Genomic DNA, 57,053 nt, shown 5'->3' with positions numbered 1-57,053 from the left:
TCGCGATCGTGAATTCGCTGGAATCCGAACAGTATTCGGCCGAACTGGCCCGGGTCCCGCACGTGGTGCGCACGCTCGGCGGGGACGGGGCGGTGTATCGCGGCGCGGACGGGGCCGAGCTCTCCGTCGCGGGACTCGCCGTCGATGTGGTCGACACGACCGGCGCGGGTGACGCGTTCACCGGCGCGCTGGCCGCAACCTGGAAGCAGGGTGCGCCTACCGCACTGAACTGGGCGAATACCGCCGGCGCACTGGCGACCACCCGTCTCGGCGCGAGCTCGTCGATCCCCTGCAGCGCCCAGATCGCGGCCGCGATCACCACCGGCTGACCTGCCGGGCGCGGTGAAAATCAGGTGCGCCACATCCGCCCCGCCCCTTACCGTTGGTCTTTCATCAAGGAGAGGACCGACCATGTTTCCCGTCGAGCTGCGCGGTACGCGAGCGCAGACGCTCATGTGGGCCAACGAGCACGAGATCGAGCAGTCAGCGCTGCGCCAGCTCCGCAATATCGCGGATCTGGAGTGGGTGCACGGACTGCGCGTGATGCCCGATGTGCACCTCGGTAAAGGCGCGACGGTGGGTTCTGTCATCGCGATGCGTGATGCGGTCGCGCCCGCCGCGGTCGGCGTCGATATCGGGTGCGGGATGGAGAGCGTGAAGACCGATCTCACCGCCGCCGATCTCCCGGACGATCTGCGCTCGCTGCGCAGCCGGATCGAGCAGGCGGTGCCCGTCGGCTTCCAAGCGCACAAGGATGCCGTGAACGTGACGAAGCTCGGTGCCGAGCTCGCGGGTTCGCACGGGAAGGCCGCGTTGCGCGCCAACGGCTGGGAGCGGTTCTGGCGTTCGTTCGGGGAGCTTCATCCGGGGGTTTCCCAGCTGGAGTCCAAGGCGCACAAGCAGATCGGGTCCCTCGGCGGCGGCAATCACTTCATCGAAGTCTGCCTCGACCAGGACGACGCGGTCTGGATTCTGCTGCACTCCGGTTCGCGCAATATCGGCAAGGAACTGGCCGAGCGGCACATGGCGGTGGCGCGTGCGCTGCCGCACAACCAGTCGCTGCCGGATCGGGATCTGGCCGTCTTCGTCTCCGGAACAGCGGAAATGGATGCCTACCGGCGTGACCTCAGCTGGGCGCAGGAGTACGCCGCGCGCAATCGCGCGGTGATGCTGTCGCTGGTGTGCCGCGCGGTGCGTGACGAATTCGCCGGGCGGGAAGTGCGTTTCGACGAGCCCATCTCCTGCCACCACAACTATGTGGCCGAGGAGATCATCGACGGGGTGCCGATGCTGGTGACCCGTAAGGGTGCGGTGCGAGCCGGATCCGGTGAACTCGCGTTGATTCCGGGGTCGATGGGTACGCGGTCGTATGTGGTGCGGGGCAAGGGGAATCCCGCTTCGTTCCAGTCGGCCTCGCACGGTGCGGGGCGGCGGTTGAGCCGCTCGGCCGCCAAGCGGCAGTTCACGGTCGCGGATCTGGTCGCGCAGACCGAGGGCGTGGAATCGCGGAAGGACGCGGGCGTGGTCGATGAGATCCCGGCCGCGTACAAGGACATCGATCAGGTGATCGCGGCGCAGGCCGATCTGGTCGATGTGGTGGCGACGCTGCGTCAGGTGCTGTGCGTGAAGGGCTGATTCATCGTCGGCGCAGGTCTGTGCTGCCCATCGAACCTGTCGGAGGCGTCGGGCACGATGGGCGCATGACCTCACCCGCAGGCAACGATGTGCTCGACCTGACGGCTCCCGACCTGCGCGAACGAGCCGAGGAGCTGCTCCGCGAGCTCGCCGGGCCCGACGCGCGGTTGCGGGAGGATCAGTGGATCGCGATCGAAGCGCTGGTGGTGCAGCGCAGGCGGGCGCTGGTGGTGCAGCGGACCGGGTGGGGAAAGTCGGCGGTGTACTTCATCGCGGCCAAGTTGTTGCGGGGGGCGGGGCGTGGGCCGACGGTGATCGTGTCGCCGCTGCTGGCGTTGATGCGCAACCAGGTGGCGGCCGCCGAACGGGCCGGGGTGGTGGCGGCCACGATCAACTCGGGCAATGTCACCGAGTGGGACGAGATCCATCAGCGGGTGGCCGACGGCGAGGTCGATGTGCTGTTGGTGAGCCCGGAACGGCTGAACAATCCGGACTTTCGCGATCAGGTGCTGCCACGTTTGGCCGCCGACGCCGGACTCGTCGTCATCGACGAAGCGCACTGCGTGTCGGACTGGGGGCACGACTTCCGGCCCGACTACCGCCGCATTCGCACGCTGATCGCCGACCTGGGATCCGATGTGCCGGTGCTGGCGACCACCGCGACCGCCAACGACCGGGTGGTCACCGATGTGGCCGGACAGATCGGCACCGACACGCTGGTGTTGCGCGGCACGCTGGATCGCGAGTCGTTGCACCTGTCGGTGGTGCGGTTCGACGACGCGGTGCAGCGCACGGCCTGGCTGGGTGAACAGCTCAACCGGATGCCTGGCTCGGGCATCATCTACTGCCTCACCGTCGCCGCGGCCAACGACCTGGCCGACCTGCTGAATTCACACGGCCACACCGTCGCCGCCTACACCGGCCAGACCGACCCCGCCGAACGCGAGGTGCTCGAGGCAGCGCTGCTGAACAACGAGGTCAAGGCGTTGATCGCGACGTCGGCGCTCGGGATGGGCTTCGACAAGCCGGATCTCGGATTCGTTGTGCACGTCGGGGCACCGTCCTCGCCGATCGCGTACTACCAGCAGGTCGGTCGTGCCGGCCGCGGCACCGAGCGCGCCGAGGTGGTCCTGCTGCCCGGCCCCGAGGACGCGCGGATCTGGAGTTATTTCGCCTCCGTCGCCTTCCCGCGTGAGCACATCGTGCGCTCGGTGCTCGCCGCGCTGGATACCGACCGGGCGATGTCGACGGTGGCGCTGGAACCGCTCGTCGAGCTGAACCGATCGCGGCTCGAGATGGTGCTGAAGGTGCTCGATGTCGACGGTGCCGTGCGGCGGGTGCGCGGTGGGTGGCTCTCGACCGGCCAGGACTGGACCTACGACACCGAGCGCTACGAGGGCTTGGCCGCGGCCCGCGACGCCGAACAGCAAGCGATGATCGACTATCAGTCGACGGCTACGTGCCGGATGACCTTCCTGCGCCGCCAACTCGACGACCCCGGCCTTGCCGGGCTGGCAACAGCCGACCTCGATTGCGGACGCTGCGACAACTGCACCGGCACCCGCCCCGACACCACCGTCGACGACGCCGCGATCGCCGCCACCCGCGCCCGCCTCGACCGGCCCGGTCTCGATCTCGCCCCCCGCAAACAGTGGCCGAGCGGCATGGCGAAATTGGGAATCCCCTTGTCGGGCAAGATCTCCGGCGGCGCCGAAACCGGCCGGGTACTCGGCAGGCTCACCGATCTCGGCTGGGGCATGCGTTTGCGCACCCTGCTCGACGCCCCCGACGCACCGGTACCCGACGGGGTCTTCGACGCCTGCATCGCGGTGCTGCGCGACTGGACCTGGAGCACCCGTCCCACCTCGGTGCTCGCCCTCGAATCCCCCCGCTACCCCCAGCTCACCACCAGCCTCGCCGCACGCCTGGCCCAGATCGGCAGGCTCGACAACCTCGGCACCCTCCACAACCGACCCGACCGACCGCCGGTCTCGGCGGCGAACTCCGCCCACCGGGTAGCCGGGCTGTTCGACTCGTGGGAAGTCCCCGACCTCTCCGGGGTCGATGGCCCGATCCTGCTCGTGGACACTCTCACCGACACCGGCTGGACCATGACCGTCGCCGCCCACGCCCTGCGCACCAGCGGAGCCGACGCGGTCCTCCCCTTCGCCCTGGCGACCCCCACCTGACCCGCCCACACGCCAAAAACCCAACACGCCGCCCAGATTGTGTGCACCTACCATCACCAGTGCTTGAATGCGCCTATGACCAGGACCACATTTGCTCGAACCCTGATGGCCGTTGCCGCGGGCTGTGCGGCCGGATTCACCCTCTTGACCGTTCCCGCCCAGGCGTCGAACGAGAACCCCCTCGACTGCGCCGGTGTCCCCGGCGCTCAGGCCGCCGCCGACCGCGAGAGCGCCGTCCGCGGCATCGCCATCACGCCGTTGTGCTTCAGCGGCGGCCTCTACAGCGGCGTTCACGCCGGCATCCCGCTGGCCGTGCTCAACCCGCTGACCATGCCCGGCACCGCGAGCGTGTGTGTCGCGGAACGCGAGACCGTCGAGGCGGCAGCCAGATTCGAATGGACCGACCGGGTCCATGTGATGCCGATGTGCATCCAGAACCGGGCGTTCGGCGTCTACGAGCTGTAGTTCCGCGCCGAACGTAGCAGTCCGCACGGCGTCGATCCGTGCGGACTTTTTTTGCCTCTTGCTCTATACGTATACATCTACTTATAGTGAGTCGGACGGAACGCACACAGCGCCGACAACCGAATACAGACCCACGACGACGGCCCGAAACAAGGGGCACGCCGCTCGTACACCCATGCCCATATGCGCACTGCCTTATCGAATCGGAGCGATCGATGACCACCGAACCCCTCCCCACCCACGACACCGACCCGGCTGCCATCGACACCACCAAGCCGGACACCACCACCCCTGACGCCGACGGCTTCGCCCAGATCACCGTCAAGGTCGGCCCGGGCGGCGGCCGCACCCAGCGCTTCACCGGTCGCCAGGTCGGCGAATCACGGCAGGTAACCCGCAAGGCCATCGACACAGTCCGGGTCTACCTCACCCGCAAGGGCAACTACCTGGTGCACAAGCAGACCTCCGCGTGGTCGGACTACAACGAGCTCGGCGACTGGACCGAGGACTGGAAGAACTGGCGCGCGCTCCTCGGCAAGGGCGATCAGGGCTGGGGCAACTACACCACCGAGGTGGTCGATTCGCTCGACGCGCTGCGCCCGCTGGTCTCACCGAAGGTCCACCTGATGGTCGTCGACCGCGTCCAGCACCCGCGCAACCACGACCTCGACGTCTGACCGGCCAGGCCAGGAAAGGACCTACCACTGTGTTCGCCAGACTGGGACGCGTCGTCGTCCACCATCCGTGGAAAGTGATCGGCCTGTGGGTACTCGCGATCGTCGCCGTGTTGTCGACGGCACCGACACTCACCGCGACGACCGACCAATCCGAGTTCCTGCCTTCGCATTACGAGTCGATCCAGGCGATGAAGCTGCAGGAGCAGGCATTTCCGCAGCATGCCGCGCCCGCCGCCCTCATCGTGGTGGTCCGCGCGGACGGCGCGGCGCTGACCGACGAGGACTCGACCGCGGTCAGCGCGGCCGCCTCGGCACTGACCGCACGTGACATCAAGGGCGTCACCGGCATTCAGGTGACACCACCGTCGGACAACCGTCTGGTCCAGGTCATCGCGGTGCAGATGACCAAACTGACCGACGCCGCCGACAAGACCCAGGGCGAGGCGGTGAAGAGCCTGCGCGAACAGCTGAAGGAACAGGTGCGTGACACCGGATTGAAGGCAGGCATCACCGGCACGGCGGCACAGACCCTCGATCAGACCGAGGAGGGCGAGAAGGGCATGGCGATCATCGGCATCGCCACGATCGTGCTGATCCTGGTGCTGCTGCTGATCATCTTCCGCAGCCCGGTCATCGCCTTGCTGCCGGTGCTCACCATCGGTGCGATCTCGAGCACCGTCAGCGGCCTGATCGCGATGGCCGCCAAGGCATTCGACCTCGATATCGACACCTCGATCAGCGCGATCCTGCTGGTGGTGCTGTTCGGTGTCGGCACCGACTACATCCTGTTCCTGATGTTCCGCTACCGGGAACGGCTGCGGGCGGGCGACGACCCGAAGACCGCGATGGTCAACGCCGTCACCCGGGTCGGTGAGGCCATCACCTCGGCAGCGGCGGCCGTGATCACCGCGTTCATGGCGCTGACACTGTCGAGCCTCGGGATGTTCCGGGCGATGGGTCCGGCGCTGGCGATCGCGGTCGCGGTGGCGCTGCTGGCCGGTCTCACGCTGGTGCCCGCGATCGTCTCGCTGCTCGGCACCAAGGTGTTCTGGCCGTCGAAGGCCTGGCAGGTCGAGCCGCGGGGTGCCCGGTTCGGCGCGATCGGTGCGGCGATGGGCAGGCGGCCCGGCGTGTTCGCGGTCGCTTCCGGCGGTGTGCTGGTGGCCCTAGGGGTGTTCGCGATCGGCTTCAACCCGACCTTCGATCTGAGCTCGGGCTCCACCTCCGACGCCTCCGAGTCGGTGGTCTTCACCACCGAACTGCTCAAGGGCATGCCCGCGGGCGCCACCCAGCCCTCCGATGTGCTGCTGCACTCGCCCGGCGGTCCGCTGGGCGATGACCAGCTCACGACCTACCGGACGGCGTTGACCCAGGTGGCGGGCGTCGGCCAGGTCGGACCGGCGCAGCTGTCGCCGGACCGCACGATCGCTAACTTCCAGGTGACGCTCGCCAACGCACCGGAATCCGATGCCGCGCTCGACACGGTGGCCGGTCCGCTGCGTGAGGTCGCGCATCAGGCGGCGCCCGCGGGGGCCACCGCGGCGGTCGGCGGCATGACCGCGGTGTTCGTGGACTTCAAGGACGCGATGAACCACGACTACGCGATCGTGTTCCCGGTGGCCGCGATCCTGATCATGCTCGTGCTGGCGCTGCTGCTGCGCAGTCTCGTCGCACCCTGGTACCTGATGGCCTCGGTGTTCCTCGGCTTCGCCGCGACCCTCGGCGCGACGGTGCTGGTGTTCCAGCAGATCCAGGGTGAGAACGGCCTGATCTTCACGCTGCCGGTGATCATGTACTTGTTCGTCGTCGCACTGGGTACCGACTACAACATCCTGATGGTCGCCCGTTTGCGGGAAGAAGCCCGCGAGGGGCACACACCGCGGGAAGCGGCGGCGCTGGCCGTGCGGCACACGGGGCCGACGGTGGCCGCGGCCGGTCTCATCCTGGCGGGCACCTTCGCCTCGATGATGTTGGCGGGCAACAGCACCCTGTCGCAGATGGGCTTCGCCATCTCGGTGGGTATCGCGATCGCCGCGTTCGTGATGGCACTGTTCTTCACTCCCGCGGTGACCGCGCTCCTCGGGCGCCGCGCTTGGTGGCCCGGCCACGGTGGTGACAGTGACGAGGACAAGAAGTCGCGCTGGGCAGAGCACTCCTATGCCGAGAGCTACTACACGCCACCGACGGAGAACAGCCGCTGGTAGCGAACAGACGCACAACGACGCAGGTCCGCTCCCCGTCGGGGGCGGGCCTGCTCGTCTATCGTTGGGCGGGTGGCCAAGTCTGCGGCGCCGGCGGTAGAACTATCGGTGGGTGAGCACACGGTGCGGGTCAGCAATCCCGACCGGGTGTATTTTCCCGAGCTCGGCGTGACCAAGCTCGATCTGGTGCAGTACTACCTGAGCGTCGGGGACGGGATCGTCAACGCCTTGCGGGATCGGCCCTGCATGCTGCACCGATTTCCCAAGGGACTACCCGGTGGAAAAGTGCACCAGAAGCGGGTGCCCGCGGGTGCGCCGGACTGGATTTCGACGGTGCGCGTGCATTTCCCGCGCTACGGCAGGCATGCCGACGAACTGTGCGTGCACGAGCTCGCGGACGTGATCTGGGCTGTGCAGATGTCCACGGTGGAGTTCCATCCCTGGAATTCGCGGGCTTCCGATACCGAGTCACCCGACGAGTGGCGCATCGACCTCGATCCGATGCCGGATTGCCCGTGGTCGCGGGTGCAGCGGGTCGCCGGGGTGGTGCACGAGGTACTCGATGAGCTCGGAGCCATCGGCTGGCCGAAGACCTCCGGTGGGTCCGGGCTGCATGTGTATGTGCGGATCGCGCCGGAGTACGGGTTCGGCCAGGTCCGACGGGCGGCGCTCGCGTTCGCGCAGGAGGTGCAGCGGCGCGCGCCCGAGGATGTGACGACGGCCTGGTGGCGCAAAGACCGCGATCCCGCGCAGCTGTTCGTCGACTACAACCAGAACGCACGCGACCACACCATCGCCGCCGCCTACTCCGTGCGGGGCGTACCGGAAGCGACCGTGTCGACCCCGGTTCGCTGGACCGAGATCGATGACATCGCACCGCGCGACTTCACCATCGCGACCGTGCCTGCCCGGTACGCCGAGCTCGGCGACCTGCAGGCCGACATGGACCAAGCCGTGTTCGACATCGCGCCCCTGCTGGAACTGGCCGATCGGCACGGCGTCGAAGAGCCCGTCGACCTCGACGAATCGTGAGCCGTCCCGACTGACGCCACCCGGAGTCCGCGAGGCGGCCGCCGCCGGCCGCTGAGCGTCACGACCAGCCGATCAGGACGAGAAACCGGCGTCGAGGACCGCGCACCGGGACCGACATGGAGGGTGCGCAGGCGCGGTCGACCGCGACGAGGAAGAATCAGAGTCCGGGACCGCGCGCGGTGCCGATAGCAGCGCTCGGGCCGCGCAGTGCGGCGCAGACTCACCGATCGACCCAGGAGGTCTCTGTGCAGGAATCCGCGACCACGATCGCGATCGCCCCGGACCAGCCGGCGCCGCGCTTGCTCGAGAAAGCGGTCGTCGGAGCGGGCGCTCGGGTCGGTGAGCTCGCGGAGGCCGACGCACTGATCTGGACCGGCAAACCCGGTGATTTCCCGGCGACCCTGCCGTCGTCGGTGCGCTGGGCACAGCTGCCCGCCGCGGGGATCGAGGACTTCTTCGACGCGGGCGTGTTCACCGCGCACCCGGACGTGCTGTTCACCTCCGCGGCAGGTGCGTTCTCGCACAGTGTCGCCGAGCACGCGCTGATGATGCTGCTGGCCGGGGTGCGGTATCTGCCCGAGCAGCTGCGGGCGACGTCGTGGCAGCAGCGCGAGTTCTTCCCGCACATCGGGTCGTTGCGCGGCAAGACCGTGACGATCGTCGGCGCGGGCGGGATCGGGCGCGCGTTGATCCCGATGCTGGCTCCGCTCGGTGCCCATGTGATCGCGGTGAACCGGTCGGGACGGCCGGTGAGCGGTCACGGCATTCCCGCCGATGTCGAGACGGTGCCCACCGATCAGCTCGCCCGGGTGTGGTCGCATACCGATCACGTGGTGGTCGCGGCACCGGCGACGGCGCAGACCCGCCACCTCATCGGCGCGGACGAACTGGCCAGACTCAAGCCCTCGTCCTGGGTGATCAATGTGGCCCGTGGCAGCCTGATCGACACCGACGCACTGGTCGACGCACTGACCCGCGGCACGATCGGCGGCGCCGGACTCGACGTCACCGACCCGGAGCCGCTGCCCGACGGGCACCCGCTGTGGACCTTGCCGAACGCGATCATCACCCCGCACGATTCGAACCCGCCGCAGCTGCGGTTGGCGGCGTTCGCCGATCATGTCGGCGAGAATGTGGCGCGGTTCGTCGCTGGTGAGCCGTTGGCGGCGATCATCGAGACCAGGCGGGGTTACTGATCTGGGCAGGATCGGCACGCCGGAATCCGACAGCGCGGGTTAGGCTGTCCCCGTCCTGGTTCGGTAAGGATGGGATCGGCAATGGGATGGACCTTCACCGCTGACGAATTCGCGCACGTCTGGCGGGAATCGGGTCAGGACCGCATGCCGTTTCCGCTGCGCGTGCTCGAGTCACCGCACACCGAGAACGACGCGGCCCGATTGCGCGCGGGACTGCACGACCGACTACCCGGGGGCGACCCCGACCTCGCCGCCTGCCTGCGGATCATCGCCGAACCGCACGCCAGGATCGTGCTGGTCGGCGGCGCCCATACGCCCGGCAGCGAAATCCGGCTACTCGCCTGCGCGGTCTACGACCACGCGGTCCTGGTAGTGCAAGATCCGAGTACCCGGCCCGATTACGGTGGCAGCGTGCGGGTTTCGATCGGGCACACCGCGGGGATCGGCGCCCGCGTCGCGACCTGTCTGCCCGATACCCCGCCCGGACGTGAACCCGCGCGCGAGGCCGCGACCGACGCGGTGCGCGACGAGGAAACCGTGCTCGCGACCCACCCCGCCGTGCCGCGGATCCAGCGACTATTGCGCAGGCCGCACACCGCCGAGGGCCACATTCGCATCGAAACCGGGCTCGACCGTCCGGTGCCGAGCCCGCCGGTGCACTACAGCTGGATCGACGTGGCCAACGATGGTCGCTATCTGCTGCGCGCGGGCGAAACAGTGCACGTGGTGCCCGCATCCACTGGGCAACTCGCCGCGCAGTTACAGCGCAGGTTGGTGCCGGCGCACAGTTCGCACAGCAGAAGGTCCGGCTAACCTGGACTCCACCGCATCATCTGGAGGGGAGACGCGATGACGATCGAGAGCAGCAGAGCCGAGATCTCCCGGTTCCGCAGTGCCGCCGCGGCGGGGACGCTGAAATTCGACCCGGAAGCCGCCCGGCGGTGCGCCGACCTCTACGAACAGCAGGCCGAGCACCTCGCCCAGCTGCGTCAGGGGCTCGAGAACGCTTCCGAGACATCGGGGTTCGGCGGATTCGTCTCCGCCCAGCAGTTACAGGCGGGCTTCGCGCACAAGGCACGTGACGCCGCCGAACTGCTCGACCGCTACATCGAGGCGGCCTACCGGATGAAAGAGGCGTTCCTGCTCAGCGCGGGCCTCTACGAGGAAGCCGACGCCGCCGCGGCCGCCGCCCTGCGCGCCGTCGATACGAGGGTGCGCGGATGAGCACCGACCCCACCTACATCAGTGCGATGGAACATTTCGAATCCATGCCGCACGAACAGATCTACACGCGTGCCCAGCAGATCGACGCCGGTGCCGTTCTCGCCGCGTCGATGACCTGGCTGGAGACCGCGGCTACCCTCACCACCTCGATGCCGCTGACCAAATCCGGCGCCGACCGGGTGATCAACGACACCGGCTGGTCCGGCACGGCCGCAGATGCTGCCGCTGCGAGTACCCGCAGCTTCGCTGCCTCCATCGACGAACTCGCTGTGGTGATGGCCGAAGTCGGCGCTCGTCTCGGTGGGGTCGCCGCGGCCGCCGAGGCGGTGAAGCTGGCCGTTGTCGCGCCGGGCGGGTCGGGCCCGATCGGGGCGATCGCCCGTCTGCTCGAAAGCGCGCAGGTGATCGACGCGCAGATGGCGGCCGAGGCATTGCGCCAGGAAGCCGTGCTGGCGATGAACATGATCTACAAGCCGGCGTATTCGCTTGCCGGAACCGGTGTCCCGGCGCTGCCCACCGCACCCGGGGAGACGGAATCGCCGTCTGGTCGAGAGGGTTCACCCTCGCAGGGCAACGGGTCGACGCCGAGCCCTTCCACACCGCAAGGCAATTCGTCGGATTCGCCACAGAACCCGGAATCCGGCGCGACTCCGGCGCCCGGCGGCACTGCCACGCCAGGCGAAGACCCCGAGCCCAGGACTCCCGCACCGGCGGAAACCCCTGCGCCCCAGGGTCAGGGCTCCACTCCACAGTCTCCGACATCGGAGACACCCGCGCCCACTACTGCGCCCGCACCCACCACCGAGCCGCCTGCACCATCTACCGAACCGCCCGCGCCGCCTACCGAACCGCCCGCTCCCACTACCGAGCCGCCTGCGCCATCTACTGAAGCGCCCGCTCCCACTACCGAAGCGCCCGCTCCGACTACCGAGCCGCCTGCGCCATCTGAAGCGCCCGCGCCCACTACCGAACCGCCCGCTCCGTCGACCGAACCGCCCGCTCCGCAGAGCCAGGCGCCGACTACTCCGCCGACGCATTCTCCCAGCGAGACACCGGCTCCCCCGCCCCCACCGCCGAACCAGGTACCGACACAGCAGGATTCGAATCCGCCGTCCTCGGAGCTACCGGCCTCCCCTGCTCCACCCGGTCGACAAGCGCCACAACCACTTCCGCTGCCGGGCATGCCGGACATGTCCGACCCCGGTGGTCAGCCCGGTGTCACCGGACCGGTGCCCGGCACCGAGGGTCCACCGGAACCCGCCCAGCCCGCACCGCCTACCGACACCGCTCAGCCAGGGGTGGTCCCACGGCGGCGGTAGTCCGTCGACGCCGGTCCGTCAGCTGACCGACGCGTCACGCAACCGCGAATCAGACCTTGACGAGGTCGTCGGCGTGGATGACGGGGCGTTGCATGGTGTCGGGGAGGTCGGTGGTGGAGCGGCCGAGCATGGTGACGAGTTCGGTGCTGTCGTATTCGATGACGCCGCGGGCGACGACCTCGTCGTCGGGGCTGACCAGGTCGACCACGTCGCCGCCGAAGAAACGACCGCGGATGCCGGTGATGCCCGCGGCCAGCAGGGAGTGGCGGTGGGCCACCGCGTCGACCGCACCCGCGTCGAGCAGCACCGCGCCACGGGGGTCGGCGGCATGCCGGACCCAGAACTTGCGGCCGGACAGGCGGATCGGGCGGGCGGCGAAAGCGGTACCCACCGTGCCGTCGGTGAGCGCGGACGAGGCGTCGGCGGCCGAGGCCAGCAATACGGGGATGCCCGCGTCGGCGGCCAGACGGGCGGCGGAGAGTTTGGAGGCCATACCGCCGGTGCCGAGCGCGCCACCGCTGCCCGCGATGACGCCGTCGAGGTCGGCGCTGCTGCGCACCTCGGGGATGAAGTTGGCGGCGCCCTTGCGCGGGTCACCGTCGTAGAGACCGGCCACATCCGACAGCAGGATCAGGGCGTCGGCGCCCACCAGGTGCGCGACCAAGGCGGCGAGGCGGTCGTTGTCGCCGAAGCGGATCTCCTCGGTGGCGACCGTGTCGTTCTCGTTCACCACCGCGATCGCGCCGAGCGAACGCAACCGGTCGAGGGTGCGCTGCGCGTTGCGGTGATGCTCGCGGCGGGCGAAATCGTCGGCGGAGAGCAGGATCTGGCCGACGGTGCGGTGATAGCGGGCGAACGAGGTACCCCAGGCATGGGCGAGGGCCAGCTGGCCGACACTGGCCGCGGCCTGCTTGGTCGCCAGGTCCTTGGGCCGCTTCGACAGGCCGAGCGGCGCGAGTCCCGCGCCGATCGCGCCCGAGGACACGACCACCACATCCGAACCCGCCCGCATCCGCGCTTCGACCGCGTCGGCCAGCAGATCGAGTCGACCGGTGTCGAGCCCGCCTTCGAGGCTGGTCAACGCCGACGAACCGATCTTCACCACGACAGTGCGCGCCGACACGATCGCCGCGCGGCCCTGACTCAGCTCCGAACCCACCTGCATCGTTCAACTCCCTGCACCACGATTACCGAGCTACCTCGTCAACCCATCGCAGTATGCCGATCCAATGGTCTTGTCCGACAGCGAATTTCGCCGAACGCGACCACTCTCACTCTTTTCGTTCGCCGTTTTCGTCGAGCAGACCACGCCGCGCCTGCGAGGCGAGCTTGCGCTCGGCCGCACCGATACGGTCGTTGGTCTCCAGCCGGAGGTCGGTACCGCGGCCGGTCGGCTGCATATCGACACCCGCCGAGATCATCGGCTCCCATTCGAAGGTGACACCGGCGATGGTGACCGGGCAACCCGGCTGCGCACCCTGCTTGACCAGCTCGGCTTCGACACCGAGGCGAGCCAAGCGGTCGGCCAGATAGCCGACGGCCTCGTCGTTGTTGAAGTCGGTCTGGCGGATCCAGCGCTCGGGGCGAGTGCCACGCACGATGAAACCACCCGCCTCCTCCGGGTCGGCGATGACGCTGAAACCGGTCTCGTCGGTCGCGATCGGACGGATGATGGTGCGCTTGGGCGCGGCCTTGGGGTGATCCTCGCGATACTGACGAACCATATCGGCCAGCGCGAAAGTCAACGGGCGCAGGCCCGCGCGGCTCACGGCGGAGATCTCGAACACCGGCCAGCCACGTTCGGCGAACTCGGCGGACACCATTTCGGCCAGCTCGGCCGCATCGGGCACGTCGGTCTTGTTGAGGATCACCACGCGCGGGCGGTCGGCCAGATCACCGAGGCTGGCGTCACCGGAAAGAGCGGGCTTGTAGGCGGCGAGCTCGGCTTCGAGCGCGTCGACGTCGGAGACCGGGTCGCGGCCGGGTTCCAGGGTCGCACAGTCGACGACGTGAGCGAGCACCGCGCAGCGTTCGATGTGGCGCAGGAAGTCCAGGCCGAGGCCGCGGCCTTCGCTGGCGCCGGGGATCAGGCCGGGCACGTCGGCGATGGTGAAGGTCGTGTCACCGGACAGCACGACGCCCAGGTTGGGAACCAGCGTGGTGAACGGGTAGTCGGCGATCTTCGGCTTTGCCGCGGACAGCACCGAGACCAGCGACGACTTGCCCGCGGACGGGAAACCGACCAGTCCGACATCGGCGACCGACTTCAGCTCGAGAACGACATCGACCTCGTCGCCCTCTTCACCGAGCAGCGCGAAACCGGGCGCCTTGCGGGCCTTCGACGCCAGCGAGGCGTTGCCGAGGCCACCGCGGCCGCCACGGGCGATGATGAATCGGTTGCCCGCGCCGACGAGGTCGCAGACCACCTTGCCGTCGTCGTCGACGACGACCGTGCCGTCGGGGACCTGCAGCACCAGATCGGCGCCGTTCTTGCCCTCCCGGTTGCTGCCCTCGCCCGGCTTGCCGTTGCCTGCCTTGGCGTTGGGGTGGAAGTGGAAATCGAGCAGGGTGTGGACGTTGGCGTCGACCTCCAGGATCACGTCGCCACCGCTGCCGCCGTTGCCGCCGTCGGGCCCGCCGAGCGGCTTGAACTTCTCACGATGCACCGAGGCGCAACCGTGTCCACCTCTACCGGCACGAACATGCAGCACGACGCGGTCGATGAATTTGGACATGGGTTGATCCTCCTCCTTCTGACTTGTCGTTTTCGGTAAGGGTGGACGAACACGACAGAGCGGGTCAGGAAATCCCTGACCCGCTCTGGTGTCCGTGGGGAGCGAAAGCTCCAGGCGGTCAGGCCTGGACCGGCTCCGGTACAACGATGTTCACGGTCTTGCGGCCACGCTTGGTGCCGAACTCGACCGCGCCCGCCTCGAGGGCGAACAGCGTGTCGTCGCCACCACGGCCGACGTTCACGCCCGGGTGGAAGTGGGTTCCACGCTGACGGACCAGGATCTCGCCCGCGCTGACCTTCTGGCCGCCGAAGCGCTTCACGCCGAGGCGCTGTGCGTTCGAATCGCGGCCGTTCCGGGAGCTGGATGCGCCCTTCTTATGTGCCATTGCTTCGTCTCCTCGGGAAAATTCTTACTTGATGCCGGTGACCTTGATGACCGTCAGCGGCTGACGGTGACCCTGGCGCTTGTGGTAGCCGGTCTTGTTCTTGAACTTGTGGATCCGGATCTTCGGGCCCTTGGTCTGGTCGATGACCTCAGCGGCCACGGAGATCTTGGCCAGCTTGTCGGCGTCGGTGGTCAGATCGGCGCCGTCGACGACGAGAACCGGGGTCAGCGCCACGGCGGTGCCGACGGGACCCTCGATCTTCTCGACCTTCACCAGGTCACCGACCGCGACCTTGTACTGCTTTCCGCCGGTCTTGACGATTGCGTACGCTGCCATCGGTCGGCTTCCTCCACTCACATTGGTCCTGCACATGTCCACGCCGCAGCTGCGACGCGTATTCCTGGGCTCATCCCCGCAAGAGCGGGGGAAGAACGTTTGCTGCCTGCGGTATACACCCGGCCTGTTCGGCCAGATGCTCAATCACTGGGCAGCGACCGACCTAGGTTACCAGAGCGGTATCCACTCCCCCAATTCGGCCGGTCAGGGCCCGAATCGAGGGCTTACGTGCGCGGACGAATCCGCGCACGTAAGCGTCGGGTTACTTCGATTCAGCAGCCGGAGCGCCCGCGGGACGACCCACAGCGCGACGGCGCGGCTTGCGTTCCGGGACGATCACCGGCTCCGCGGCGAAGTCCACGACAGCCGCTGCGGGCGGCTGTTCGTTCGCCGACAGGACGAACACGGCTCCCGCGCTGTCCGGTGCGGGCGCTGCCGTCGACCGGGCTACGCGACGCCTCCGAGGTGCCCGCGGTGCGGGTTCCTCGGCGGCCGGAGCCGGTTCGGGCTGTGACGTCTCGGGCTCTGGCGTCTCGACGACCGCGGCCGGTTCGGGCTGCGCGGTCTCGACGACCGGAGTCTCGGCGACAGCGGCGGTATCGGCAGGCGCCGAGCTCACCACTTCCTCCTCGACCTCGGGCTCTGCCTCGCCGGAGATGACCCCGGTGAGCGGACCCTCGGTGCTCGGCTCGGTGTTCGCGGCAGCGGCACCGCGACCCGATCGGCGCGACCGCGACCGTGAGCGCGACCTGGTCGGCTCGGCGGGCGCTTCCTCGACGGTCTCGGTGTGCTCGTCGGTGTGCTCGTCGTCGTGATGACCTGCCATCGCGAGCACCACCGGGTGGGCTCGCTTGACCGCGATGTCCTCCTCGGTGTGTTCGGCGGCGGGCGCGGTGCCGTTGGTCGCCGGTGCGGCGGTGGCGGCGGCGGGCTTGTCGCGGTCCTTGCCGCGGCGACGGCGCGAACCGCCCTCCTTCGCCCGCGGCTCCTCGACGCCGGACCCGGAATCCACCGGGTAGGAGTGCACGAGGATGCCACGACCGTGGCAGTGCTCACAGGTGGTGGAGAACGCCTCGACCAGTCCGGTGCCCAGCTTCTTGCGGGTCATCTGGACCAGGCCCAGCGAGGTGACCTCCGATACCTGGTGGCGGGTGCGGTCGCGTCCGAGAGCCTCGGTGAGACGACGTAGCACCAGGTCACGGTTGGATTCGAGGACCATGTCGATGAAGTCGACGACGATCATGCCGCCGATATCGCGCAGCCGCATCTGGCGCACGATCTCTTCGGCCGCTTCCAGGTTGTTCTTGGTGACGGTCTCTTCGAGGTTCGACGAGCCCGAGCCGGTGAACTTGCCGGTGTTGACGTCGACGACGGTCATCGCCTCGGTGCGGTCGATCACCAGGGTGCCGCCCGAGGGCAGCCACACCTTGCGATCGAGAGCCTTGGCCAGCTGCTCGTCGATCCGGAACGCGTCGAACACGTCGACACCGTTGTTCTCGTGCCGGTTGACCCGCGGCAGCAGGTCGGGCGCCACGGTGCGGACGTAGGTCTCGACGGTGCTCCACGCGCGGTCACCTTCGATGACCAGCTTGGCGAAGTCCTCGTTGAACAGATCGCGGATGACCTTGACCAGCATGTCGGGCTCTTCGTAGAGCGCCTTCGGTGCGTTGGTCTCCTTGGCGGCGGCCTCTTCGATGGTGCGCCAGGCGGCCTGCAGCCGCTCGACATCACGAGCCAGTTCGGGCTCGCTGACACCCTCGGACGCCGTCCGGATGATCACCCCGGCGTCGGACGGGACGATCTCGCGCAGGATCTCCTTGAGCCGCTTGCGCTCGGTATCGGGCAGCTTGCGGCTGATCCCGGTGGAGGTGCCACCTGGCACGTACACCAGGAAGCGACCGGCGAGGGAGATCTGGGTGGTCAGGCGGGCGCCCTTGTGACCGACCGGGTCCTTGGACACCTGCACCAGCACCTGATCGCCGGGCTTGAGCGCCTGCTCGATCTTGCGCTCGCGACCACCGAGACCGGCGGCCTCCCAGTTCACCTCACCGGCGTAGAGCACACCGTTGCGGCCGCGGCCGATGTCGATGAACGCCGCCTCCATGCTGGGCAGCACGTTCTGCACCTTGCCGAGGTAGACATTGCCCACCATCGACGCCTGACCGGAACTGGTCACGAAGTGCTCGACGAGGATGTTGTCCTCCAGGACCGCCACCTGGGTGGTGGTCTGGTGACCCGGCGCGTGTTCGGCGGGGTCGAACGCCTTCTCGCGCACGACCATCACCCGGTCGACCGCCTCGCGGCGGGCCAGGAACTCCGACTCGGTCAGGATCGGCGGACGGCGACGCCCGGCTTCCCGGCCGTCACGGCGGCGCTGACGCTTGGCTTCCAAGCGGGTGGAGCCGGAAATGCCCTGCACTTCGTCGGCGTTGCTCGAGCTGGAACGGCCGCGGCTCTTGTTGCGGGGTTCACGCTCGTGCACGACGGTGTTCGGCGGATCGTCCTCGGTCGCCGCGTCGGCATCGGCGGACTCACCGCCGACCTTGCGACGGCGACGACGGCGACGGCGACGGCTCGCGCCATCGGCCGATCCGTCTTCGTCATCGGTCTCGGATTCGGTGTCTTCGGCCTGTTCGGCCTCGTCGGTGACCTGCTCGGCCGGCTGCTCGGCCTCGTCGGTGTCGTCGTCCTCGGTGTCGGACTCGTTGTCCTCGCCGTCGGCGGACTGCTCGCCACGACCGCGACCACGGCCACGGCGGCCACGGCGACGGCGGCGCGGCTGGCCGTCGGCGTCGTGGTCACCGGACTGATCGGCGGACTCGTCCTCGACCTCGGCTTCGAGCTCCTCGGCCTTCGGCGCGACGGGCTCCTCGACCGGCGGTGCGGCGGGCTCCTCGGTCCGCTTGGGAGTCCGCTCGGCGCGACGGCGCTTGCGGGCTTCCTCGGCGGCGGTGGCATCCGGCGGGAGGAACAGCGGCATACCCACCGAGGCGGGCGCCTCGAAGGTCACCGGTTCGGCCCGCACGGGGGTTTCGGACACCCGGTGGGTGAACAGATCGGTGTGCGCGTCCTCGCGCATCGCGGCGAACACCTCGTCGGTGCGCGCGACGTGGGGCGCGGAAAACAGCGACGCGGGCGCCGCTGAGGTGTCGGCCGGCTGCTCGGCGACGGGTGTGGACGCGGCGCGTTTCTTCGCGCGCGTCGTAGGTGCGGGTGCCTCGGATTCGCCAGGCTCGGTGTCAGCGGCGGCGATCGCGTCGCGCACCGTTTCGGCGACCGAGCGGTCGACATTGGATTGAACGCTGCGCGCCTCGGCGCCCAATTCGGCCAGTTTGGCCAGGATGCGTTTGCTGGTCACTCCCAACCGTTTGGCCAGTGCATGAACTCGAATTCGCTCCGGCAATTGATCGGCATCCTGTTGTGTTGTGTCCAGCGGCTCTTTTTCGGCCACGAAGTCTCCTCGGGCCCCCGGGCGCGTCCTTCCCCGGTACGGGAGTGACGCGGCCGACGCGGGGGCATCGTCCGTGCACCTCGTACCCGATGGTACGAGGGTCATCTGGTCTCGCCCCGCGTGTCCGGTCGCACCTTGATCGATCGTCTGGCGCGCCAACCGGTCACACGGCGCCTGGCTGTACGGCGTGGCACCGCGCTTTCGAGCGCTCATCCAGCGTGCCTGCGCGGGCAACCCCAGCAACAGGGCCGTCCGTGGCAGCGATGATCGGCATCAACCGCGGTGTCATCCGGTCATGTCCGCCGCCGCGTCACGTACCTGCGCGACAGGTCGGCGTCGAACACATCCGTAGTCAGTATCCCATACGGTTCGCACGGGGATCGCCATCGGCGCAACTCACGCGAACTCCGCCCCGCTCACGACGGTCGTTTCACCCGGCGGATACAGCGAGCGAAGGCGACCCGGCCGGGCGGAGTTCGATACCGCCTGACCGGGTGTCCAACTACCTTGACGGCGCTGGGAAACCAGGCGGGTCAGGCGGGAAATTCGGGGAACCAGAGGGCGATCTCGCGCTTGGCGGACTCGGGCGAGTCGGATCCGTGGACCAGGTTGTACTGGGTCTCCAGGCCGAAGTCGCCGCGGATGGTGCCGGGCACGGCCTTCTCCACCGGGTCGGTGCCACCGGCGAGCTGACGGAACGCCGCGATCGCGCGCGGGCCTTCGAGCACGGCCGCGACGACCGGGCCGGAGGTGATGAATTCGATGAGCGAGCCGAAGAAGGGCCGCTCGGCGTGTTCGGCGTAGTGCTCGGCCGCGAGTTCCACGGACACGTTCTTCAGCTCCAGCGCCTGGAAGGTGAGGCCCTTGCGCTCGATGCGCGCGAGGATCTCGCCGGTGAGGCCCCGGGAGACACCGTCCGGCTTGATGAGTACCAACGTCTGCTCAGTCACGGGGTAACCCTAGCGTCGGCCGTGTCAGCACGCCGATCGGGCCCTCGAGCCGGTCAGGACTTCGTATGCATTCGCTGGCTGGGGAGTAGGCCTGCGTACCCGGCAACCGTCAGGACTTCGTATGCATTCGCTGGCTGGGGAGTAGGCCTGCGTCCATTCGTCGCTGAACGTCCGAGCGCAAGATCAGGATGAACGCCCATACCGCGATGAACACCACCGCGATCACGCCGATCGACAGGTGGATGAACGTGCCTGCGAGCAGCAACACCTGCAGACCCAGGTTGAACGGGATCGCCCACGGCTTACGCTGCACACCCGCGCCCAGGATCATCAGCAGCGAGAGCACCACGAGGTAGGTCCCGGAGATCCAGGTGACACCGCCGCCGACATCGGCGACCACCGGCAGCGCCAGCAGGACCACGATCGCCTCGAGGACCAGGGTCCCCGCCATGACCCCGCGAAGACCCTTCCACGGATCGTTGGCGGGAGGAGGCACAGTACTCATGCCGGAGCCTTTCCGAACAGGGCGCGCGCCGCACCCGCGGTGACGACCGACCCGGTGACGATCACGCCGGCGCCGGAGATCACGTCACCCTCGTCGCCCGCCTGCTCGGCCAGCGCGATCGCCGACTCCAGCGCGTCGGGCAGGGTGTCGGCGGTGATCACTCGTTCATCGCCGAAGCGCTGTACGGCCAGGTCGGCCAGTGTGTCCACATCCATGGCCCGCGGTGAACCGTTGCTGGTGACGACGATTTCGTCGAAGACCGGCTCGAGCGCGTCGAGAATCCCGGCCGCGTCCTTGTCTGCGAGCACCGCGACCACCCCGACCAGCTTGCGGAAGTCGAACTCGCCGGTGAGCGTCGCGGCCAGTGCCTGCGCTCCCGCCGGGTTGTGGGCGGCGTCGACGAAGATGGTCGGCGCGTTGCGCATCCGTTCCATCCGTCCAGGGCTGGCCACTGTCGCGAAACCGCTGCGCACGGCCTCGATGTCGAGCTGGCGATCGGCGCCTGCGCCGAAGAACGCCTCCACGGCGGCCAGCGCCAGCGCCGCGTTGCGGGCCTGGTGCTCACCGTGCAGCGGCAGGAAGATCTCGTCGTAGACGCCGCCGAGTCCCTGCAGGGTCAGTAGCTGTCCGCCGACGGCCACGGCCCGTTCCAGCAGCCGGAACTCCGCGCCCTCGCGGGCCACCGCGGCGTCCTCGGCCACGGCTCGGCGCAGCAGCACGTCCATCACCTCGGGCTCCTGCTCGGCGATCACCGCGACGGTGTCGGTCGGGATCAGCGCCTCGGGGGCGCGCTTGATGATCCCGGCCTTCTCCTTGGCGATCGACTCGAGGTCGGGACCGAGGTATTCGGTGTGGTCGAGGCCGATCGGGGTGATCACCGCGACCTGCGCGTGGATCACATTGGTGGCGTCCCAGGTGCCGCCCATGCCGGTTTCCACGACGGCCACGTCGACCGGAGCCTCGGCGAACGCGGCGTAGGCCATGCCGGTGAGCACCTCGAACTTGCTCATCGCCGGGCCGCCGGATTCGGCGGAGCGCTGGTCGATCATGCCGACATACGGCGCGAGTTCGTGATAGGTCGCCACGTAGTCGGCGGGCGAGATCGGCGTGTTGTCGATGCTGATCCGCTCGGTCGCCAGCTGCAGGTGCGGGCTGGTGATCCGGCCGGTGCGCCGGTGCAGCGCGGTGAGCAGCGCGTCGATCATCCTGGTCACCGAGGTCTTGCCGTTGGTGCCCGCGATGTGGATGGCCGGATAGTTGTTCTGCGGGTTACCCAGCAGATCCATCAGGGTGGCGATCCTGGTGAGCGACGGCTCGATCTTGGTTTCGGGCCAGCGCTTGTCGAGTTCGGCCTCTACCAGGGCCATTTCGGCGAGGTCGACCGGTGACGGCCCGGTGTTGAGCTGGGCCGCGCTGTAGTCGCTGCCGCCGAAATCGGCGTCGTCGGAGTCACCGGGGCCCATGTCGCTCACTTGGCGCTCAGCTCCGCCAGGCGGGCGCCGATGCGCGTGACTTCGGCCGTGGCCACATCCCGACGAGCAGTGATCTTGTCGACGACCGGCTGCGGCGCCTTGGCCAGGAAGGCCTCGTTGCCGAGTTTGGCCGTCGTGGTGTCGAGGTCTTTCTGCGCGGCCGCGAGATCCTTTTCCAGCCTGCGGCGTTCGGCGTCGAGGTCGATCGCGCCGGAGGTGTCGAGCTGCACGGTGACCGTCGCAGCCGACAGCCGGACCTGCACTTCGGCGGTGGTGGCGAAGTCGTCGCCCGGTTCGGTGAGGCGGGCCAGGTTGGCCACCGAGTCGGCGAACGCGTCGAGCCCGGCCTCGTCGAGCCCGACGAGAGTGGCCTTCACCTTCTGCTTGTCGGCCAGCCCCTGATCGCCGCGGAACCGGCGGATCTCGGTGATCAACCGCTGTGTATCGGCCACTCGCTGGGCCGCGACTTCGTCGGTCGCGATGCCACTGGCCTGCGGCCACGGGGCGATCACCACCGATTCGCCGCCGGTGAGCGCCTTCCACAGGGTCTCGGTGACGAACGGGATCACCGGGTGCAGCAGGCGCAGCACCGCGTCGAGCACACTGCCGAGCACCACCGCGGTGCTCTCGGCGCGCGCGTCGGATTCGGCGAACTGCACCTTGGAGAGCTCCAGGTACCAGTCGCACAGCTCGTCCCACGCGAAGTGGTAGAGCGCCTCGCAGGCCTTGCCGAATTCGTAGGCGTCGAAGGCGGTGTCGACCTCGGCGCGGACGGCGTCGAGCCGGTCGATGATCCAGCGGTCGGCGTCGGTGAGGGTCTCGCGCGGGGGCAGCTCGCCGATGCGCGCGCCGTTCATCAGCGCGAACTTGGTGGCGTTGAACAGCTTGGTGACGAAGCTGCGCGAGGCCAGCGCGTGCGCGTCGCCGACCGACAGATCCCCGCCGGGCTGGGCGCCGCGGGCCAGGGTGAAGCGCAGCGCGTCGGCGCCGTAGGAGTTGATCCAGTCCAGCGGGTCGATGCCGTTGCCGCGCGACTTCGACATCTTCTTGCCGTGCTGGTCGCGGATCAGGCCGTGCAGGAACACATCCTGGAAGGGCACCTGCTTGCGTCCGCCCTTCCCGGCGGTGAGCACCGGGTCGTCGCTGACGTACATGCCGAACATCATCATCCTGGCGACCCAGAAGAAGATGATGTCGTAGCCGGTGACGAGCGCGCTGGTGGGATAGAACTTCGCCAGCTCGGGGGTGGCGTCGGGCCAGCCCATCGTGGAGAACGGCCACAGGCCGGAGGAGAACCAGGTGTCGAGCACATCGGGGTCCTGCACCCAGCCCTCTGGCGCTTCCTCGCCGGGGCCCAGGCACACCATCTCGCCCTCGGGGCCGTACCAGATCGGGATGCGGTGGCCCCACCACAGCTGACGCGAGATGCACCAGTCGTGCATGTTGTCGACCCAGTCGAACCAGCGCGGTTCCTGGCTGGCCGGGTGGATCTTCACATCGCCTTCGCGCACGGCGTCACCGGCGGCTTTGGCCAGGGTGTCGACCTTGACCCACCACTGCATCGACAGGCGCGGCTCGACCGGCTCGCCGGAGCGCTCCGAGTGGCCGACCTGGTGCTTGTAGGGGAACTTACGCCCGGCGATGCGACCTTCGGCCTCGAGCCGCTCGCGGATCTTGACGCGGGCTTCGAAGCGGTCCATGCCGTCGAATTCGGTGCCGCTGTCGGCGATCCGGCCGGTCTTGTCCATGATCGTCGGCATCGGCAGACCGTGGCGCAGGCCGAGCTCGAAGTCGTTGGGGTCGTGCGCCGGGGTGATTTTCACCGCGCCGGAACCGAATTCGGGGTCGACGTAGTCGTCGGCGACGATCGGGATCTGACGGCCGGTGATCGGGTGGTAGAGCGTGGTGCCGATCAAAGCCTGGTAGCGCTCGTCGTCGGGGTGCACCGCCACCGCGGTGTCACCGAGCATCGTCTCCACGCGGGTGGTGGCCACGATGACGTGCGGCTCGTCGTCGTTCAGCGAACCGAATCGCATGCTCACGAGCTCGCCGTCGACCTCCTTGTGGTCGACCTCGAGGTCGGAGATGCCGGTCTGCAGCACCGGCGACCAGTTCACCAGTCGCTCCGCGCGGTAGATCAGGCCCGAGTCGTAGAGCCGTTTGAAGATCGTCTGCACCGCGCGCGAGAGACCGTCGTCCATGGTGAAGCGGTCGCGGCTCCAGTCGACGCCGTCACCGAGGCGACGCATCTGCCCCTGGATCTGCCCGCCGGACTCGCGCTTCCAGTCCCACACCTTGTCGATGAACAGCTCGCGCCCGAAGTCCTCCTTGGACTTCCCGTCGACGGCGAGCTGCTTCTCCACCACCGTCTGCGTGGCGATACCCGCGTGGTCCATGCCCGGCAGCCACAGCACCTCGTAGCCCTGCATCCGCTTGCGGCGGGTGAGCAGGTCCATGATCGTGTGGTCGAGCGCGTGGCCCATGTGCAGGGTACCGGTGACATTCGGCGGCGGCAGCACGATCGAGTACGGCGGCTTGTCCGAGGACGCGTCGGCGGCGAAGTACCCGGCGTTTACCCAGCCCTCGTACAGGTCGGCCTCTACCTCGCTGGGGTTCCAGCTCTTGGGCAGGGCATCGGCACGATTACGCGAGTTGTCAGGGGCTGCGCTGGTCACGTCCCAATCCTAAGGGGAGGCGGCAACCAGCTTTTTCCCGCCTACCCCAGCACAAAAAAAGACGGAATCTTCGGTGGATGAGGGACACCGAAGACTCCGTCTACACCTGTGATCCTACCGGCGATCAACCGTGCCGAGCAGAATCCATATGGAATTCTCAGCTTCGGCCTCGCGCTGGTGGCGAGGGCTGTGACGCGCCACGACGACACGCGGAAACCCTTGTGCCCCAAGCCTCCAGCCCGAAGATCCGGGTAACCCCCGATTGCCGTTTTGTCCGAATTAACGGACCCTGGAGAGGGTGACGCCTCCGCTCGATTCCTCGTCCCCCGTTCCCGCATCGGCTCCGAGGATCATCACCCCGATCGCTTTGGTGGACCTACGCGCCGGCGAGGTCGAAGAACTGCGCTACCCGAGCACCACGGTCCTGGTCTTCGCCGGTGTGCCCGGCGCGGGAAAGTCCACCGCGCTACACCGCTTCTTCGGCGCGGGCCCCGATGCCGAACATCCGGTGCGCACCGCGTCCGGCGCCCTGGTTCTCGACTCGAACCACACCCGCAATCGCCTGCGCCACCGCCTCGGCTGGGCGCCGTACTCGCTGTGGCGCCCGCTGGTCCACCTCGCGCACTACCGCGCGATCCGCGACGCACTGCGCGAGGGCGATGGACCGGTCGCCATCCACGACTGCGCGACCTTCCGCTGGAGCAGGCGCCTGATCACCCGCTGGGCCGCGCGCAGTCACCGCGAACTGCACATGGTGCTCATCGACGTGCCCGCGGAGCAGGCCAGATCCGGTCAGATCAGCCGGGGCAGACGCGTCAACAGCATCGCCTTCACCGCGCACTGCCGCCGCTGGGAAACGATGATGGACTCCCTCGGAGCCCGCGACGCCACCCACGCGCCGAACCCGGATCCGCATCCGCTGTCATCAACATCGGTGGTGATCATCGACCGTCCGACGCTGCACGCGGTGTCGCGCATCGCCTTCGACGCGGCCTGATCGAGGCGCTCACGGCACCAGCACGCTCAGCGCCCCCGGCATCGCCTGCACCGTCACCGGCAACATCCCCGCGGGCTCACCATCGGCCGTCGCGTACCCGCCCTCGGCGCTGACCGTGATCCGCCGCGCCCGGTAGCGCTTCGTCGCGGGATGGTCGATCCGTTTGCCCGCCGACAACGCGGGCAGCAGCCGCGCCATCTCCAGCCGCGACACCGCACCGACCACCGTGATGTCGAGGTAGCCGTCGTCGGCGCGTGCTTCCGGACACACCAGCATCCCGCCGCCGTAGGTGCGGGTGTTGCCGATCGGCGCCATCACCGCGTCGGTCAGGATCACCACGTGTGAGTCGGGTGGATTGTCCAGTGCGCCGGGCGCGAGGCCCGACATCTCGATCCGGAACGGCAGTGTGTAGCCCCGCATGAGCTCGGCAACAGCGGCCGCGGTGTAGCGCAGGGGGCCGCGTGGGTAGCGCATCTTGTTGGCGCGCATGGTGACTCGCGCATCGAACCCGGTGCCGACCACGGTCGCGAACCAGGTGGGTGTGGCGTCCGGTGATTCGATCCGCCCCAGATCGATGGTCCGGGTTCGACCGCCGAGCACGATCCCGACAGCGGCCAGCGGGTCACCGGTGGGTATGCCGAATTCGCGCGCCAGGTCGTTGCCGGTGCCCGCGGGCACCAGTCCCAGCGGCACCCCGCTGTGCGCGACAGCGGCCAGCAGCACGTTCATCAGCCCGTCACCGCCGACGCAGATCACCGCATCCGGCCGGTCCTCGCCCGCGACAAGCGTCCTGACCTGCGTCACCGACTCGTCCGCACTCGGCGCCCGCACCTCGACCACCTCGACATCGCGCGCCAGCAGTTCGGCCAGTACCGCCTCGGCGACACCGTCGCCACGGCCCGACCCGGAATGCGGGTTCGTGACAACCACCACGCGCCGCACCGAATATTCTTTCACGGCACCAGCTTCCCAGGGTTGAGCACTCCGGTGGGGTCGAGTTCGCGCTTCACCGCACGCAACACCCGAACCCCCAGGTCACCGATTTCGGCGCCCATCCACGGACGGTGGTCGGCGCCGACGGCGTGGTGGTGGGTGATGGTGCCGCCCGCGGCGACCATCGCGTCGCTCGCGGCGGATTTGGCGATGCGCCACTGCGCGATCGGATCGTCGAGCTGCTTGGTGACCACGGTGAAGTACAGCGAGGCCCCGGTCGGGTAGGTGTGCGAAATGTGGCACATGACCAGCGCGGGTGTGCCCTGCGCGCCGAGTGCGTCCATCAGCGCGCCGGTGACCTTCACCTTGAGATTGCCCAGGTTGGCCCAGCTGGTGGCGGTTTCGAGGGTCTCGCACAGCACGCCGACATCGAGCAGCGCGTCACGCATGTAGGGCGCGGCGAACCGGCCGTGCTCCCACTGCTGCGCGGGTGCCTCGCCGAGCGCGGTGCCGCCCGCGGCGGCGAGCAGGTCACTCGCCTCGGCAGATCGGGCGGCGACGTGGGCCTTACTGCCCTCGAAGGTGGTGATGGCGAGGCAGCCCGAGACCGGGTTGCCGCCGACATCGGCGGAGCGGGCCAGGTTCAGGCCCGTTTCGGCCTCGTCGGACAACCGCATCACCGTCGGCGCGGCACCGGCCTGCACCACACTACGCAGCGCGGCGGCTCCGGTGGCGAAGTCGGGGAACGACCAGGCTTGGTAGCCAACGGTTTCCGGCACGGGATGCACCCGCAAGGTGACCGAGGTGATGATGCCGAGCGCGCCCTCGGACCCGACGAACAACTCGCGCAGGTCGGGTCCGGCCGCCGACGCGGGGGCGCGACCGAGGTCGAGGGTGCCCTGCGGGGTCGCGATCACCAGGCGTTCGACCATGTCGTCGAACCGGCCGTAGCCCGCCGAGGCCTGACCCGACGACCTGGTCGCGGCGAAACCGCCGATGCTGGCGAATTCGAAACTCTGCGGAAAGTGCCCGAGCGAGAGCCCGTGCGCGCCGAGCAACTCCTCGGCCTGCGGCCCGGTGAGCCCGGCGCCGAGGGTGGCGGTGCCGCTGGCCGGGTCGACCGCGGTGAGCGTGTCGAGCCTGCGCAGATCGAGCGCGATCACGGTGCCGAACTGCCCGCGTACCGGATCCACGCCACCGACCACGCTGGTTCCGCCGCCGAACGGGACTACGGCGATGCCGTGTTCGGCGCAGTACTTCAGCAGCGCGAGAACCTGGGGGTGATCGGCGGGGAAAACGACGGCGTCGGGGGCGTCCTGCGGTGTGCTCGCACGACGGCGTAGCAGGTCGGGGGTGCTCTTGCCGCCCGCGTGCCGGAGCCGGTCGATGTCGGCGGTGGTGAGATGTTCGTCACCGACGATCCCGGCCAGACCGGACCTATCGGCGGCGGTGAGCGTGGTGGGGATCAGCGGCACATCGTTCTCGTCACGGCGCGCGACCGGCTCACCCGAGATCCCGAACACCTGCGCGAGCAGGCCACGGATCTGGGCTGACAGCGGCTGGTGACCGGCGGCGACGCCCCAGGCGTCCCACACCATGTTCGGTGCCACGGTGGCAGACCCCGATTGTTCGCGTTGCGTCTCGACCATGCGTTACATAATGACATATAGTGTCAAGCAGTAACCAACGACATGTCCCAGAGTCGGCATCCATACCGCTGTCGGATGTCACTACCGAACATTCGCGACCGCAACCCCGCTGGTCCGCTCGATACCCTTGGGCGGTTCCAGCCCGACCCCCGGCGCCGTACCCTCGGCGCCGCCGAACACACCGGCGGTGAAGCACGATGATCGACCTCGCGACCCACGCTGACCAGCTTTCGCCCACCGACGTGGCGATTCTCGATGCCACACGGGCCTGCGTCGTCGATTTCGGGGTTCGCCGAACCACGCTCACCGAGGTGGCGCGGCGGGCGGGTGTGAGCAGGCCGACGGTCTATCGCCGCTGGCCCGACACCGGGTCGCTGATCGCCGAGCTGCTGGTCCGTGAACTGCGCACGATCGTCGCCGAGAACGTCCCCGACACCGGCCTCGGCCGGGATCGGCTGGTCCACGGCATCGTGGCGGGTGCGGCGGCGATCAGGTCGAACGCGGTGTTCGCCAAGATCTTCCGCACCGACACCGACCTGATGCTCACCTATGTGTTCGGCCGGTTGGGCCGCAATCAGCGCACGCTGATCGCGCTGTTCGCGAATGTGATCGGGCTCGGCCACGAGGACGGGTCGATCCGGGCGGGAAATGCCGAACACATGGCCACCATGCTGCTGCTCATCACCCAGTCGGCGGTGCAGTCGGCGGGCACGGTGGAGTCATTGCTGGCAGGCGCGGAGTTCGATGCCGAATTGTCCAGGGCTGTCGAGGGTTATCTGCTCCCGCTACCCGATAAGGACTGTGATGACTCCTGACTCCCGCTCTTCCGGTGCCACCCTGAACGCGGCGCGACGTACCGCCGACCTCATCGCGCTCGGCGACAATCCCGAGGTCGATCTGGTGGTGATCGGCGGCGGTGTGACCGGAGCCGGCGTCGCCCTCGACGCCGCAGCGCGCGGACTGCGCACAATCCTGGTGGAGCGCAACGACTTCGCGTTCGGCACCAGCCGCTGGAGTTCGAAGCTGGTGCACGGTGGTCTGCGGTATCTGGCGAGCGGACGGGTCGGGATCGCGCACGAGAGCGCGGTCGAACGCGGGATCCTGTTGCGCACCACCGCACCGCATCTGGTGCGCCCGCTCCCCCAGCTCGTTCCCTTGCTGCCCGGCATCAAGCTGGGCCAGAGTTCGCTCATCCGTGCGGGTTTCGCCGCCGGTGACGCGCTGCGGATCGCGGCGCGTACCTCCGTCGACACGTTGCCGCGCTCGCGCCGGGTGGCCGCCGCCGAGGCTCTGCGCTTGGCGCCGACCGTGCGACGGGACGGGCTGCGCGGTGGGTTGCAGGCTTGGGACGGTCAACTCGTCGACGACGCGCGTTTGGTCGTCGCACTGGCTCGCACGGCGGCCGCGACCGGCGCGACGGTGCTCACCCGGATGGAAGCCGTTGCGGCAACCGGTGATTCGGTCCAGCTGCGCGACACTCTCACCGGCGATACCTTGGCGATCCGGGCGCGCGCGGTCGTGAACGCGACCGGTGTGTGGGCGGGCGAGGTCGACCACAGCATCGAGTTGCGGCCCAGCCGCGGCACCCACCTCGTCTTCGACGCCGCGGCCTTCGGTGGGCTCAGCGCCGCGCTCACGGTGCCGGTGCCGGGCAGCATCAGCCGGTTCGTCTTCGCGCTGCCCGCCGCGCACGGCCGCGTCTACCTCGGACTCACCGACGAGGACGCACCCGGACCGATTCCCGACGTGCCCCAGCCCACCGAGGTCGAGATCGACTTCCTGCTCGACACCATCAACACCGCCCTGCGCGAACCGCTGACCCGCGCCGACATCCGCGGCAAGTTCGCCGGCCTGCGCCCACTGCTCAAAACCGCCGACGACAGCACCGCCGACATCTCCCGCGAACACGCGGTCCTCACCGCCCCCGACGGCCTGATCACCGTCGTCGGCGGCAAGCTCACCACCTACCGCCAGATGGCCCAGGACGCCGTCGACGCGGCAGTCGATCGGTCAGCGCTGCAGGCCGCGCCCTGCCGCACCACCCACCTTCCCCTCGTCGGCGCGGTCGCCGATGCGGCCCGCGATCGCATCGACGCGCCACCGGTCCTCATCGAGCGCTACGGCAGCGAAGCGAGCCAGATCGTCTCCGCGTGGCTCGCCGACCCCGCCCTGGCGGAACCGGTCGCCCCCGGAATCGATGTCACCGCAGCCGAATTCGACTTCGCCATCACCCACGAAGCCGCTCTCACCGTCGACGACCTCCTCGACCGCCGCACCCGCATCGGCCTGGTCGACACCGACCGCGAAGCCGCCGTCCCCGCCGCCGAAGCGGCCTTCGCCAGACACGCCGCGATCACCAGCTGAGCCCACCGCCGATCTGGTGGCGGCAAGCCTGCCGCCACCAGCCGCTCAGCCCGGAGCCGCCGGGCCGGGCACGATCACCACTGCCGGTTCAGTCGAATCGCCAATTCGCGAGTTCGGCGCGCATGGACGCGCGTGGCCACGCGTCGAGGCCGTGGGCCAGTTCGGTGGCACGGATCGCGCGCAGGCCCGGCGGTTCGTCTGCCGCGGGAATGTAGGTGAAGCCGAGGCGTTCGTAGTACGGGCCGTTCCACGGGACCTGGGTGAACGTGGTGAGCGTGATCTCGTGCAGGCCAACGGCCTTCGCCCAGCGCACCGCGTGATCGATCAGCCGCTTGCCGATCCGCGCGCCCGCGTAGGCCGGGTCGACGGAGACCTGGTCGACGTGGGGCTGCTCGTCGACAATGCCGAGAACCAGGTAGCCGATCGGGTGATCGCTGTCGTCGGGCCACACCCACGCGCGACCCTCGACGATGAAGGCGCGCAACACTTCCCACGGTGGGGGCTCATCGTCGGCGACGGCGGTCATCCCCACCTCGGCGAACGGTGCGCCCGCCCGCCGCTCGATCTCCTGCAGCGCCGCGATCTCCGCCTCACGCGCGAGGCGGACAGGTCCACCGACCACCGGGCGCCGGGCAGGCCGCTTCGCGGAATCCACGCCGGTCTCCCCCGCGATACCGCTGCCGCTCATCGCGCACCCACCGGGGTGGCGACGATTCCGTTGAGCAGCGCGCGCAGGGCCCAGCGGGCGCGGGCGTCACCGTCGCCGTCGCGCAGGTGCGTCTGCCACGCGATCATCGTCGGGAAGCGGGTGGGCAGGTCGGCCAGGCGCCGGGAGAGGTCTGCGCGGTACGCCGAGCCCCCGGCGCCGGAATTCTCGGCGGCCTCGGCGGCGATGTGGAGGTAGATCAGGTCAACGGCCCAGGTGGCGGTCGCGGGGTCGAGGCCACCTTCGCGCAGCAGGCTCAGCAACTGCTCGATCAGGCCGAGGGCGTGTTCGGTGGTCGGGAACCGGCCGAAGGCGACGAGCGCGAGACCGTCGTGGCGGCCGAGGGCATCGATCGAGGTCTCGACCAGCTGGGTCACCCGCGTACGCCAGTCACCCTCGGTGGGGACCGGGACCTGGGACAGCACGTGATCGAGCATCCCGATCAGCAGGTCGTCGCGATGGGCGACATAGACGTACAGCGACGCGGCGCCTGTGTCGAGTTCCTTCGCGACCCGGCGCATGGTGAGCGCGGCCGAGCCGTCGGTATCGAGGATGCGCAAGCCGGTTTCGATGACGAGGTCCCGGCTCAAGGGGACTTTCGCCGGTCGGGCCCGGCGACTGACGGGTGCGGCGTTCATGCGCCGATCCTACGCGGCCGACGAACACTGTTTGGTACGAACGGTGTTCGGAGTTCACCTACGGACCTTATCCCCGAGCGCCGGGCCATCTATGCTGACGGCGGAGACCTCGGTCGCGGTCTGCCGCACAGCGGGTCGGCCGAGGCCGCGGTGAAGGCCAGTCCGACAAGGAGGCGTTGATGCACGCGCATTCGTCCACCGTGGCAATCGTGCCGGGGACCGGGATCGTCGCCAGATTCGGCGATGTCGTCGTCTATCTGGCCGGGGAGACCCCGTCGACCGATCGGTTACTCGGAGCGGTGGAAACCGTCGCCAACAACACGGCAGCGAGCGCACCCGGTGCGGCATTGGCGCAGCGGCTGGCAGGCGTGGTGTTCGGCGGAGCTTCTGCCCCACCGCCTTTCGGTGTGCTCGCCCCGACCGCCGACGGGATGCTGATCCTGTTGCGCGGCGCGGTGATCGCCGAGATCTCCGGCGCGGAGGGCAACCGCCGCCTCGCCGGCGACCGGGCCTTCACCTGGGTCGACGAGATCATCCGCGAACCGGTCCGCCGGATCGCGGTCGGCGCCGAGATGGCCGATCCCACCAGCGCCAATCCGCGCACCGACCTGCGCGCGGGCATCGTCACCGGCAACGGTTTCGTTCTCAACCTGGGCCGACGCCGCAATCCGCCGCCCCGCCGGGTCGAATCCATCGACGAACCCGCACCGACCGAGGCCACCGGCTTCCAAGCCCTGCGCCCCCCGACCTCGCGGCCCACCGACACCAGCGACGCGCTCCCGGCCACCGCGGGATTCCCGGCACCGACGGCCGACCAACCCGCGACCTCGGGTTTTGCGCCCGACGCGGGCCGACCCGACAGTGAAACGGTGAGCACGGGCGAGCGGCCGAGCACCGCGGACGGCGTCACCGTGAGCACGGGCCCGCGCAACTCGCCCGCCGCCAACACACCCCGCGCGTGGTCGCAAGCACTCGATGCCGCCAACCGCGGTGAACCGGTCGCGTTGAGCAAAGGCACAGCGCCCCATAGCGGTTCGCGCGGCGCGCTGGTCACCGAAGACGGGCTCAGCTACCCACTGGACCGGCCTTACGTCCTCGGCCGCAACCCCTCGGGGGAAGAATCGGTACGCGCTTCCGCGGCGACGCCGATACTGATCGAGCGCGATCGGCTCGTCTCGCGGGTTCATGCCTTCGTCGCCCCCGACCGTGGCAAGGTGTTCGTCCGCGAGGCCCCCGCGACCTCCGGAACCTTCTTCGCCGCCCCCGACAGCGAACGCTGGTCTCGCGTCGGCACCCTCCCGATCGAATTGCAACCGGGATGGCGCCTGCGGATCAACGACTTCCTGCTGACCTACTGCGTGTAAATCACCTACTTGGTACTCACAGACCATCCCGACGCCCGTGCATCCAGCTCCACGGGCGTCGGATCGCGAATCGGCTCAGGCCTCGAGGGCGTCGAGCAGTGCCGCGCGCTGGCGAGCACCGAGGCCGCCGATGCGGCGATCCTCGGGAATCTCGGCCTGATCCATCAGCTTGGCAGCTTTGACCGGACCAACGCCCGGCAGTGCCTTGATCACGGCAGCGACCTTGGTCTTTTTCACCAGGTCATCGCTGTCGGCTTTCTTGAGCAGATCGGCGACGGTGACCTTGCCCTCCTTCACCTTGCCGATCAGTTCCGAGCGCGCCTTGCGCACGGCAGCCGCTTTGGCCAACGCCTCGGTGCGCTGTTCGGCGGTCATCGTAGGCAGTGCCATGTCTCCTCCGCTTCCACTCGTCACTCGAACATCTGATTGACGGACCGAGTAAACAGCACGAAATCGGCAGCACCAGTCCGACACACCGCGAGGATACGCCGATGAGTTTTGCGTGCCGAGTCCGTCGTATCTGGTGAAGGCCGAGCAAGACGGACCAAACGGACGAAAGGACGGGGCTGATCCGTCCTGAGTAACACCCTGATGACCTGCGACGACACATCATCAGAAGCACTTTTCGGGATCAAGGTTCAACGGCGAACCACGGAGGATCAACGAAGCTCCTCGGCTCCGGGCGCGACCGATTCACCAACGGTCGTCACCGTCTCCCGTTCTGCTCCATCGACAGCTACACAGTTGTGCGCCAGACATTTTCAGCGCCCGCGGGTCGAGTAATTCGGGCCCGCGGGTGTGGTACCCCCGCTCGATGCGCAACAATGACGCGACCCGGCGAACCCTTTTGCTACCTGGAGTTGCGATGCGCGAGGAACACCCGCTCGATCACGAGGTCACCGCTCTGCCCGTGCGGGTGGAACGGGCCAGGCGCCGCATCGCCTATCAGTCCGATCCGGCACTGACCGACGCGCTGTCCGAAGACGAGTTGCGCGCCGAGCGCGAACTCGCCGAAAAAATCCGCACCTACGAGCGCGACCAGCGCTGGAAGCACATCAAGGCCGCCTCCTCACACGCCGACCGCCTGCGTGACACCACCGCGGAGCTCGAGCGGGCCGAGATGTCGGACCTGATGCTGGCCCGCAAGGCCATCGCCGCGCAACGCCGCGAGTCCAACCCGCGCGCCCGCCTCGCCTCGCTCTATCAGCACCGCACCTGGTCGTTGCGGGCGCTGGCCGGCGTGGTGATCACGGGCATGCTGTGGTCGGCGGTGAACGTCCAGCACAACATCGCCCCCGGCGGACCCAGCGATCCGCTCTACTGGGCCAGCTTCGGCCTGGAGGCGATGATCAGCGTGTGCCTGATCATCATCATGATCGGCACCACGCGGGTGGCCGAGTGGGGCGTGATGGGCAACCGCAACCAGGTTCTGGTGGCCGAGCTGTTCCTGCTCACGCTGACCATCGCCCTCAACACCTATCCGCACCTGAGCGCGCAGCACTGGTACGACGCCGCTGTGCACGCGGTGGCCCCGGTGATGATCGGTGTCGCACTGCTCATCCACAATGCCGCCAGCGCCCGCTACAGCACCGCGATCGTCCGTGCCAGCGCGGAGATCCCGGTAGACGACGGCGACGATCTCCTGGCCGCGCCGAGCCTGGGGAACCCGGCCCTCAACTAGCGCCCACCGACACATAGCGAAGGGCCCCTCCGGATCAGATCCGAAGGGGCCCTTCGCTGTTGGTTTGTTACGCCGACTTCTCGCGACGCTCCGGACGCTGCGCCTTCCGCGGCACGATCGTCGGGAGGACGTTGTCGATGACGGTGTCGGCGTTCACGACCACCTTGGCGACGTCGTCGCGGCCGGGGATGTCGTACATCACCGGCAGCAGGACCTCTTCCATGATGGCGCGCAGGCCACGAGCGCCGGTGCCCCGCAGGATGGCCTGATCGGCGATCGCCTCGAGGGCGTCGGTGGTGAACTCGAGATCGACGCCGTCCATCTCGAACAGCCGAACGTACTGCTTGACCAGTGCGTTCTTCGGCTCGGAGAGGATTGTGACCAGCGATTCCTTGTCCAGGTTCGTCACCGAGGCGACGACGGGCAGGCGGCCGATGAACTCGGGGATCAGACCGAACTTGATCAGATCCTCTGGCATCACGTCGGCGAAGTGGTCGTCGGTGTCGACCTCGGCCTTGGAGCGCACCTCGGCGCCGAAGCCGATGCCGCGGTGACCGGTGCGGTCGGAGATGATCTTCTCCAGGCCCGCGAAGGCACCCGCCACGATGAACAGCACGTTGGTGGTGTCGATCTGGATGAACTCCTGGTGCGGGTGCTTGCGACCGCCCTGCGGCGGCACACTCGCCTGGGTGCCCTCCAGGATCTTCAGCAGCGCCTGCTGCACACCCTCGCCCGACACATCGCGGGTGATCGACGGGTTCTCGCTCTTGCGGGCGATCTTGTCGACCTCGTCGATGTAGATGATGCCGGTCTCGGCGCGCTTGACGTCGTAGTCGGCGGCCTGGATCAGCTTCAGCAGGATGTTCTCGACATCCTCACCGACATAGCCCGCCTCGGTGAGCGCGGTGGCGTCGGCGATGGCGAACGGCACGTTCAGCATCTTGGCCAGGGTCTGCGCGAGGTAGGTCTTACCGCAGCCGGTGGGGCCGAGCATCAAGATGTTCGACTTGGCCAGCTCCACGGTCTCACCGCGGCTGTCGCGACCCTTGTCGCCCGCCTGGATGCGCTTGTAGTGGTTGTAGACCGCGACGGCGAGGGTCCGCTTGGCGGTGTCCTGGCCGATCACGTAGTTCTCCAGGAAATCCCGGATCTCCGAAGGCTTGGGCAACTCGTCGAGCTTCACTTCGCTCGACTCGGCCAGCTCTTCTTCGATGATCTCGTTGCACAGGTCGATGCACTCGTCGCAGATATACACCCCGGGGCCCGCGATGAGCTTCTTGACCTGCTTCTGGCTCTTTCCGCAGAACGAGCACTTCAGCAGATCGCCGCCGTCTCCGATGCGCGCCATCTCGTAGGTCCCTACTTCCTTGTCCGAGTGCGACCGTCGTCCCCCGATTGGGCCGGAAATACGTCTCGGTGCCGTCAATCAGAGCAATGGTCCCTGAGTCGACCGTACCTGTTGTGCGCGAGACAGGTCGACAACTCGCGCATGTTCGATGTGAAGGGTTGTGCGGGTTCTCACCATTGTGGGCCAAGCCCGGTGAAAAAACCGGGCCCGCCGCCCAGATCAGGACAGCGGGCCCGGGCGTGTCACTTCTGTCCGCTGAGCTTGCGGTAGTCGAAGACCTGATCGATGATGCCGTAGTCCTTGGCTTCGTCGGCGGTCAGGATCTTGTCGCGGTCGGTGTCCTTGCGGACCTGCTCCTCGGGCTTGCCGGTGTGGCGCGAGATGGTGACTTCCATCAGGCGACGCATCCGCTCGATCTCGGCCGCGGCGATCTCGAGGTCGGACACCTGACCCTGCACACCGCCGGAGGACGGCTGGTGGATCAGGATGCGCGCGTTGGGCAGTGCGGCACGCTTACCGGGGGCACCGGCGGCCAGCAGCACCGCGGCGGCCGAGGCGGCCTGACCCAGGCAGACCGTGACCACGTCGGGGCGCACGTACTGCATGGTGTCGTAGATCGCCATCAGCGCGGTGAACGAGCCACCGGGCGAGTTGATGTACATGGTGATGTCGCGGTCGGGGTCCTGGGACTCCAGCACCAGCAGCTGCGCCATGATGTCGTTCGCCGAGACGTCGTCGACCTGGTTGCCCAGGAAGATGATGCGCTCCTCGAACAGCTTGTTGTACGGGTCGGAGGTCTTGACGCCGAACGAAGTCTGCTCGGTGAACTGCGGCAGGATGTAGCGCGACTGCGGGAGGCCCGCAGCGGAGCCGCCATGGCCGGCGCGCGGGTCGAAGAGGTTGGCCATCTTTATCTCCAAGCTTGTCTCGAGTGAGGGGGGACGGCGGCGTTACTTCGCCTGGTTCGCGTGCGCGACCACGTGGTCGATGAAGCCGTATTCCAGGGCTTCCTTCGCCGTGAACCAGCGGTCGCGGTCCGCATCCTCGGTCACCTGCTCCACCGACTTGCCGGTGTGCAGCGACTGCAGTTCGTTGAGCTCACGCTTGGTGTGGGCGAACTGCTCGGCCATGATCGCGATATCGGCCGCCGAACCACCGATGCCCGCCGACGGCTGGTGCATCATGATCCGGGTGTGCGGCAGCGCGAAGCGCTTGCCCTTGGTGCCCGCGGTGAGCAGGAACTGCCCCATCGATGCCGCCAAGCCCATGCCGTAGGTGGCGATGTCGCACTCGGCGAACTGCATGGTGTCGTAGATCGCCATGCCCGCGGTGACCGAGCCACCGGGGGAATTGATGTAGAGAGCGATGTCCCTGGTCGAATCCTCGGCCGAGAGCAGCAGGATCTGCGCGCAGATCTTGTTCGCGATGTCGTCGTCCACCTGGCTGCCCAGGAAGATGATCCGCTCGCGCAGCAGACGCTCGTACACCGAATCACTGAGGTTGAGACCAGCAGTAGTGGCTGTCATGACCCCTGCCTGGTTGATTGTCACGGATACCTGCCTTCTCTTCTCACCGATTGCTACGGCCATACGAATACGGGTCGTCGTCACAAACACTAACGAAGCAGGGCGGCACCGAACTCCCGGTACCGCCCCTCTTCGCTCACAGCGCAATCAAATCACGCGGGCAAAACCTACTCAGCAGCGGCTTCGTCCAGCTCGATTTCAGCGGAATCCGCAGGGTCACCGAACATTTCGGTCGTGTCGACCACGTTGCCGTCGGAATCGGTAACCTTCACCTGACCGACAACTCCGGCCAGCGCCTTGCCGCGTCGCACGTCGGCGAAGACCGCACCGAGCTGGCCCGCCTGCTGCACCTGCTGGATGAACTGCTCCGGCGACATGCCGTAACGCTGGGCCTGGAACAGGATCCGCTCGGTCAGCTCCTGCTGGCCGACCTGGGTGTTCTCGGCCTCGGCGATGGCGTCGAGCAGCAGCTGGGTCTTCACCGACTTCTCGGCGGCTTCCTGGGTGTCCTTGTCGAACTCCTCGCGGGAGGAGCCCTGCGCCTCGAGCGCCTCGGCCAGCTTGGCCTCGTCGTGGTCGAAACCGTGCACGGCGTCGTGGACCACGGCGTCGACCTCGGCCTTGACGACGGCCTCGGGCAGCGGGACCTCGACGGTCTCGAGCAGGGTGTCGAGCACCTTGTCGCGGATCGAACCGGCCTGCTCGACCTTCTTGACGCGCTCGACGCGGCCCTTCAGGTCTTCCTTGAGCTCGTCGATGGTGTCGAACTCGCTCGCCAGCTGGGCGAACTCGTCGTCGGCCTCGGGCAGCTCGCGCTCCTTGACCGACTGCACGGCCACGGTGATCAGTGCTTCCTTGCCCGCGTGGTCGCCCGCCACCAGGGTGGAGGTGAACTCGGCGGACTCGCCGGCCTTCAGGCCGATGACGGCCTCGTCGAGGCCCTCGATCAGCTGACCCGAACCGACCTCGTGCGACAGGCCGGTGGTGGCCGCCTCGGGGACGTCCTCACCATCGACGGTGGCCGACAGGTCGATCGACACGAAGTCGCCATCGGCAACGGCCCGCTCGACACCGGTGAGGGTGCCGAAGCGCTGACGCAGCGAGGTGAGCTGCTCCTCGATGTCGTCGTCACCGATGGTGAAGGAATCGACAGTCACCTCGATGCCCGAGTAATCGGGCAGGGTGATCTCGGGGCGCACGTCGACCTCGGCGGTGAACGCCAGCTCTTCGCCGTCTTCGATCTTGGTGATCTCGATCTCGGGCTGGCCGATGACCTTGACCTCAGCGGTCTGAATGGCCTCGGCGTACTTGTTCGGCAGTGCGTCGTTGACGACCTGCTCGAGCACGGCGCCACGGCCGACACGGGTCTCGATCAGCTTGGCCGGAGCCTTGCCGGGACGGAAGCCGGGGATCTTGACCTGCTGTGCCAGCGCCTTGTAGGCCTTGTCGAAGTCGGGCTTCAGCTCCTCGAAGGGCACCTCGACGTTGATCCGGACCCGGGTCGGGCTCAGCTGCTCGACGGTGCTCTTCACGGACATACTCCTTGGTTCGTAGTTCATGGTGGTGTCCCCGCATGGGGCAACGCGCCCTGAGTAGGAGCGGCGCACGCATCCCGACCAGGGTAGTTGACCGCCTGCGCGGTCGCGCAATCGGCGGTTGGTTGTGGGTTCGGTCCGGTACCGCGCTAGCGGCCGACCTGCACCGCGTCGGTCACGAAGACCAGCGTCTCGTTCGGCGCGACACCGTTGCCGCCTTCGCCGTAGCCCAGGTTCGGCGGCACGATCAGCAGCCTGCGCGTGCCCTGCTGCACGCCGATCAGGCCCTCGTCCCAGCCCTGGATGACCTGGCCCGCGCCGAGGGTCAGCCCGAACGGCTTGCCGCGCTGGAAGGAGCTGTCGAGCACCTGCTTGTCCGACCAGGTGACCAGCTCGTAGTTCATGGTCAGCGGCTGCCCCGCCACCGCGCCGGGCCCGCTGCCGACCACCAGATCCTTGACGATCAAGGTCTTGGGCACATCGCAGGTGTCGGGGATGGTGATCTTGGGCGCCTCGCCGAATCCACCGCTGACCTTCACGTCGTCGGCCGTGCATTCGAGGCCCGTGCTCGCGGTGTTCCCGCCCGCCGCGGTCGAACTCGGCGAGCTGCTCGAATCCGTGTCGGAGCCGCAGGCCGCTGTCGTAATCGCGGCGGCCGCGACGAGTCCGATTCCGATGATCCTGCCGAGAGAATGCATGGCCCGCAGAGTAATCGACCGCCGTTGCCCGGTCGGGAACCGGCACGACGGTAGGCTCGGCGGTGCGTTTCTCCACCGGGTGTCACCGGTCCCCGATCGGCGCCCGTGCAGGCCCTCGCGGCGCGGACGGCGCCGTGAGCTCACCGAGTGCGAGGAGAGTCCGCGATGATCGGGAACACCTTGGGCGACACCGCGGCGGACAACGTGGGCGACGGTCAGGGCGAGACCATCGCCCCGACGCCCTACGTCCTCACCGACGCACCCGGTCCCCTCTCGCGCGCCGAGCTCGTCGCGGTCGACGCGTGGTGGCGGGCGTCGAACTATCTCGCGGTCGGCCAGATCTACCTGATGAGCAATCCGCTGCTCCGCACCCCGCTGTTTCCCGAGGACATCAAACCGCGTCTGCTCGGCCACTTCGGCACCGTGCCCGGCCTGAATCTGGTGTGGGCTCATGCCAACCGGGTGATCCGGGATCGCGGGCTGAACGCGGTGTTTGTCGCCGGCCCCGGGCACGGCGGACCGGGTCCCAACGCCTGCGCTTGGCTCGAGGACGCCTACGCCGAACTCGAGCCGGACATCCCGCGCGACATCGACGGCATGCGCAGATTCTTCCACCGGTTCTCCTTCCCCGGCGGCGTGCCGAGTCACTGCGCGCCGGAGACGCCAGGGTCGTTCCACGAGGGCGGTGAGCTCGGCTACTGCCTGCTGCACGCCTACGGCGCCGCCCTGGACAACCCCGATCTCATCGTGTTCTGCGTGGTCGGCGACGGCGAGGCCGAGACCGGTCCCCTCGCGGGCAGCTGGCACGCGAACAAATTCCTCAACGCGGGCCGCGACGGCGCGGTGGTGCCGATCCTGGCGCTCAACGAGTACAAGATCGCCAATCCGACGATCTTCGCCCGCATCCCCGAGGAGGAACTGGTCGAACTGCTGCGCGGCTACGGCTACGAACCGCTGATCGTCTCCGGTAACGACCCCGCACCGGTCCACCAGGCGATGGCTACCGCGATGGACACCTGCGTGGACCGGATCGCGCAGTTCCAGCGGGCCGCTCGCGAAGACGGTGACATGAAACGGCCCCGCTGGCCGATGATCGTGATGCACACACCGAAGGGCTGGACCTGTCCCCCGGTGGTCGACGGCGAACGGGTCGAGGGCACATTCCGCGCGCATCAGGTGCCGCTGCCCAACGCGCGCACCGATCCCGAGCACCGTCGGGTGCTGGAGCTGTGGTTGCGGTCGTATCGGCCGGAGGAGTTGTTCGAGCAGGACGGCTCGCCGGTGCCCGCCCTGCTGGAACAGGTCCCCGCGTATCCGATGAGCCTGAATCCGGTCGCGAACGGCGGCTTGCTGATTCGCGATCTCGACCTGCCCGATTGGCGCGACTACTGCGTGGATGTCGTTGCGCCCGGCGCGGGCCGGCACGAGGCGACCGAGATTCTCGGCAGCTGGCTGCGCGATGTCACCGCCCGCAATCGGCACAATTTCCTCACCTTCGCCCCCGACGAACTGGTCAGCAACCGGTTGCAGGACATTCTCGAGGTGACCGGGCGCGACTGGCAGGAGGAAGTCGGTCGCTGGGATGTGGATCTGTCGACGGTCGGTCGCGCGGTCGAAGTGCTGTCCGAGCACATGTGCGAAGGCTTGCTCGAGGGATACCTGCTGACCGGCCGCCACGGCGTCTTCACCTGCTACGAGGCATTCATCCACATCGTCGACGCCATGTTCAATCAGCACGCCAAGTGGCTCGATGCCAGCCTGAAGGTGCCGTGGCGGCGCAAGATCGCCAGCCTGAACTATCTGCTCACCTCGCATGTGTGGCGTCAGGACCACAACGGGTTCACCCATCAGGATCCCGGTTTCCTCGATGTGGTGGCGAACAAGAGCCCCGATATCGTGCGCGTGTATCTGCCGCCGGATGCCAATACCCTGCTGTCGACCTACGACCACTGCCTGCGGTCGCTGCACTACGCCAATGTGGTCGTGGCAGGCAAACAGCCAGGACCGGACTGGCTGACAGCGGAGGAGGCGGCGCTGCACTGCACCCGTGGGCTCGGGATCTGGGAGTGGGCATGTCACAACGACGACCCAGGCACCACGCCCGATGTCGTGCTCGGCTGCGCGGGCGACGTGCCGACCCTGGAAACCCTGGCCGCGGTGGCTATCCTGCGAGATCGACTGCCGGACTTACGGATTCGGTTCATCAATGTCGTCGACCTGATGCGCATGCTGCCCGCGGGCGAACACCCGCACGGCCTGCCCGATGCCGAGTTCGACGCCCTGTTCACCACCGACCGTCCGGTGATCTTCGCCTTCCACGGCTACCCGTGGCTGGTGCACCGGCTCACCTACCGCCGCACTAATCACGCGAACCTGCACGTGCGCGGTTATAAGGAGAAGGGCACCACCACCACGCCCTTCGACATGGTGATGCTCAACGATCTCGACCGTTTCCATCTGGTGCTCGATGTGATCGACCGTGTTCCGGGCCTGTGTGAGCGGGCGGCGGGCCTGCGCCAGGAGATCGTCGACGCCCGGTTGATCGCGCGCCGCTGGACCCGCGAGCAGGGCGAGGACATCCCGGTCGTCGCGAATTGGGTCTGGCCGGACTCGGCGATCCCCACCGTGGGGTAACGCAGTTGCGGCGCGGGCCCGCCCTGCACGACGATGAAAGGAATATGACCGAATCCCGCCGCACCGACCTCCTCCCCCGCGACCGCCGCGACCTGACCGGACCGTTCGACGTGATCGGCGATGTCCACGGTTGCCGCAGCGAACTGGAGACCCTGCTCGGCGAACTCGGCTACGCCCTCGACCGCGACGACCGTGGCCGCGCGATCGGTGCCGCTCACCCCGAGCGTCGCACGGTGGTCTTCGTCGGCGACCTCGTCGACCGGGGACCCGACACCCCCGGGGTGCTACGCCTGGCGATGGGGATGGTGGCGGCGAAAACCGCCCTGTGCGTCACCGGCAACCACGACCACAAGCTGATGCGCGCCCTCGACGGCCGCAACGTCCGCATCGCGCACGGCCTCGAAGAGTCGCTGTCCCAGCTGGCCGACGAAGACCTCGAATTCCGCACCGCCGCACACACATTCCTGCGCGACCTGCCCAGCCATTACCTCCTCGACCGCGGCAAGCTCGTCGTGGCCCACGCCGGTCTGCCGGAAAGCCTGCACGGCAGCACCTCCGGCCGCGCCCGCTCCTTCGCCCTCTACGGCGCACCCACCGGCGAGCTCGACCAGCACGGCTACCCCATCCGCTACGACTGGGCCAAGGACTACCGAGGCACCCCCACCGTCCTCTACGGCCACACCCCGGTCCCCACCCTCACCTGGGTCAACAACACCCTCTGCCTCGACACCGGCGCCGTCTTCGGCGGCACCCTCTCCGCCCTGCGCTACCCCGAGCTGACGACGATCTCGGTCCCCGCCGAACAGATCTGGAGCGAACGCGCGGGCATCACCCCGACCGCCTGACGGGTGCTAGGCCTACCATCAGCAGCGGACGACCCGACTCATCGACGAGGAGAGGTTCATGCGCGCTACATTTCTCGCACTGTCCGTACTCGCTCCGCTCATGGTCTGCGGTGTCGCGAGCGCCGATCCGGCACCCGGGGGGACGGGGTCGCTGACGGCGTGGGCGTTCACCGGACGGGAGCCGATTCCGGTGAATCGGGCCGATATCGAGGTCACGCCGTGCGATGCGAAGCAGGTGGTCGCCACGCTGGTGAGCGGGGCCGACGGGCGGGCCACGGTGGCGCTGCCGGTGGGCTGTTACGAGGCGAAGGTGGTGACCGTGCCCGGCGGCTGCGGGTTGGCCGTCACGGAGCCGGTGCGCGTCACCGTGGCAGCGGGCACCGAAGCACGGGCGGACTTCCGGTTCGGCTGCGCCTGAGGCGACTTTCAGTCCTTCGGGCCGCCCGCCACATAGATGACCTGGCCCGACACGAAGCCGGCACCCTCGCTCGCGAAGAACGAGGCGGTGTTGGCGATGTCGTCGGGCGTGCCGACCCGGTTGACCGGGATCTGTGCCGCGGCAGCCGCTTTGAACGACTCGAAGTCGACGCCGACACGGGCGGCCGTCGCGGCGGTCATCTCGGTTTCGATGAAGCCGGGGGCGATCGCGTTGGCGGTGACGCCGAATCTGCCGAGCTCGAAGGCGAGGGTCTTGGTGAAGCCCTGCATGCCCGCCTTGGCCGCGGAGTAGTTGGCCTGGCCGCGGTTGCCCAGTGCCGAGGTGCTCGACAGGTTGACGATGCGACCGAACTTCGCCTCGACCATGTACTTCTGCACGGCGCGGGTCATCAGGAAGGCACCGCGCAGGTGCACGTTCATGACAGTGTCCCAGTCGTTCACCGACATCTTGAACAGCAGGTTGTCGCGCAGCACGCCCGCGTTGTTGACCAGCACGGTCGGCGCGCCGAGCACGGTGGCGATCCGCTCCACCGCGGCGGCGACGGCCGCTTCATCGGCCACATCGGCACCGACCGCGAGAGCTTCGCCCCCGGCGGCTTTGACATTTGCGACGGTGCCCGAGCAGGCGGCTTCGTCGAGATCGAGCACAGCGACGGCATATCCGTCGGAAGCGAGCTTGACCGCAACCGCGGCGCCGATGCCACGGGCGGCTCCGGTGACGATCGCGACCTTGCGTTGCGTGGACATCCGTCTCCTACAGGCCTGTAGCTGGGCGAATGGTGATGGTCGGGGTGACAGGATTTGAACCTGCGACCCTCCGCTCCCAAAGCGGATGCGCTACCAAGCTGCGCTACACCCCGATACCTCACCGGCGAGAGCACCGTCGAGGCAATACATGTTTGAGCGGGTGACGGGAATCGAACCCGCACCATCAGCTTGGAAGGCTGAGGTTCTACCATTGAACTACACCCGCAGGCATACGACATCGATGGGATCGCCACGATGTCGTGTGCGCCATGACTGTACCGAACCCCGCGCGAAAAATGCCAATCCGGCCCCTGCCTGCCCGATTGATGCGCCCCGGCCGGCGGTGTACCCAACTCCCCACGCGACCAACCATCGCCATGCCCGATTAGGGCCTAATGACCCTAGCCCCGAATCGCCCTCCCAGCGACGATGGTTGGTGCGCTCACGGGGACCGGCGCCAGCTCCAGCGGGGGATTAAACAGGAGAATTTTCCTTAAAAACCTGGCACGTGGGCGGCGAGTAGGCCACCATGAGAGTGCGCGTGACGGCTACTGCCATATCGTCACGACTCGCATCCCGTGCCAGGAGGGACCCATGGCGACGCAACGTCCACCGCCCAGCGGAGGGCATCACGCTGCACGTTTCGGCTCCCGAAACTTTTTCGGGAAATTGTGTAACGCCGGAGACGCTGCAGCGATGTCATAGCCGATCGCCATTCGCGAGAGACCTAGAGAACACGTTCCAGAACGTGACTTTTCGGTCTCGGGTGGCTTGCTAGGATCCTTTTTGCCGGACGGGGGTATCTGGAAAGGGGGCGGTGAGCGTGTGCCGAACTCGGTGGACCCAACCGCGTAGCAGTGCGAATGATCGAGGTGGCAAGACCGTCGCCACCTACCGCCGGTGATATCGATGACCCACATCGAGCCACCGGTAGCCGCGATGGCCCGCGCCTGGGCCCGCGCGGTATGCGCCGAACCGGGCTCGTCCACGGCGCCGCACCAGTTGGAGCCGGTGCTCGTCGAGATCGTCGAGCGGCTGCTGCACCTGGCTCGGACCGAACCGTTCCCGGTGCCACAGGCGCGCAAGCTCGGCGCGCGATTGGCCGAGGCGCCCTTCGAACGCACCAGAATGCTGGCCCATGCCAGTCGCTGGCTGCTCGGCTTCCCCTCGGGGGTCCCGGGTTCGCTGGTGGCGACCCGCTGGCCGCTGGTGGCCAGCCAGGCCATCGACAGCTACGCACAGGCACTCCAGGAACGCGCTCTGGCGCAACAGGAACAGAACATCTCGGCGAAAGTGTCACTGCGCGTTCAGGAGATCGCCGCGCTGCAGCACCGCTTGCGCCACGAGGCGACCCACGACGCACTCACCGATCTCGCGAACCGCACACTGCTGCAAGAACGGGTACGCGCGTTCGCCGCCGACCCGAGCCGCGGTGTCGGTGTGCTGGTGGTGGACCTGGACCGCTTCAAACAGATCAACGACGGCTACGGACACGCGATCGGCGACGAGGTACTGGTCGAACTGGCCAACCGCTTGCGTGAGGTGTGCCCGCCCGACACGGTGATCTGCCGATACGGCGGCGACGAGTTCGTGGTCGCGGCGAACCCGCGCCGCGACACCCTCGGCGAGCTGGCACACCGCGTGGTCGCCGCACTGCGCGACCCGGTGTGGTCGAGCGCGGGCCCCGTACCGGTTTCGGCCAGTGTGGGCACCGCTTTCTGCCCACCGGGAAAGACGTGCGATTTCACCGACCTGTTGCGTCGCGCCGACCGCGCGATGTACTCGGCGAAATCGGCGGGCGGGCGGCGTTTCGCGCTCGCTGAATCGGGCGACCCCGAACTGGGAACGGCGGTCGCCGGCTGAGTCGGATCGCGAAGCCTGCACTTCGCGGTCCGGCTCAGCCGACTTCTATTCGGGCTGGCAGGTGGGGCACCAGAAGAGGTTCCGGCCTTCCATGATCTTGTACGCGATGGGGGTCGCGCAGACTCGGCACGGTTCGCCCTGGCGGCGGTAGACGTAGGTGCGGGGGCGGTCCTTGTTGTACGACGGTGCGCCGGTGTCGTGTTCGGGGCGGACCACGTGCATGCGGCCGGTGGTGACGCCGATCGGCATGAGATCGACCAGGTCGGCCCAGAGGGCGTCCCATTCGGGGGCGGTGATCGAGGTGCCGGGGCGGAAGGGCGAGATGCCGTGGCGGAAAAGGACTTCCGCGCGGTAGACATTGCCGACGCCGGCGATCAGGGCCTGATCCATCAGCAGTGCGCCGATCGCCCTGCGGGAGCGGCGGATTCGCGCACCCGCCCGTTCGTGGTCGGCATCGGCGCGTAACGGGTCGGCGCCGAGGCGCGCGGTGAGTGCGTCCACTTCGGGTGGTATCAGCACTTCACACGCCGTCGGCCCGCGCAGATCGGTGCCGAAATCCGTTGCGGCACCGAGCATTCGCATCCGCACTTGCCCGACCGGCGCCGCCATCGGCAACTCGACCTCGCTGAAGGTGCCGTACAACCCGAGATGCACATGCACCGTCAACCCGGACGCGTAGTGATGCAGCAGATGCTTCCCATAGGCCTCGGCCCGCTCGAACACCTGCCCGTCCACCAGCGCGGCACCCTCGGTGAACCGGCCCTGCGGACTCGAAACCCGCACCACCCCACCGGAAAACCGCTGCTGATGCAGATCGGCGATCCGGTGGAGGGTATGTCCTTCAGGCACTACTCAGTAGGCGGGGACCGCGGGGGCTTCGCCCGACTTCTCGTAGTCGGACAGGATGTCGATGCGGCGCTGGTGGCGCGGTTCTTCCGACCAGGCCTGCGCGAGGAACGCGTCGACGATGGCCAGCGCTTCCTCGGTGGAGTGCATGCGGCCGCCGATGCCGATCAGCTGGGCGTTGTTGTGTTCGCGGGCCAGCTTGGCGGTTTCGACGCTCCAGGCCAGGGCGCAGCGGGCGCCGGGGACCTTGTTGGCGGCGATCTGCTCACCGTTGCCACTGCCACCGAAGACCAGGCCCAGCGAGCCCGGATCGGCGACGGTGCGCCGCGCCGCCTCGATGCAGAAGGCGGGGTAGTCGTCGAGGGCGTCGTATTCGAGGGCGCCACAATCGACGACCTCGTGTCCGGCCGCCTGCAGATGGGCCTTGACGTGATTCTTCAGTTCGAAACCGGCATGGTCGGCACCCAGGTAAACGCGCATGGCTGCGATTGTCGCAGGCCCGCTTAGAGTCGTTTCATGCACCCGCACGAACCGCATTCCCCGCATTCGGCAGGTTCCCCGCCGGAGCACACCGGCCAGCAGCCCGACCGAACACCGTCGCTGGACAAGAACACCGCGCCACCGTCGCCGTGGGCCCAACCCGATCCACGGACCGGCGGTTTCCCCGCCCAGAGCAGCCACGCGCAGCCGCCGACCGGCCCGTATCCGCCCCTCGCTCCCGGCTACTACCCGCCGAGCGGTCCGCCCGCACCGCCGCAGCTCCGGCCGCGCGGCCTGATGCCGTGGGATCGCCCGGCCCGGCACCCGTGGGAGATCCCGCTGCTGATCGTGGTCATCATGATCACCGCGGTCGCCTATCTGCTGGCGCTGCTGCTCATGACGGTCGAACTGTTCACCGATCCCGTCGTCGACGAGAAGGGCGTGGAGCAAACCGGTTCGATCGTCACCAGTCCGTATGTGCTGCTGCTGTTGTTCGCGCCGGTGCTGCTGTGGGCCGGTCGTGGTCTGAACTACGCGACCCAGCGCGCGAACGGCGTGAAGATGTCGCCCACCCAGTTCCCCGAGGGGTTCCGGATGGTGCAGGAAGCGGCGGCGCGATTCGGGATGCGCAAGGCACCGGACGCGTATGTGATCCTGGGCAACGGCCAGATCAACGCCTTCGCCTCCGGGCACGGGTTCCGCCGGTTCGTCGTGGTCTACAGCGACCTGTTCGAGATCGGCGGCGCCGCACGCGAACCGGACGGGCTCGCGTTCATCATCGGCCATGAAGTCGGCCATATCGCGGCAGGTCACGTGTCATATTGGCGCCAGCTCGGCATGTTCGTGGCGCCGTGGTTGCCGGTGATCGGGTCGTCGCTGATCCGCGCCCAGGAGTACACCGCCGACAATCACGGCTTCTGCTACCGGCCGCCCGGCGCGGCCACCGCGATGGCGACTCTCGCCGCGGGCAAGTACCTCAATACCGATGTCGGTGTCGACGAGATGGCCGATCGGGCCGTGCTCGAGCGGGGCGGTTTCATCTGGCTGGTCAACGCGATGGCCAGCCATCCGGTGCTCACCTGGCGGATGTGGGCGCTGCGTGACCGCAGCAGGCCGGGCCCGATGTTCTGGCGACCGAGCGCACCGCATCCCGGCATGATCCCGCCGCAAGGCGGTTATCCGCTCAATTCGGCGCCGCCCGCGCTGCCGCCGAAGCCGGTCTGATCGGTGGGGGTGCCGATACCGGCACCCCCACCTCCGGCGATCAGTCGAAGACCGGGTCCTCGGTGCGGGTGCGCTTGAGCTCGAAGAAGTGCGGGTACGAGGCCAGCGCGACCACGCCGTCCCACACCCGGCCCGCGTCCTCACCGCGCGGGATGCGCGAGAGCACCGGCCCGAAGAACGCGGTCCCGTTCACGTGGATGGTCGGCGTGCCCACGTCGGGGCCGACCTTGTCCATGCCCGCGTGATGGCTCGCCCGCAGCACCTCGTCGTAGTCGGTGCTGGTGGCGGCCTGCGCGAGTTCGGCGGGCAGGTCCAGCTCGGCGAGCGCGTCGGCGATGACCGCGTCGAAGGTCTCCTGCAGCGTCTCGCGCTCGTACTCGGCCCTGCGGTCGTGGATGCGGGTACCCATCGCGGTGTAGAGCGGCGACAGGATGTCGTCGCCGTACTTCTCACCAGCGGCGGTGACGACCCGAACCGGGCCCCACGCGGCGGCCATCATGTCGACATAGCGTTCCGGCAGGTCGTCTTTGCCCTCGTTGAGCACCGACAGGCTCATCACGTGGAAGCGCGCGTCGATATCGCGCACCTTCTCGACTTCCAGGATCCACCGGGAGGTGATCCAGCACCACGGGCACAGCGGGTCGAACCAGAAATCGGCGACATCCTTGGTGGCCTGTTCGCTCACGATGGGTTCCTCTCGGGTCAGCTGCGGCGGGTCGGGTCGCCCCACCGACTGGTGCAACCGCATCGCCGCCGGAATCGTTCCCGTGGGCGAAAACGCGCACTAAGCTCGGGTTGCGAGGAGTCCGGGTCGTCCGCGAGAAGGGGTCCGTTCATGAGCTCGAATCAGCATTTCGTCGTCATCGGTGGAGGTCTGGGCGGAGCGAAAATCGCCGAAGCCTTACGCGCCAACGATTTCGACGGTCGCGTTACCCTGCTGGCCGCCGAAGAAGAGCTGCCGTATGAGCGCCCGCCACTGTCCAAACAGCATCTGGCGGGCACCCAGCAACTGCCCGATTTCACCGTCGACTCGGCCGCCTGGTACCGCGATCACCACGTCGACCTGCGGCTGGGCACCACCGCGACCGCGTTCGATCCGGTCGCCAAGACCGTGACGCTGCCCGACGGTTCCACGCTCGACTACGACAAGCTGGCCCTGGCCACCGGTTCGCGAGCCCGCACGCTCGACATCCCCGGCGCCGATGCCCCGAACGTCTACACACTGCGCACCATCGGCGATTCGAACGCGCTGCTCGAGATCCTGGGCACGGACCGTCGCCTGGTCATCATCGGGGCGGGGTGGATCGGTCTCGAGGTCGCCGCGCAGGCTCGGGCCAAGGGTGTCGAGGTGACGGTGATCGAGACGGCCGAGCTGCCGCTGTTCACTGTGCTCGGTCCCGAGATGGGCAGCTTCTACGCCGATCTGCATCGCGCGCACGGCGTCGACCTGCGCACGAGCACCTCCGTCGACGCGATCCTCACCGACGAGGGCGAGGCGACCGGTGTGCAGCTCGGCGACGGCACCGTTGTCCCGGCACAGGCGGTGCTGGTGGCGGTGGGCGCGCAGCCCAATATCGAGGCGGCGACCGCGGCAGGCCTTGCGGTCGACGGCGGCGTGGTGGTGGACGCGGCGTTGTGCACCAGCAACCCCGATGTGGTCGCGGTGGGTGACATCGCCGAGCAGGAGCACCCGCTGTTGCACCGGCCGATCCGCATCGAGCACTGGGCGACCGCGCTGAATCAGCCCGCCGTCGCCGCGAAGACGATGCTCGGCAAAGCCGCTGTCTACGACCGGCTTCCCTACTTCTTCAGTGATCAGTACGACGTCGGGATGGAGTACACGGGCTATGTCGGGCGCGGCGACGACGTGCGGGTGGTGGTGCGTGGCGATCTCGGCGAACGCGAGTTCGTCGCGTTCTGGCTCGACCAGCAGAACAAGGTGCGCGCGGGGATGAACGTCAATGTCTGGGACGTGACCGAGCGGATCAAGGAGCTGATCCTCTCGGAGGCACCCGTCGACCCCGACCGGCTGACGGACACGAGCATTCCATTGTGATCCAGTTCACAGTAGTGATTGTGTCGAAGACCGCTCACCGGCTCCGACCAACCGTCGAACGCGCCACAAGGGCGCAGCGAGCAGGAGCCGAATCATGAAATTCATGCTGGTCAAGACCTATTCCGAGACCGCCTACTGCGACATCCCACTGCCGGAGTGGGCACCCGAGGACATCGCCGCCCACATCGACTTCCAGCGGGCACTGGGTGAGCAGCTCGCCGCCGCGGGCGAACTCGTCGACGCCCAGGGCCTGGCCGCACCCGATCAGGCGGTGATCGTGTGCTCCGACGGCCGCTCGGCACCGGTCGTGACGGACGGGCCTTTTCCGGAGACCAAGGAGTTCCTGGCCGGTTTCTGGGTGGTCGATGTCGATTCGGTCGAGCGCGCGGTCGAGATCGCCGCGCAGGCCTCCGCGGCGCCCGGCCCCGGCGGCAAGCCGATCGGTGAGTACATCGAGGTGCGTCAGATCATGAGCGCGCCCGACGTCGCGTGACCGAGACGCTACCGCGCATCGAGGACCTGCTGCGTGAACTTTCGCCGCAGGTCCTCGGCGTATTGGTCCGCCGCTTCGGCGATTTCGACCTCGCCGAGGACTCGGTGCAGGACGCCCTGCTCGCGGCATCGACCCAGTGGCGTCACGAGGGGCTGCCGGACAATCCGCGTGGCTGGCTGATCCAGGTCGCGCAGCGGCGGATGGCCGACGCCGTGCGGGCCGAAGTGGCGCGACGACGCAGGGAAACAACGGTTTTCGTGCGGGATGTGCCCGCCGAGGCGGTGGACCGCGATGACACCCTCGACATGTATTTCCTGTGCTGTCATCCCGACTTGCCGCCTGCCGGGGCCGTTGCCCTGACGCTGCGGGCCGTTGGTGGCCTCAGTACCGCCGAGATCGCCGCGGCGTTCCTGGTGCCGGAATCGACCATGGGACAACGTATCTCGCGGGCGAAGAAGCGCCTGGCCGAATCGGATCGGCCCTTCGCCGACGGCGCGCACGACAGCACCCGGGTGAGCGCCGTGCTGCAGGTGCTGTACGTGATCTTCACCGAGGGGCACACCAGCAGTTCGGGGGCGGGGTTGCGGCGCGGGGATCTGTCGGCCGAGGCGATCCGGCTCACCCGCGCCCTGCGCACACTGCTCCCCGAAAACACCGAGGTCACCGGCCTTCTCGCGCTGATGCTGCTCACCGACGCCCGCCGCGCCGCCCGCTCCGGACCGCACGGCGAACTGATCCCCCTCACCGAACAGGACCGCTCGCGGTGGGACCGCCCCCAGATCACCGAGGGCCTGCGCCTGCTCACCGCGACCCTGCCCGCCGGACTGACGGGGCCGTATCAGATGCAGGCCGCCATCGCCGGACTGCACGCCGAGGCCCGGCGCCCCGAAGACACCGACTGGCCGCGAATACTGGTGCTCTACACCATGATCGAACGCTCGACCCCCAACCCGATGATCACCCTCAACCGTGCCGTCGCCACCGCGATGGTGCACGGACCGGCCGCGGGCCTTGCGGTAGCCGACAGTGTCGCCGAACCACTGTCGCGCTCGCATCGCCTCGCAGCCGTCCGCGGGCACCTCCACGAGATGGCGGGTGAGCAGACTGCGGCTATCGCCGAATATCGCCGCGCCGCAACGCAAACGGCCAGCGTGCCGGAACGTGACTACCTGCTGCTGCGCGCCGCTCGCCTGCGCGTCGGCGACGCGAACTGAAGCTCGCACCTGGCAGACTCGCTCGGATGACGGACGTATTCAGCGCGGGCGTGCTGGTGTACCGCCGGGGCGAGGCCGGGATCGAGGTGCTGCTCGGGCACATGGGTGGGCCGCTGTGGGCGAAGAAGGACGCTTCGGCGTGGTCGATTCCCAAGGGCGAGTATGTGTCCGAGGAGGAGTCAGCGCGCGATGCCGCCCGGCGGGAGTTCACCGAGGAGCTCGGGCTGCCCGCGCCCGAGGGCGAGTGGATCGCGCTCGGCGAGGTGAGTTATCGCAGCGGGACCAAGCGCAAGTTCCTCACCGTGTGGGCGGTCGAGGGCGATCTCGACCCGGCCGACGTCGTGCCGGGAACATTCGAGATGGAGTGGCCGCCCCGGTCGGGGCGGCTCGCGGAATTTCCCGAGATCGACCGGGCCGCCTGGTTCGACCCCACCACCGCGGCGGAAAAGCTCGGCAAAGGCCAGCGGCCCTTCCTCGCCCGCCTCACCGATCAGCTGCAGTGAGATCGGGGTAGATTTCAGCTATGCCCAGCGACCTGCAGCTGAAGATCATGAACACACTCCACCGCACGCTGCTCACGGTGACCGGCGGCCGTGTCGGCAACTCGTTCTTCGGGATGCCGTCCCTGCAACTCACCACGATCGGCCGCAAATCCGGCGATCCGCGCAAGGTCATGCTGACCGCACCGGTGATCGACGGCGACACCATCGTCATCGTCGCCTCGCGCGGCGGCGACCCCACCCACCCCGCCTGGTTCCTGAACCTGCGCGACAACCCGAACGTCGAGGTGTCGTTGCGCAACGGTCCCGAGCGCCCGATGACGGCCCACGTCGCGACCCCCGACGAGCGCGCGACGCTGTGGCCTCGGGTCATCGCGGCCTACAAGGGCTACGCCGACTACCAGACCAAGACCACCCGCGAGATCCCCCTGGTCCTGGTCACGCCGAGGAGCTGAGCCCCACCCGGAACTCGGTCGGGCTGGTGCCGCGCAACCGCTTGAACGCGGCACTGAAACCGAACGCGTCGGAATAGCCGACGGTCGTTGCCACCTGCGCGACGCTGCGCGCGGGATCGGCGAGCAGTTCCTCGGCCTCGGCCATGCGCCATTCCGTGAGGTAGGCCAGCGGTGGTTCGCCCATCACCTCGGTGAACCGCCGGGCGAACAGGGCGCGCGAGACCGCCGCCTCGGTGGCCAGGCTCGCCACGGTCCAGTGGTCGAACGGCCTGTCGTGGATGGCCGCCAGCGCCGGGCCGACCACCGGATCGGCCATCCCCCGGTACCAGGCGGGGGCGCAGTGTTGCTGTTCGGCGAGCCAGCTGCGCAGCGTGCAGACCAACGCCCAATCCAGCAGCCGGTCCATCAGCGCCTGCGAGCCGGCGCTCAGCCGGACGGCGTCGGCGGCGGATCGCTCCAGCCATAAGCACATCTGCGCGTCTTCGTGGACGACCATCACCGGCGGTAGTGCCCGCAGCAGACGTTCGTGACGGCGCCCTGATGCCCGGTAGGCGCCGACGAGGAGCGAAGTCTCCTCGGGCGCCCCGGTCGGGGACGGCGTCTCGATCAGTTCCGGTGTCGCGCAACTGATATCGGCGGGCCCGAAGCCGTCCGGCACGAAACAGGACAGCTCGTAGCGCGCGTGCGGCCGGTCGAGCGCGGCGGCGGTGTCGGCCAGGTGGAACGGTTGCGTCGCCTGTACCAGCGCGGTGTCACCGGCGACCAGGCAACTGCGTGACCCGTCGGGGAGCACCAGCGTGCCCCCGCCACGCAATACCGTCACCATGATCAGCGGCGCGCGGTCGGCGAAGCGAATCGTCCACGGCGGGCGCAGCACGGCATGGGCCACGATCGACCCCTCGGCACGAATGCCACTCAGCAACGAACTCAATGGATCCACGCCACCAGCGTAGACGAATTCCTATCGAGTAGAGATGATCAACCATAGATCGTCCATCTGATTCGCGGTTGACTCAATGGACCGGGCCGAACAGCCCGCACCACGATCGAACAGGAGCTCACCGTGTCGCAGTCAGCCGCCACCACGACCGATTCCGCCGAACTGATCACCACCACGGTGCCCACCGATGCGGTGCGCGATGCCGACCGCGCCGCGCCGACCGCGCTCGTCGTTCTCGGCCACCATCGCGCCGACTCGCTGTCGGCCCATGTCGCGGGCCGGGCCGTCGCACGGCTCACTGCCGCCGGATACGCCATCGATTTCCTCGATCTGCAGGCCGAGAATTTCGACCCGCGGATGACCGTGGCCGACCAGCCCGAGTGGGGCAATCGCGACAAGGTCTACTCCCCCACCGCCGAGGCGCACATGCGGCGGATGCTGGCCGCCGACGTCGTGGTCGTGGTGTTCCCGGTCTATTGGCAGAGCGTGCCCGCCCTGCTCAAGGGCTGGATCGATGCGGTCTGGAACTACGGTTTCGCCTACGGCCGCAGCAAGCCTCGCCTGGCGGGCAAGCGCATCCTGTGGCTCGGATTGGCCGGAGCGACAGCCGATGACGCGATCATCCCCGGCATGCAGCAGCTGCTGGAGGCCCAGCTCAACGAGGGCTTGGCCTACTACAGCGGTTTCGCCGACTCCCGCGTCGGCCTGCTGCCCGATGCCGAGGAGCAGCCCCAAAGTCTCGACGCCGAAGGCAATCTCGTGATCGGCGAGGCGATCAGCGGGGACGCGCGGACCACCCACTACGCCGCCTTCGACGCGAAAGCCGAGGGCTTCGTCGACGACTTGCTGGCCGCTGATCTGGTCGACGCCTGAACCGCCCGCTCCGATACCGCCGACCCGATCACGCGGCGACCCTCGCCGGTCACCGCGCGATCGGGCCTGCGGCCCGACGTCCGCGCTCGGCTCCAGATCCAGCCGAATACAGCGGCAGGTCACAGGCCGGTGAGACCACCGCGCAGGACTGCGTAGAGCTCTGTGGGGTTGCCGGATTCAGCGGCTGACTTGTCGATCAGGTCGATGGCGGCGGCGGTGAACTCGTCGCTCTGCGGCTGCACATAGTCCGCCGGGTTATCGATGCCCGGCGCATATCCCTCGAGCATGGCCGCCATCGCCTGAAGGAAGGGCCCCATCAACTCGGCCAGGCGCGCGGCCGAACCGCCGGTGGAGCGGACCATCGCGCCGCCCTGGCGGAACGCGGCGAACATGGCGTACATGCCACCGAGGATCGAAACGTCGTACATGGCGGCGGCGCCGAGGTCCTCGCCGACGAATTCGGCGCGACCGAACGACTCCAGCACCGGGCGGAATCGCTCGAATCCGGCGGTCGCACCGCTGTAGAGCACGAAAGCCGCAGGCCCGCCGATCATCTCGGGCACCGCCATGATGCCGCCGTCGATCAACGCGACCTGCTCGGTTTCGGCCCAGCGACCCAGCGAGCGCGCCTGCTCGGGCGTGGTGGTGGTCAAGTTCACCACTACTTTCCCGCGCACGTGTGCGGCGGCGGGCTCGAGGTGCTCGCGCACCGCGGCATCGTCGAGCACGCATAGGATCACCAGGTCCCCCGCCGCCATCGCCTCGGCGGAGTTGGCAGCGACCTTCGCGCCGTCGGCCACCAGCGGCTCGGCCCGCGCCGAGGTGCGGTTCCAGACCGTCACCTCGTGGCCGCCGGCCAAGAGTGCCTTCGCCAGCGCGGCGCCCATCGCACCGAGGCCGATCACCGAAATACGCTGTGCTGCAGTCTGGTTGGTCATTGTTTCCCTTGTGCCGAAGCTCTTCGCTGCCGGTCGGCAACGCCTCTCAAGAGTCACCTTTTGCGCTACAATCGACAAGTACCGACTCTAAAGTGCAATACCAACCAAAAAGTCAGTAAGGCAGCCATGAAGCAGCGAGACCGGCCATATTCCTGCGGCATCGATGCCGCGCTCGACGTCGTCGGCGGCAAGTGGAAAGCGCTGATCCTGTGGGCCCTGTCCACCGGCACCCAACGGTTCGGCGACCTGAAACGCCTGGTCCCCGGCGTGACCGAGAAGATGCTGATCCAGCAGCTACGCGAACTGGAGCACGACGGCATCATCAGCCGCGAGGTCTACGCGCAGGTGCCACCGAAGGTCGAGTACTCACTCACCGACCGCGGGGTGTCACTCAACGCGGCCCTGGCCTTGCTCGGCGCCTGGGGCAACGAGAACATGAATCACATCTGCGCGGTCAAGGGCGTAGGCGCACCCGTGCACTGACCGCTATCCAAAAAGTGGTGGGGGGGGGGGGGGGGGGCCGCCCCCCCCCCCCCCCCCCCCGGCGCCCCCCCCCCCCCCTGGCGGGGGGGTGGGGGGGGGGCGCGTGGGGGTATGGGCGGCTGTCGGAGAACACCTCGA

53 protein-coding genes and 2 tRNA genes (1 of these 55 cut by a window edge) are annotated in these 57,053 nt (G+C 68.2%); 28 read left to right on the top strand and 27 right to left on the bottom strand.

The window, feature by feature from the left end; translation table 11 throughout:
• From ACFWPX_RS12965 to ACFWPX_RS12915, 11 genes are all read left to right on the top strand, one after another.
• Positions 1-329 carry the 3' portion of a ribokinase gene (locus tag ACFWPX_RS12965; protein WP_378927587.1) on the top strand. It extends 547 nt beyond the left edge of the window, so the window shows 329 of its 876 coding nt (coding positions 548-876); its start codon lies beyond the left edge, outside the window; its stop codon occupies positions 327-329.
• An 82-nt stretch (positions 330-411) separates the two neighbouring features.
• Positions 412-1,635, top strand: coding sequence for an RtcB family protein (locus ACFWPX_RS12960; RefSeq protein ID WP_378922543.1), 1,224 nt, complete (start codon positions 412-414; stop codon positions 1,633-1,635).
• Between the two features lie 65 nt (positions 1,636-1,700).
• Entirely contained in the window at positions 1,701-3,824 is a 2,124-nt protein-coding gene (locus tag ACFWPX_RS12955) for a RecQ family ATP-dependent DNA helicase (RefSeq protein ID WP_378927586.1), read from the top strand.
• Positions 3,825-3,899: 75 nt separating this feature from the next.
• Positions 3,900-4,289 carry a hypothetical protein gene (locus tag ACFWPX_RS12950; protein WP_378922539.1) on the top strand — a complete coding sequence of 130 codons (390 nt, stop codon included), beginning with the start codon at positions 3,900-3,902 and terminating at the stop codon, positions 4,287-4,289.
• Between the two features lie 215 nt (positions 4,290-4,504).
• Complete coding sequence (locus ACFWPX_RS12945; protein WP_378922538.1) at positions 4,505-4,966, top strand: EXLDI protein; 462 nt, start codon at positions 4,505-4,507, stop codon at positions 4,964-4,966.
• Between the two features lie 29 nt (positions 4,967-4,995).
• On the top strand, positions 4,996-7,170 hold the full coding sequence (locus ACFWPX_RS12940) for an MMPL family transporter (protein WP_378927585.1): 2,175 nt from the start codon (positions 4,996-4,998) through the stop codon (positions 7,168-7,170).
• Between the two features lie 69 nt (positions 7,171-7,239).
• Complete coding sequence (ligD, locus tag ACFWPX_RS12935; protein ID WP_378927584.1) at positions 7,240-8,199, top strand: non-homologous end-joining DNA ligase; 960 nt, start codon at positions 7,240-7,242, stop codon at positions 8,197-8,199.
• A 245-nt stretch (positions 8,200-8,444) separates the two neighbouring features.
• The gene (locus ACFWPX_RS12930) at positions 8,445-9,395 is read left to right on the top strand and encodes a D-isomer specific 2-hydroxyacid dehydrogenase family protein (RefSeq protein WP_378927583.1); all 951 of its coding nucleotides are present in this window, start codon (positions 8,445-8,447) and stop codon (positions 9,393-9,395) included.
• Between the two features lie 81 nt (positions 9,396-9,476).
• Entirely contained in the window at positions 9,477-10,208 is a 732-nt protein-coding gene (locus ACFWPX_RS12925) for an ESX secretion-associated protein EspG (RefSeq protein ID WP_378922530.1), read from the top strand.
• Between the two features lie 36 nt (positions 10,209-10,244).
• Positions 10,245-10,619: a hypothetical protein gene (locus tag ACFWPX_RS12920; protein WP_378927582.1), complete on the top strand. Its 375-nt coding sequence runs from the start codon at positions 10,245-10,247 to the stop codon at positions 10,617-10,619.
• Positions 10,616-11,938: a hypothetical protein gene (locus ACFWPX_RS12915; RefSeq protein WP_378927581.1), complete on the top strand. Its 1,323-nt coding sequence runs from the start codon at positions 10,616-10,618 to the stop codon at positions 11,936-11,938. Before ACFWPX_RS12920 ends, ACFWPX_RS12915 begins: the two co-directional genes overlap by 4 nt.
• 49 nt (positions 11,939-11,987) lie before the next feature.
• Here the strand turns inward: ACFWPX_RS12915 and proB are convergent, their stop codons facing one another.
• The 9 genes from proB to ACFWPX_RS12870 all read right to left on the bottom strand — a co-directional run bounded on the left by proB (position 11,988) and on the right by ACFWPX_RS12870 (position 24,447).
• Complete coding sequence (gene proB, locus ACFWPX_RS12910) at positions 11,988-13,103, bottom strand: glutamate 5-kinase (RefSeq protein ID WP_378927580.1); 1,116 nt, start codon at positions 13,101-13,103, stop codon at positions 11,988-11,990.
• A 106-nt stretch (positions 13,104-13,209) separates the two neighbouring features.
• On the bottom strand, positions 13,210-14,673 hold the full coding sequence (gene obgE / locus ACFWPX_RS12905) for a GTPase ObgE (RefSeq protein ID WP_062985264.1): 1,464 nt from the start codon (positions 14,671-14,673) through the stop codon (positions 13,210-13,212).
• Positions 14,674-14,791: 118 nt separating this feature from the next.
• On the bottom strand, positions 14,792-15,058 hold the full coding sequence (gene rpmA / locus ACFWPX_RS12900; protein ID WP_056821498.1) for a 50S ribosomal protein L27: 267 nt from the start codon (positions 15,056-15,058) through the stop codon (positions 14,792-14,794).
• 24 nt (positions 15,059-15,082) lie between these two features.
• Entirely contained in the window at positions 15,083-15,394 is a 312-nt protein-coding gene (rplU, locus tag ACFWPX_RS12895; RefSeq protein WP_056821499.1) for a 50S ribosomal protein L21, read from the bottom strand.
• Positions 15,395-15,656: 262 nt separating this feature from the next.
• Positions 15,657-18,845, bottom strand: coding sequence for a translation initiation factor IF-2 N-terminal domain-containing protein (locus tag ACFWPX_RS12890; RefSeq protein ID WP_378927579.1), 3,189 nt, complete (start codon positions 18,843-18,845; stop codon positions 15,657-15,659).
• 533 nt (positions 18,846-19,378) lie between these two features.
• Positions 19,379-19,795 (bottom strand): nucleoside-diphosphate kinase, encoded by a 417-nt coding sequence (gene ndk / locus ACFWPX_RS12885; protein WP_378918163.1) that lies wholly within the window; start codon positions 19,793-19,795, stop codon positions 19,379-19,381.
• Positions 19,796-19,904: 109 nt separating this feature from the next.
• Positions 19,905-20,300: a DUF4233 domain-containing protein gene (locus ACFWPX_RS12880; protein WP_378918165.1), complete on the bottom strand. Its 396-nt coding sequence runs from the start codon at positions 20,298-20,300 to the stop codon at positions 19,905-19,907.
• Entirely contained in the window at positions 20,297-21,667 is a 1,371-nt protein-coding gene (locus ACFWPX_RS12875; protein ID WP_378918396.1) for a bifunctional folylpolyglutamate synthase/dihydrofolate synthase, read from the bottom strand. Before ACFWPX_RS12875 ends, ACFWPX_RS12880 begins: the two co-directional genes overlap by 4 nt.
• A 101-nt stretch (positions 21,668-21,768) precedes the next feature.
• Positions 21,769-24,447 carry a valine--tRNA ligase gene (locus ACFWPX_RS12870; protein WP_378918167.1) on the bottom strand — a complete coding sequence of 893 codons (2,679 nt, stop codon included), beginning with the start codon at positions 24,445-24,447 and terminating at the stop codon, positions 21,769-21,771.
• 298 nt (positions 24,448-24,745) lie between these two features.
• On the opposite strand from ACFWPX_RS12870, the gene ACFWPX_RS12865 reads away from it, so the two are divergent.
• Positions 24,746-25,444: an AAA family ATPase gene (locus tag ACFWPX_RS12865; protein WP_378927578.1), complete on the top strand. Its 699-nt coding sequence runs from the start codon at positions 24,746-24,748 to the stop codon at positions 25,442-25,444.
• A gap of 9 nt (positions 25,445-25,453) precedes the next feature.
• On the opposite strand, the gene ACFWPX_RS12860 is transcribed toward ACFWPX_RS12865, so the two are convergent.
• Both ACFWPX_RS12860 and ACFWPX_RS12855 read right to left on the bottom strand, forming a co-directional pair.
• Complete coding sequence (locus ACFWPX_RS12860) at positions 25,454-26,401, bottom strand: diacylglycerol kinase family protein (protein ID WP_378927577.1); 948 nt, start codon at positions 26,399-26,401, stop codon at positions 25,454-25,456.
• Positions 26,398-28,026 (bottom strand): FAD-binding oxidoreductase, encoded by a 1,629-nt coding sequence (locus tag ACFWPX_RS12855; protein WP_378927576.1) that lies wholly within the window; start codon positions 28,024-28,026, stop codon positions 26,398-26,400. Before ACFWPX_RS12855 ends, ACFWPX_RS12860 begins: the two co-directional genes overlap by 4 nt.
• A 197-nt stretch (positions 28,027-28,223) precedes the next feature.
• Between ACFWPX_RS12855 and ACFWPX_RS12850 the strand changes: the two genes are divergently transcribed.
• Together ACFWPX_RS12850 and ACFWPX_RS12845 are read left to right on the top strand one after the other, a co-directional pair.
• Positions 28,224-28,841, top strand: a complete 618-nt coding sequence (locus tag ACFWPX_RS12850) for a TetR/AcrR family transcriptional regulator (RefSeq protein ID WP_378918175.1) — start codon at positions 28,224-28,226, stop codon at positions 28,839-28,841.
• Positions 28,831-30,390 carry a glycerol-3-phosphate dehydrogenase/oxidase gene (locus ACFWPX_RS12845; RefSeq protein ID WP_378927575.1) on the top strand — a complete coding sequence of 520 codons (1,560 nt, stop codon included), beginning with the start codon at positions 28,831-28,833 and terminating at the stop codon, positions 30,388-30,390. Before ACFWPX_RS12850 ends, ACFWPX_RS12845 begins: the two co-directional genes overlap by 11 nt.
• A gap of 88 nt (positions 30,391-30,478) precedes the next feature.
• On the opposite strand, the gene ACFWPX_RS12840 is transcribed toward ACFWPX_RS12845, so the two are convergent.
• Positions 30,479-31,078, bottom strand: coding sequence for a GNAT family N-acetyltransferase (locus ACFWPX_RS12840; RefSeq protein ID WP_378918178.1), 600 nt, complete (start codon positions 31,076-31,078; stop codon positions 30,479-30,481).
• On the bottom strand, positions 31,075-31,734 hold the full coding sequence (locus ACFWPX_RS12835) for a TetR/AcrR family transcriptional regulator (protein ID WP_378927574.1): 660 nt from the start codon (positions 31,732-31,734) through the stop codon (positions 31,075-31,077). Before ACFWPX_RS12835 ends, ACFWPX_RS12840 begins: the two co-directional genes overlap by 4 nt.
• A 179-nt stretch (positions 31,735-31,913) precedes the next feature.
• Between ACFWPX_RS12835 and ACFWPX_RS12830 the strand changes: the two genes are divergently transcribed.
• Positions 31,914-33,098, top strand: coding sequence for an FHA domain-containing protein (locus ACFWPX_RS12830; protein ID WP_378927573.1), 1,185 nt, complete (start codon positions 31,914-31,916; stop codon positions 33,096-33,098).
• Between the two features lie 75 nt (positions 33,099-33,173).
• Here ACFWPX_RS12830 and mihF read toward each other — a convergent pair whose 3' ends face one another.
• On the bottom strand, positions 33,174-33,488 hold the full coding sequence (gene mihF, locus ACFWPX_RS12825) for an integration host factor, actinobacterial type (protein ID WP_019045768.1): 315 nt from the start codon (positions 33,486-33,488) through the stop codon (positions 33,174-33,176).
• 475 nt (positions 33,489-33,963) lie between these two features.
• On the opposite strand from mihF, the gene ACFWPX_RS12820 reads away from it, so the two are divergent.
• Positions 33,964-34,779, top strand: coding sequence for a hypothetical protein (locus tag ACFWPX_RS12820; RefSeq protein WP_378927572.1), 816 nt, complete (start codon positions 33,964-33,966; stop codon positions 34,777-34,779).
• Between the two features lie 67 nt (positions 34,780-34,846).
• On the opposite strand, the gene clpX is transcribed toward ACFWPX_RS12820, so the two are convergent.
• The 5 genes from clpX to ACFWPX_RS12795 all read right to left on the bottom strand — a co-directional run bounded on the left by clpX (position 34,847) and on the right by ACFWPX_RS12795 (position 39,886).
• Complete coding sequence (gene clpX, locus ACFWPX_RS12815) at positions 34,847-36,127, bottom strand: ATP-dependent Clp protease ATP-binding subunit ClpX (protein WP_378909324.1); 1,281 nt, start codon at positions 36,125-36,127, stop codon at positions 34,847-34,849.
• 242 nt (positions 36,128-36,369) lie between these two features.
• Positions 36,370-37,035 carry an ATP-dependent Clp protease proteolytic subunit gene (locus tag ACFWPX_RS12810; protein WP_378918186.1) on the bottom strand — a complete coding sequence of 222 codons (666 nt, stop codon included), beginning with the start codon at positions 37,033-37,035 and terminating at the stop codon, positions 36,370-36,372.
• 42 nt (positions 37,036-37,077) lie between these two features.
• On the bottom strand, positions 37,078-37,653 hold the full coding sequence (locus ACFWPX_RS12805; protein ID WP_378918188.1) for an ATP-dependent Clp protease proteolytic subunit: 576 nt from the start codon (positions 37,651-37,653) through the stop codon (positions 37,078-37,080).
• Between the two features lie 167 nt (positions 37,654-37,820).
• Positions 37,821-39,185, bottom strand: a complete 1,365-nt coding sequence (gene tig / locus ACFWPX_RS12800) for a trigger factor (RefSeq protein ID WP_378918190.1) — start codon at positions 39,183-39,185, stop codon at positions 37,821-37,823.
• 152 nt (positions 39,186-39,337) lie between these two features.
• On the bottom strand, positions 39,338-39,886 hold the full coding sequence (locus ACFWPX_RS12795; protein WP_378918192.1) for an FKBP-type peptidyl-prolyl cis-trans isomerase: 549 nt from the start codon (positions 39,884-39,886) through the stop codon (positions 39,338-39,340).
• A gap of 165 nt (positions 39,887-40,051) precedes the next feature.
• On the opposite strand from ACFWPX_RS12795, the gene ACFWPX_RS12790 reads away from it, so the two are divergent.
• The 3 genes from ACFWPX_RS12790 to ACFWPX_RS12780 are packed head-to-tail and all read left to right on the top strand — an operon-like array spanning position 40,052 to position 43,783.
• Positions 40,052-42,520 (top strand): phosphoketolase, encoded by a 2,469-nt coding sequence (locus ACFWPX_RS12790; RefSeq protein WP_378927571.1) that lies wholly within the window; start codon positions 40,052-40,054, stop codon positions 42,518-42,520.
• Between the two features lie 44 nt (positions 42,521-42,564).
• Positions 42,565-43,365, top strand: coding sequence for a metallophosphoesterase (locus ACFWPX_RS12785; RefSeq protein ID WP_378927570.1), 801 nt, complete (start codon positions 42,565-42,567; stop codon positions 43,363-43,365).
• A gap of 58 nt (positions 43,366-43,423) precedes the next feature.
• Positions 43,424-43,783: a hypothetical protein gene (locus tag ACFWPX_RS12780; RefSeq protein WP_378927569.1), complete on the top strand. Its 360-nt coding sequence runs from the start codon at positions 43,424-43,426 to the stop codon at positions 43,781-43,783.
• An 8-nt stretch (positions 43,784-43,791) separates the two neighbouring features.
• On the opposite strand, the gene ACFWPX_RS12775 is transcribed toward ACFWPX_RS12780, so the two are convergent.
• The 3 genes from ACFWPX_RS12775 to ACFWPX_RS12765 form a co-directional block, all read right to left on the bottom strand.
• Complete coding sequence (locus tag ACFWPX_RS12775) at positions 43,792-44,550, bottom strand: SDR family oxidoreductase (RefSeq protein WP_378927568.1); 759 nt, start codon at positions 44,548-44,550, stop codon at positions 43,792-43,794.
• 36 nt (positions 44,551-44,586) lie between these two features.
• Positions 44,587-44,663, bottom strand: a tRNA-Pro gene (locus ACFWPX_RS12770).
• 42 nt (positions 44,664-44,705) lie between these two features.
• Positions 44,706-44,776: transfer RNA gene (locus ACFWPX_RS12765), tRNA-Gly, on the bottom strand.
• Positions 44,777-45,459: 683 nt separating this feature from the next.
• Here ACFWPX_RS12765 and ACFWPX_RS12760 point away from each other — a divergent pair.
• Positions 45,460-46,413 (top strand): diguanylate cyclase domain-containing protein, encoded by a 954-nt coding sequence (locus tag ACFWPX_RS12760; RefSeq protein ID WP_378918201.1) that lies wholly within the window; start codon positions 45,460-45,462, stop codon positions 46,411-46,413.
• Between the two features lie 45 nt (positions 46,414-46,458).
• On the opposite strand, the gene ACFWPX_RS12755 is transcribed toward ACFWPX_RS12760, so the two are convergent.
• Positions 46,459-47,262 carry an Fpg/Nei family DNA glycosylase gene (locus ACFWPX_RS12755; protein ID WP_378927567.1) on the bottom strand — a complete coding sequence of 268 codons (804 nt, stop codon included), beginning with the start codon at positions 47,260-47,262 and terminating at the stop codon, positions 46,459-46,461.
• Between the two features lie 3 nt (positions 47,263-47,265).
• Positions 47,266-47,739, bottom strand: a complete 474-nt coding sequence (locus ACFWPX_RS12750) for a ribose-5-phosphate isomerase (RefSeq protein WP_378927566.1) — start codon at positions 47,737-47,739, stop codon at positions 47,266-47,268.
• 297 nt (positions 47,740-48,036) lie between these two features.
• Here ACFWPX_RS12750 and ACFWPX_RS12745 point away from each other — a divergent pair, with 297 nt between their 5' ends.
• A complete protein-coding gene (locus tag ACFWPX_RS12745; protein ID WP_378927816.1) occupies positions 48,037-48,963 on the top strand; it encodes a M48 family metallopeptidase in 927 nt (308 codons plus the stop codon).
• A 40-nt stretch (positions 48,964-49,003) separates the two neighbouring features.
• Here the strand turns inward: ACFWPX_RS12745 and ACFWPX_RS12740 are convergent, their stop codons facing one another.
• Positions 49,004-49,648, bottom strand: a complete 645-nt coding sequence (locus ACFWPX_RS12740; RefSeq protein ID WP_378927565.1) for a DsbA family protein — start codon at positions 49,646-49,648, stop codon at positions 49,004-49,006.
• A 150-nt stretch (positions 49,649-49,798) separates the two neighbouring features.
• On the opposite strand from ACFWPX_RS12740, the gene ACFWPX_RS12735 reads away from it, so the two are divergent.
• From ACFWPX_RS12735 to ACFWPX_RS12715, 5 genes are all read left to right on the top strand, one after another.
• Positions 49,799-51,019, top strand: a complete 1,221-nt coding sequence (locus ACFWPX_RS12735) for an NAD(P)/FAD-dependent oxidoreductase (RefSeq protein ID WP_378927564.1) — start codon at positions 49,799-49,801, stop codon at positions 51,017-51,019.
• A gap of 94 nt (positions 51,020-51,113) precedes the next feature.
• Positions 51,114-51,512, top strand: coding sequence for a YciI family protein (locus ACFWPX_RS12730; RefSeq protein WP_378927563.1), 399 nt, complete (start codon positions 51,114-51,116; stop codon positions 51,510-51,512).
• Positions 51,509-52,726: an RNA polymerase sigma factor gene (locus ACFWPX_RS12725; protein WP_378927562.1), complete on the top strand. Its 1,218-nt coding sequence runs from the start codon at positions 51,509-51,511 to the stop codon at positions 52,724-52,726. The genes ACFWPX_RS12730 and ACFWPX_RS12725 overlap by 4 nt, the downstream gene beginning before the upstream one ends.
• Positions 52,727-52,752: 26 nt before the next feature.
• Entirely contained in the window at positions 52,753-53,229 is a 477-nt protein-coding gene (locus ACFWPX_RS12720; RefSeq protein ID WP_378927561.1) for an NUDIX domain-containing protein, read from the top strand.
• Between the two features lie 20 nt (positions 53,230-53,249).
• On the top strand, positions 53,250-53,681 hold the full coding sequence (locus ACFWPX_RS12715) for a nitroreductase family deazaflavin-dependent oxidoreductase (protein ID WP_378927560.1): 432 nt from the start codon (positions 53,250-53,252) through the stop codon (positions 53,679-53,681).
• Here ACFWPX_RS12715 and ACFWPX_RS12710 read toward each other — a convergent pair.
• On the bottom strand, positions 53,665-54,621 hold the full coding sequence (locus ACFWPX_RS12710) for an AraC family transcriptional regulator (protein WP_378918215.1): 957 nt from the start codon (positions 54,619-54,621) through the stop codon (positions 53,665-53,667). The genes ACFWPX_RS12715 and ACFWPX_RS12710 overlap by 17 nt on opposite strands.
• Before the next feature lie 123 nt (positions 54,622-54,744).
• Here ACFWPX_RS12710 and ACFWPX_RS12705 point away from each other — a divergent pair, with 123 nt between their 5' ends.
• The gene (locus ACFWPX_RS12705) at positions 54,745-55,494 is read left to right on the top strand and encodes an NAD(P)H oxidoreductase (protein ID WP_378927559.1); all 750 of its coding nucleotides are present in this window, start codon (positions 54,745-54,747) and stop codon (positions 55,492-55,494) included.
• A 119-nt stretch (positions 55,495-55,613) separates the two neighbouring features.
• Here the strand turns inward: ACFWPX_RS12705 and ACFWPX_RS12700 are convergent, their stop codons facing one another.
• Positions 55,614-56,489 carry an NAD(P)-binding domain-containing protein gene (locus ACFWPX_RS12700; protein ID WP_378927558.1) on the bottom strand — a complete coding sequence of 292 codons (876 nt, stop codon included), beginning with the start codon at positions 56,487-56,489 and terminating at the stop codon, positions 55,614-55,616.
• Positions 56,490-56,558: 69 nt separating this feature from the next.
• On the opposite strand from ACFWPX_RS12700, the gene ACFWPX_RS12695 reads away from it, so the two are divergent.
• Positions 56,559-56,915, top strand: a complete 357-nt coding sequence (locus tag ACFWPX_RS12695) for a winged helix-turn-helix transcriptional regulator (RefSeq protein ID WP_378927557.1) — start codon at positions 56,559-56,561, stop codon at positions 56,913-56,915.
• Positions 56,916-57,053: the final 138 nt, after the last annotated feature.

This window comes from Nocardia sp. NPDC058518, assembly GCF_042719655.1.
Taxonomy (GTDB): domain Bacteria; phylum Actinomycetota; class Actinomycetes; order Mycobacteriales; family Mycobacteriaceae; genus Nocardia.
Note: the sequence above shows the minus strand (reverse complement) of the source record. Positions and strands in the feature narration are given on the sequence as shown.

Excerpts from the sequence above, each read along its gene's own strand:
- ACFWPX_RS12960 (WP_378922543.1), top strand. The coding sequence starts at position 412 with ATGTTTCCCGTCGAGCTGCGCGGTACGCGAGCGCAGACGCTCATGTGG.
- ACFWPX_RS12955 (WP_378927586.1), top strand. The coding sequence starts at position 1,701 with ATGACCTCACCCGCAGGCAACGATGTGCTCGACCTGACGGCTCCCGAC.
- ACFWPX_RS12950 (WP_378922539.1), top strand. The coding sequence starts at position 3,900 with ATGACCAGGACCACATTTGCTCGAACCCTGATGGCCGTTGCCGCGGGC.
- ACFWPX_RS12945 (WP_378922538.1), top strand. The coding sequence starts at position 4,505 with ATGACCACCGAACCCCTCCCCACCCACGACACCGACCCGGCTGCCATC.
- ACFWPX_RS12925 (WP_378922530.1), top strand. The coding sequence starts at position 9,477 with ATGGGATGGACCTTCACCGCTGACGAATTCGCGCACGTCTGGCGGGAA.
- ACFWPX_RS12920 (WP_378927582.1), top strand. The coding sequence starts at position 10,245 with ATGACGATCGAGAGCAGCAGAGCCGAGATCTCCCGGTTCCGCAGTGCC.
- ACFWPX_RS12915 (WP_378927581.1), top strand. The coding sequence starts at position 10,616 with ATGAGCACCGACCCCACCTACATCAGTGCGATGGAACATTTCGAATCC.
- proB (WP_378927580.1), bottom strand. The coding sequence starts at position 13,103 with ATGCAGGTGGGTTCGGAGCTGAGTCAGGGCCGCGCGGCGATCGTGTCG.
- obgE (WP_062985264.1), bottom strand. The coding sequence starts at position 14,673 with ATGTCCAAATTCATCGACCGCGTCGTGCTGCATGTTCGTGCCGGTAGA.
- rpmA (WP_056821498.1), bottom strand. The coding sequence starts at position 15,058 with ATGGCACATAAGAAGGGCGCATCCAGCTCCCGGAACGGCCGCGATTCG.
- rplU (WP_056821499.1), bottom strand. The coding sequence starts at position 15,394 with ATGGCAGCGTACGCAATCGTCAAGACCGGCGGAAAGCAGTACAAGGTC.
- ACFWPX_RS12880 (WP_378918165.1), bottom strand. The coding sequence starts at position 20,300 with ATGAGTACTGTGCCTCCTCCCGCCAACGATCCGTGGAAGGGTCTTCGC.
- ACFWPX_RS12875 (WP_378918396.1), bottom strand. The coding sequence starts at position 21,667 with ATGGCCCTGGTAGAGGCCGAACTCGACAAGCGCTGGCCCGAAACCAAG.
- ACFWPX_RS12855 (WP_378927576.1), bottom strand. The coding sequence starts at position 28,026 with ATGGTCGAGACGCAACGCGAACAATCGGGGTCTGCCACCGTGGCACCG.
- ACFWPX_RS12850 (WP_378918175.1), top strand. The coding sequence starts at position 28,224 with ATGATCGACCTCGCGACCCACGCTGACCAGCTTTCGCCCACCGACGTG.
- ACFWPX_RS12845 (WP_378927575.1), top strand. The coding sequence starts at position 28,831 with ATGACTCCTGACTCCCGCTCTTCCGGTGCCACCCTGAACGCGGCGCGA.
- ACFWPX_RS12840 (WP_378918178.1), bottom strand. The coding sequence starts at position 31,078 with ATGAGCGGCAGCGGTATCGCGGGGGAGACCGGCGTGGATTCCGCGAAG.
- ACFWPX_RS12835 (WP_378927574.1), bottom strand. The coding sequence starts at position 31,734 with ATGAACGCCGCACCCGTCAGTCGCCGGGCCCGACCGGCGAAAGTCCCC.
- ACFWPX_RS12830 (WP_378927573.1), top strand. The coding sequence starts at position 31,914 with ATGCACGCGCATTCGTCCACCGTGGCAATCGTGCCGGGGACCGGGATC.
- mihF (WP_019045768.1), bottom strand. The coding sequence starts at position 33,488 with ATGGCACTGCCTACGATGACCGCCGAACAGCGCACCGAGGCGTTGGCC.
- ACFWPX_RS12820 (WP_378927572.1), top strand. The coding sequence starts at position 33,964 with ATGCGCGAGGAACACCCGCTCGATCACGAGGTCACCGCTCTGCCCGTG.
- clpX (WP_378909324.1), bottom strand. The coding sequence starts at position 36,127 with ATGGCGCGCATCGGAGACGGCGGCGATCTGCTGAAGTGCTCGTTCTGC.
- ACFWPX_RS12810 (WP_378918186.1), bottom strand. The coding sequence starts at position 37,035 with ATGGCCAACCTCTTCGACCCGCGCGCCGGCCATGGCGGCTCCGCTGCG.
- ACFWPX_RS12805 (WP_378918188.1), bottom strand. The coding sequence starts at position 37,653 with ATGACAGCCACTACTGCTGGTCTCAACCTCAGTGATTCGGTGTACGAG.
- ACFWPX_RS12795 (WP_378918192.1), bottom strand. The coding sequence starts at position 39,886 with ATGCATTCTCTCGGCAGGATCATCGGAATCGGACTCGTCGCGGCCGCC.
- ACFWPX_RS12790 (WP_378927571.1), top strand. The coding sequence starts at position 40,052 with ATGATCGGGAACACCTTGGGCGACACCGCGGCGGACAACGTGGGCGAC.
- ACFWPX_RS12785 (WP_378927570.1), top strand. The coding sequence starts at position 42,565 with ATGACCGAATCCCGCCGCACCGACCTCCTCCCCCGCGACCGCCGCGAC.
- ACFWPX_RS12780 (WP_378927569.1), top strand. The coding sequence starts at position 43,424 with ATGCGCGCTACATTTCTCGCACTGTCCGTACTCGCTCCGCTCATGGTC.
- ACFWPX_RS12775 (WP_378927568.1), bottom strand. The coding sequence starts at position 44,550 with ATGTCCACGCAACGCAAGGTCGCGATCGTCACCGGAGCCGCCCGTGGC.
- ACFWPX_RS12760 (WP_378918201.1), top strand. The coding sequence starts at position 45,460 with ATGACCCACATCGAGCCACCGGTAGCCGCGATGGCCCGCGCCTGGGCC.
- ACFWPX_RS12750 (WP_378927566.1), bottom strand. The coding sequence starts at position 47,739 with ATGCGCGTTTACCTGGGTGCCGACCATGCCGGTTTCGAACTGAAGAAT.
- ACFWPX_RS12745 (WP_378927816.1), top strand. The coding sequence starts at position 48,037 with ATGCCGTGGGATCGCCCGGCCCGGCACCCGTGGGAGATCCCGCTGCTG.
- ACFWPX_RS12735 (WP_378927564.1), top strand. The coding sequence starts at position 49,799 with ATGAGCTCGAATCAGCATTTCGTCGTCATCGGTGGAGGTCTGGGCGGA.
- ACFWPX_RS12730 (WP_378927563.1), top strand. The coding sequence starts at position 51,114 with ATGAAATTCATGCTGGTCAAGACCTATTCCGAGACCGCCTACTGCGAC.
- ACFWPX_RS12720 (WP_378927561.1), top strand. The coding sequence starts at position 52,753 with ATGACGGACGTATTCAGCGCGGGCGTGCTGGTGTACCGCCGGGGCGAG.
- ACFWPX_RS12715 (WP_378927560.1), top strand. The coding sequence starts at position 53,250 with ATGCCCAGCGACCTGCAGCTGAAGATCATGAACACACTCCACCGCACG.
- ACFWPX_RS12695 (WP_378927557.1), top strand. The coding sequence starts at position 56,559 with ATGAAGCAGCGAGACCGGCCATATTCCTGCGGCATCGATGCCGCGCTC.